Here is a 57,671-nt window from a genome sequence, read left to right on the forward strand (position 1 = left end):
TATGTATGGGAGATAAGTGATGCTAAAAAAAGAAATGGTAAAAATGCAGGATACTACATTCTAGGATATCCTGTCAAATAATAATCTACCACAAGATTATTTAATCATCTTCAAATTGATTATCTCCTGCTCGGTAAGATGTCGCCAATGTCCACGGGGCAAGTCTTTTTTGGTCAAACCGGCAAAGACCACCCGGTCCAACTTGATGACGTTGTAGCCCAAGTGTTCAAAAATCCGACGGACTATGCGGTTACGTCCGCTATGGATAATTACCCCTATCTCTTTTTTGGGAGCACCTTGAACATAGCTTACATCATCCACCTGAACAGGTCCATCTTCCAATTCCAATCCTTCTTGGATTTTATGTAGGTCGGACATGCTCAAATTGTTGTCCAAGGTAACCTGATACATTTTTCGAACGCCATGTCGTGGATGTGTGAGTTTAGTTGTCAAATCACCATCGTTGGTAAACAACAAAAGGCCTGTGGTGTTTCTATCCAAACGACCCACGGGCAATAAACGCGATTTGGAGGCACTGGACACCAGTTCCATTACCGTACGCCTACCCTTTTCATCATTGGTGGTTGTGATAAAGTTTTTGGGTTTGTTTAAAAGAACGTATTCCTTTTTCTCTGGATTCAATTTTCTGCCATCAAACCGCACATCGTCCGAGCGTTTTACTTTGTAACCCATTTCCGTAATTACTTTTCCGTTTACGGTTACATTCCCTGCTGCGATATAGGTGTCCGCTTCCCTACGGGAACAAATCCCGGCATTGGCAATATATCGGTTCAATCTAATTTCATCTGGATTGGAAGAACGATTGTTTTTTTGTTGCCTGCCTGAAGGGTTGGATTTTTTTGAAAATGGCTTTCGTTGAAACCCTTTTTGAGAAGTACGGGAAGGTCTCTTGCCTCCTTTGTTGAAGTCTGATTTCGCCATCAGTCATAATTTTTGGCAAATGTAGATAATCCCTTTAAATAACCCTAGTAAATATGTTGTTGAAAGCAAGGGAACTGGGTCCACTTTCACCCGAGGTAAATGAAAGGTATCGACTATATTTACAAGGCAAATCAAAACAACCATGTTCAAAAGAATTCTTGTATTCCTGTTGCTGGTCGTTCCGGCCATTTCTTTCGCTCAAAAAAAGGTGTTGGATCACATCGATTATGATATTTGGAGCACTGTCCAAGACGAAGCTATAGCTCCAAATGGCTCCCATATCCTTTATAGTCTCTGGAAAGGAGAAAAAGACCATTTCTTCAAAGTTCAAGATGCTAAAGGAAAGTACGTATTGGAATACGACCGTGGAAAAGAAGGGCATTTCACTTACGATTCAAACTACGTTGTTTTTACAATCAATGCATGGAAAGACAGTGTTATGGACATGCAAAGAAGAAGGGTTAAAAAGGATAAGCTCCCTAAAGACTCTTTGGGAATTTTCAATCTAAAAACCAAAAGCCTACAAAAGATTGGACATATCAAGTCTTTTAAGATTCCTGAGAAATGGTCCGGCTATCTAGCCTACCAATTGGAGGAAATCAAAAAAGAGAAAGAGAAGGAAGAAAAGGATTCGGTAAGCGAATCAAAAAAGAAAAAGGATAAACCCAAAAAAGTTGGAAAGAAAACTGGATACCATCTGGTAGTTCTGAATCTAGAAACCAAAACCCGGGACACCTTAAAGTTTGTTACGGACTACGTCTTCGCCAAAAAAGGAAAATGGTTGGCCTATGCTACCACAGGGGAGACAAAGGATAGCGATGCAGGTGTTTTTGTCCGCAATCTAGAAACCAATGAAACGCTAAACTTACACGGAGCCCCAAAGGCCAAGTATTTCCAACTTGGATTTAGTGAATCCGGTAAAAATTTCGGTTTCATAGCAGATACAGACACGACCAAAGTACAGCTAAGACCCAACCAGCTTTATGTATGGCAAGAAGGAAATTCTAAAGCCGAAAAAGTCATGGACAACGCTATGAGCCCAGAAGGTTATGTGGTCTCTAAACATGGAGAAATACATTTTTCCAAAGACGAGTCTAAAATGTACTTTGGATTAGCCAGACCCCCTATTGAAAAAGATACCTCCTTGCTGGAAGAAGAAATTGTGAATGTAGAAGTTTGGACCTATGATGAACCTCGGTTGTATACCGTTCAGGAGTTGCAGTTAAAAAATGATTCCATTCAATCCTTTTCAACGGTTTATCATTTGGGTGACAAAAAAACAATCCCACTAGCCAATAGCACTTATGAAGATATTGATTTAGGAGATAAGGGAAATGCTGGATTAGCTTTGATTCGAAACGCCAAACCATATGATTTATCCAGCCAATGGACAGCGAGACGCTATTATGATTACAAAGTAATCAACACTAGCTCTGGAAAAACAGAACATGAGTTCAAGAAAGTACCCCGATTGCAAATAAGTCCGAAAGGGAACTATGGATACTCTTATAGTAGAGTGGATAGTACATGGGTTAGTTATAGTCTTATGACGGGAAAGCAAACTTCTTTGACCAAAGACCTCGTTTCCTATAGTGAGGAGAACGATTACCCCAATTATCCATTTCCTTATGGATTTGCAGGGTGGACTCAAGATGACGAACACTTTTTGGTCTATGATCGATATGATATCTGGAAAATACATCCAGACACCGGAGCAAAAGTAAAGTTGACTGATGGCAGGGATTCCAAAACTGTATATCGTTATTTGGATTTGGATGAAGAAGAAGAGGCTATCGATTTCAGTAAACCCTTGCTTTTTAGCACTTTTAACGAAACAACTAAAGATGCTGGCTATTCCAAGTTTAATCCCAAAAACAATAAGGTTACTTCTTTAATTTCGGGACCTTACCGCTACTCTTCTCCCAAGAAGGCCTTGTTAGACGATGCTTTGATATTCACCCGTCAGTCATTTGAAGAATTTCCAGATTTGCGAATTACGGACCTAAGTTTCAAGAAACAAATCAAGCTGAGCAATGCCAATCCGCAGCAAACAGACTACAATTGGGGCACTATTGAACTGATGGACTGGATTTCCTTGGATGGAAAAAAACTTCAAGGTATGTTGGTAAAACCTGAGAATTTTGACCCCAACAAGAAATATCCGCTTCTGGTAAACTTCTATGAAAAGAGTTCTGATGGCATCCACAGACACCGATATCCGAAAGCTGAGCGTTCTTCAATAAACTATAGTTTTTATACCAGTAGAGGGTACATCATTTTTAACCCGGATGTGGAATATCGAGTGGGTTATCCTGGAGAAAGTGCATACAACTGCGTCATTCCTGGAGTCACCTCCTTGGTGGAAAAAGGTTTTATAGATAAGGACAACATAGGTGTGCAAGGGCATAGTTGGGGAGGCTACCAAATTGCCTATTTGGTTACCAAAACTGATATTTTTAAAGCAGCCGAAGCAGGGGCACCAGTTCCCAACATGATAAGTGCCTATGGTGGTATACGATGGTGGACTGGCCTAAGCAGACAGTTTCAATATGAGCATACCCAAAGTAGAATAGGTGGCACCCCTTGGGAATACCCTTCGCGGTATATAGAAAACTCACCCATATTCAATGTGGATAAGATTAATACCCCTTTGTTGGTCATGCACAATGATGCCGATGGCCATGTGCCATGGTATCAAGGCATTGAATTTTTTGTGAGTTTACGTCGTTTGGGAAAACCATCTTGGTTCCTAAATTATAATGGAGAGCCCCATTGGCCTTTAAAAATGCAAAACCGAAAGGATTTCAGTATTCGAATGGCCCAATATTTTGATTACTATTTGAAAGGAGATGGAAAACCCTCATGGATGGACAGAGGGGTTCCACCTATTGAAAAAGGAATCCGTCAGGGGTATGAATTATTGGATAAAGGTTCCGATTAAATACCCTATCATTTCTTTTTAGGATGAACAATAAAGATTACTTCGCTCATTTATATGATATCGCCAGTCATTTAAACAAGGAGTACTCTTTGCATTCAGCGCTCAGTAAATCCCTTGAAAAAACAGCTGAAATACTGGATTTGGAAACAGGATGGATTTGGCTTACCGAACCAGACAACAAGTCTGTTTATCTAGCCGTTTCCCATAATCTACCACCTGCTCTTAGCAACTATCCTGAACGTCTGTCGGGCTGGTGCTACTGCATAAAACAGTATTTGTCGGATGATATGGAAGAAGCGGTAAATATCTCAGAAATCGCTTGTTCTCGGTTAAAGGATATCAATTCTGGCACGAACGACTTGAGATTTCATGCCACAATCCCGATTATCATTGAAGGCCAAAAAGTTGGATTAATAAATCTGCTGAGCAGGGAGTCTAGAAAATTGAATGAACAACAGCTTACCATTTTGAATACTATTGGGGAATTGGTTGGCACCTGCATCCAGCGAGCTCGCCTACAAACATCGTTTGGAAGAAAAGAAATCAACCCAAAATCCGACCTAGGGCGGGTATCCGAAGGAGTAATTCTTCCCAAGTTAGAATCAATAATTACTTCATTACAAAGTGGAATGGGTGATAGCCTCAAAGTAAAAGCCGCTTTGCAGGAATTGATTCATCTTCAAAAAGATTTAAACCAGCTTTTGTTTGAATCCAATACATTGAAGGATAACAAGAATCCATCCAATGCATTCAGCTATCCCAAAAATCCAATTACGAAACGTGAGCTTCAAGTACTCACGCTAATCAAAGATGGTCTTACCAATGAAGCCATCGGCAACAGATTGCACATTACAGAAAGAACTGTGAAGTTTCATATTACCTCAATTCTATCCAAACTAAACGCCAAAAATAGAACCGAAGCTATAGATATAGCTTTAAAAAGAGGTCTCTTTAGTGTCTAAACCGATTTTGTACTTGAATTAACTGTACTAAAGTACAGGTCGTTTTCTGTACGGAGGTTCATTTTTCATATTCTGCTCTATTTGGAAATTTGCTCTGAACAAAAACAACGTACCATGAAGCAGCAGATATACTTAGAACATGCCAACATCACAGTCAATAATATTCAAGAAGCAATAAAATTCTTTCAAGTTGCCTTTCCTCATTTTAAGATACGAGGAGCCGGAAATGACCTTCGGGAATGGGTCCATCTAGGTGATGATTACACCTATATTGCAATCAATCAAGCCATAAACAAACATACAAAGGCGGAGAAGAATTATGCCAAAGTGGGTATTAACCATATTGGTTTTGTAGTCCCTAATGTTGAAGAAATAGCGAAAAATCTATTAGAGCATGGGTACAAACGTGACTATCCTAAACAAGTGGAGCAATTTAGAATACGGGATTACTTTGCGGATGCAGATGGAAACCAATATGAGTTTGTGCAGTACCTCAGCGAACTCCATGAAGAGAGAAACAGGTATAGCAACTAAAAGTTGAAACAATCAAAAACGATGGAAAGGGCAACAAAACACTATGTTTTGATGTCCTTTTTTAGCAAAAGGAATAATCAGAATAACTAATCTTTTATTTTAACGGTGGATTGCCGTTCTCGATTTACGGTAAGCTGTGTTACATCCGGTCTGGAATAATGGCCCACAGGGTCAAAATTTTGATGTTCTTGGTACACTCGATTAATATCCAAAGTATGGTAAATCAACCCTTCTGTACCAACAACAGGCTCAACTTCCCATTCTCCATCAGGTCCCGCAATACAAGAGCCCCCATCTGCCAACACCTGTGGAGCTTTTTCCAGAATAGCATTTAAGTGAGGTGTATCCTTTGGAAAATTATCCACGTGCATCAAAGAGGAAACTGAAATAACATAACCGCGGGATTCACGAGCAATAAACCGGGTAATATCCTTGGTATTGTGTAGCCCGCCGGGCCACACTGCTACGTGCAAATTCTCACCTTGGGCATAAAGCGCTGTACGTGGCAAGGGCATCCAATTTTCCCAGCAATTCAAGCCTCCCACAGTGAACTTTTTTAATGCATGAACCTTAAGTCCGTTTCCATCACCTGGAGCCCAAGTAAGGCGCTCATCATAAGTGGGTTGCAGTTTACGATGCACTGATTGAATTTCTCCGTTGGAATCAATATAGACCAAAGAACAATATAGACTATGCCCACCTCTATCCTTGGCGCGTTCCATCATTCCTAAGTAAATTGCTATGCTTTTTTCCTTGGCCAATTGGCACAATGTATCCAATTCCTCGGCCTCAATCTGAATGGAATTTCGGGTATAATGCGCATGCAATTCCTTGTTCACCTTTAAATCCCATGCTGCTCCATCGGTATGGGCCAGCCAAAAAGGATATCCTGGTAGAAATGCCTCTCCGAATACTACTAGTTCTGCCCCATTATCCGCAGCTTCTGCGACCGTGCTTATGGTTTTCTCAAGAGTAGCTTTCTTGTTTAACCAGACCGGCGAAATCTGCGCTATGGCCACTTTAAGTTTGTCTTCCATTATAAAATTCGGTTTAATACGAGGTCTACATCAATAAGGAGAATACTGAAAACTCCTCCCACAATGATGAACTTTAAAATATTGTGGAGCCAAACATAATGCTTTTTGCCACTGGCCTTCGCCAACAAAATGATAAAAAGTGTCAAGAGTCCAATACATATCCAGAAGTAAAGGTACATATAGCCTACATCAAAAACTTGTATAAGAAGCAGTGCGGGAACTAGGGTCAAAAAAATCAAAAACCCTATAATTCCCTTTGAAACTTTGGTGCCGTATAATATGGGAACGGTTTTATAATTCTGAGCCATATCGCCCGCCATATTTTCCAAGTCTTTTATCAGCTCCCTGGCCAGGATAAGTAGAAAGAGAAATACCGCGTGCACAAAAATTACAGTTTCAAAGTTTCTGTAGTACACAAATACCACAAAAAATGGCGCTATGGCCAAAGTAGCCGAAACCAAGTTCCCTAAAAAAGGAATGCGTTTGAGTTTATGTGAGTAAATCCAAATTCCAAAAATATAAGCCGAAAAGAAGAATACCGCCCTGAAGGAAATATAACTTGCTGCGAAAACCGCCAAAAAATTGAGGATAAAGTATGTAGTCAGTTTAAATCGCTGACTTACCAATCTATCCAGCATACTCTTCGTAGGTTTGTTTATTAAATCTTTTTCCGCATCATAAAAATTGTTGATAATGTATCCACTGGCTATGACCAAGGCTGATGCAGTAACGATTAAAAAGAGGTTAAAATCAAAAACGACTTCTCTTAACGGAAGATCGGGTGAAAGTATATAAATGGAAGTGAGGTATTGGGCTAAGGTAATGATTAGAATGTTGTAACCACGAACAACCGAAAACAAACTCAATAGCTTGAAAAGCAAGAGTTTATTTTTTCTACTAAGCATGTGATGGGATTAGAAGTTGTATACCACTTCCAATTTATGGCCGCTCAACGCTTTTTTAGCCTTGTCCAAATCCTGGGTGAATCCAAGTATATATCCACCACCACCGGAACCGCAAAGCTTAAGGTAATACTCATTGCTTTCTATCCCTTTTTGCCACAAGTCATGAAATTTAGAGGGAATCATGGGTTTGAAGTTGTCCAAAACCACATTTGAAAGTTCTTTAAGATTTCCAAAAAGCGATTTTACATTACCGCTAAGAAAATCCTCTACACAAGCATCCGTATGTTTAATGAACTGGTCTTTGAGCATATTTCTGAAGCCCTCTTGCTTCATTTTCTCCATAAAAATCTGCACCATAGGAGCCGTCTCACCTGTCATTCCACTATCCAATAAAAAAACAGCACCCTTTCCTTCCTTATTTTGGGAAGGGATACTGGTGGATTCTATATTATCCTTGGAATTTATTAAGATTGGTAGGCTCAAATAGCTATTCAATGGGTCTAGACCAGAAGACTTTCCATGAAAGAAAGATTCCATTTTGGAGAAGATGGATTTCAGGGTAAGTAGTTTTTCACGGGTCAAATTCTCCAGAACCGTGATTTTATTATTGGCATACTTATCATAAATCGCAGCCACTAAAGCGCCGCTACTACCAATACCGTATCCCTGCGGAATGGAGCTGTCGAAGTACATCCCCTCAGCCACGTCGGCCTCCAATTTGGGAAAGTCGAAAGAAACCAAATCAGGCTCATGGGATTCCATTTCCTTCAAATAATCCACAAACCGCTTTAGGCTTTCATTGGATGCTTTAGCTGAATCGGAAAGGTTCCCATCGGTTTTCAAAGCGCCTTTAAAAAAGTTGTAAGGGATGGAAAGTCCTTTGGAATCCTTTATGATTCCATACTCGCCAAAAAGTAAAATCTTAGAGTAAAAAAGTGGCCCTTTCATATGCTAAAAAGATTTTGTTTAACCTTTTTCAAAATAAAGATAAACAAAAAAGTTGGTTTTACTTCAATTAGGTTATAGTTTAAAACAACAATAACGTTTCCAATGCCCAGAGATTATGCTATTCTTCAAATAATTGCTTAGCTCCGGTTCCAATTTGGTCGCAAATATAGTGTCCATTCTCACAATGCGCAACCAGTTCATCCTTAATAAATTGAATTGCTTTTTCCTTTACTGATTCTGGATACAAAACATGCACATTGGCTCCGGCATCCAAAGTAAAACATATCGGCACATTGGTCTCTTTGCGAAATCTCCAAAGTTTATTAATGATTTCCAGGGTATCTGGCATCATAAGAATAAAATAGGGCATGCTGGTCATCATCATGGCATGTAGGGTCAATGCTTCACTTTCCACTAGCTGCATAAAACCCTGAAGGTCTCCTTCTTCTAGAATCGGCTTCAATTTATCCAAGTTCAAATGTGCTTGTTCAAACCGCTTTTCAGCATAGGGATGATCGTGCATTAAATTATGGCCCACTGTACTGCCCACTTGTTTTTGTCCCTTATGCACAAGTAATATGGTGTCCTGATAGTTTTTGAAAATTGGGTCTACTACAAAAGGATATTTTATGCCATACAAATCCGAACTCATTTCTAGGCCTTGGTGATGGCCCCATTGCACCAAATCGCCTTCAATGCTTCTGCAAGCACTTCCCGAACCCAATCGAGCTAAAAAAGAGGCTTTTTTCTTAAAAAAATCGAGTTCCATATCCTGAATTTTGCTTTCAATGCTCAAAAAACATAACGCTAATGCAGACATACCACTGGCAGAAGAAGCTATACCACTACTATGAGGAAATGAGTTGGAAGTTTCTATGACAAAGTGATACTTTTTCAAAAAGGGCAAGTAAGGTTCTATCCGCTCCAAAAAAGTTTGAATCTTGGGTTTAAAATCCTCTTTGGGCTTACCTTCAAACAATAAATCGAATGAAAAGCCATTGGAATCAACTTTCTTTTTAGTGTACGAAACCTGTGTTATGGTCGCACTAACATCAAGCGTGAAGCTTATGGAGGGATTGGCTGGAATTTGATTGGCTTTTTTACCCCAATATTTCACCAAAGCAATATTACTAGGTGCCTTCCAGCCCACTTTTCCCTTTTCAGGAAAGTTGGTATATGCTTTTGGTATAAACTCAGTTTCCGTCATCCAATAAAAATTTGAGCAAATATAGCTATGCTTTGGCAGCCCAAATGGAAGAATGAAATAAATTGTTATTTTAGAGAGCCAACACCCGTCATGAAAAAGAAAGTCACTTATATCGGTATTGCCGTACTTGTTTGCCTGTTTATTGGCTTTCTTTCCAGCTTTGCTACGCAGAGCTCTGTGAATACTTGGTACACCACCTTGAACAAACCCAGTTTTAATCCTCCAAATGCAGTTTTTGCTCCCGTCTGGACCGTGCTTTATGTTTTAATGGGAGTCGCTGCAGGTATTGTATGGTCCAAAGGTTTTCATCATATATGGGTGAAAACGGCGCTGTACCATTTCGGGTTTCAACTTTTGTTCAACGCCCTGTGGAGTATTGTGTTTTTTGGATTTAAAAATCCGTTTTGGGCATTAATTGTCATCCTAACCCTTTTGACGCTTATTATCCTCACCATTCGTTGGTTCAGGGTTGTCAGTAAGGTAGCTGCGCTTCTCTTGGTTCCCTATTTACTGTGGGTTGGTTTCGCAACACTACTGAATTTTTCCATCTGGAGACTTAACTAAGAATCCAGAAGCTCCTGTAGTTTTTCCATGGTTTTTAGGTTGCGGGTCGTAGCTTCCACCCCCAGTTTGTTCTCTATAAAATTATTGTTGAGTTTTGAGTTTCTGTAGTTATCTGAAAAACTCAAATACACGCAATTCTCGGTAAAATGAAAGTTCTCATTCTCAAATTGGTATTTCTTGAAATCGGATACCTTTTCTGAATCGGGAGTAGTTTTTAGTAAAGTGAAAAACATTAAGTTCTTTTCAGGTTTTTCAGCAAAAGGATTGTTGTCCAAAAGGTTTCGCAATTCCCCGGCGGTAATCACCAAAACAGGAACTTGAAACCCAAATTTGTCCTCAATAAGCTGCTTAATCTTTTTAGCAAGTTCCAGAGAGGTCTGACTTTTGGTTTGAAAAATTATATTACCACTTTGAATATAGGTTTGAACTTCCTGGAATCCGTTGCAAGACAATACTTCTCTAAGTTCTGCCATTTTTATTTTTTTATGCCCTCCTACGTTGATCCCCCTTAAAAGGGCTATGTGTTTTTTCATCGATTGAATTTTAAGTTTTGATCGGACAACTCCGATTTATTTTAGTAAATTCAGCGATGTTAAATTAACCAAAAATGAGTCAGTATATACTTGCCTTAGATCAAGGCACTACCAGTTCCAGAGCAGTTGTGGTAGACAAACAGGGAACCATTGTTTCAGTTGCCCAAAAAGAATTTACACAGATTTTTCCAAAACCGGGATGGGTAGAGCACGATGCAACAGAAATATGGGCCACTCAGGCAGGAATGGCAGCGGAAGCTGTTAGCAAGAAGGGAATAAAGGGAGACCAAATTGCTGCCATTGGAATAACAAATCAAAGGGAAACGGTAGTGGTTTGGGACAAAAATACTGGCGAACCCGTCTATAACGCCATTGTTTGGCAAGACAAACGTACATCCGCCTATTGCGATGAACTGAAGCAACAAGGCAAATCTGAAATGATTCGAGAAAAAACAGGTTTGGTCATTGACTCTTATTTTTCGGGAACTAAGGTTAAGTGGATACTGGACAATGTAGAAGGGGCCCGCGAAAAAGCGGAAGCTGGAGATTTGGTCCTTGGCACCATTGACACTTGGCTCATTTGGAAAATGACAGAGGGCAAGCTACATGTTACTGATGTCACCAATGCTTCCCGCTCGCTTATTTTCAATATCAACACCATGGATTGGGACGATGAACTGTTGGAACTATTGACCATTCCAAAAAGCATGCTTCCTGAAGTAAAACAATCCAGTGAAGTCTACGGACATACAGGACCCAATTTTTTTGCAGCCAAAATTCCAATCTCGGGTATTGCCGGGGATCAACAGGCTGCATTGTTTGGTCAAATGTGCACCAAGCAAGGTATGGTAAAAAACACTTACGGTACTGGTTGTTTTATGCTGATGAATATTGGTGAAAAACCTATTGTGTCCAAAAACAATCTTCTTACAACCGTAGCTTGGAAAATCAATGGAAAAACAGAATATGCGCTAGAAGGAAGTATTTTCATCGCTGGTGCCGTTGTACAATGGCTTCGAGATAGCCTTAAAGTCATAAAGAATTCATCAGATGTTGAAGATTTGGCAGGTTCCATTGATTCATCCGAAGGGGTGTATTTTGTTCCAGCTTTTGCCGGTCTAGGCGCACCACATTGGAATCAATATGCCCAAGGGACCATTTTTGGTTTAACCCGTGGAAGCACAGATGCCCATATTGCTAGGGCAGCTTTGGAATCCATCGCCTACCAAACCATGGATATTTTAAAGGCCATGGAAGCGGATTCGGGCATATCTATTAAAGAACTTCGCGTGGATGGAGGCGCAACCGTAAATAATATGTTGATGCAGTTTCAAGCTGATGTATTGAATACAGTTGCCGTTCGACCGAAAATAGTGGAAACCACGGTCATGGGAGCAGCGTATCTAGCAGGTTTGGCAGTAGGCTTTTGGGAAAGTGCTGAGGAAATCCAGAAAATTTGGGAAACCGATGTGCGCTTTACTCCAACCGAAGAACGAGAAGTCATCGAAAATGGAATAAAGGGCTGGTATCGTGCTATTGAAGCATTGGAGCATTGGACCAAAACCAATTAATATCATTTTAGTATGACACCCTTTGTTGCTGAGATAGTAGGCACTTTCTTATTGATTCTACTGGGATGCGGTGTAAACGCAAACGTATCCCTCAAAGGAACTTTTGGCAGTCAATCCGGATGGATTGTAATTACAACCGGATGGGCGTTTGCCGTATATACCGGGGTTGTAGTTGCCGGCCCTTATAGCGGGGCACATATGAACCCTGCAGTCACTGTTGGACTAGCACTTTCAGGTGACTTTTCAATCTATGATGTCCCCCATTATATCATTGCGCAGTTTATTGGGGCCATGCTTGGCGCTTTTTTCGTTTGGGCGATTCATAAAGATCATTTTGATGCAACCGAAGATGGGAACAGCAAACGGGCAGTATTCTGTAACGCTCCGGCAATACCAAATACTTTCTTGAATGTTTTGACAGAAACCATAGGCACCTTCGTATTGGTTTTTGCGGTACTGTATTTCACCGATGCGACCCTAATGAAAGACAACAGTATTATTGGATTAGGTTCACTTGGTGCACTTCCTGTAGCTCTTATTGTTTGGGGAATTGGCTTATCGCTAGGTGGGACCACTGGGTATGCTATAAACCCTGCACGTGATCTTGGACCAAGAATAGTACATGCACTGGTTCCTATCAAAAATAAAGGTTCAAATGGTTGGGGATATTCATGGATTCCTGTAGTTGGCCCCATTTTGGGTGCCGCTTTGGCCGCTTTTTTGTCTATGTGGTTACAGTAAGTGACCTAGATGCTATTTCTTGGGCGGCAAGGTATGCCCCAGTCCATGCGTTTTGAAAGTTATAACCACCCGTAATCCCATCAACATCGATAATCTCTCCTGCGAAAAATAGGTTAGGGAACAATTTGCTCTCAAATGTCTTGAAATTGATTTCCTTTAAATCTACACCTCCCGCAGTCACGAATTCTTCTTTAAATGTACTTTTCCCTTCCACTTTAAACGAACAAGCCGTAAGTTGTCTTGACAAATTCTTCAATTGTTCCTTGTTCACCTCTCCCCACCTGAGTTCCTTGGATATTCCGGCGGCACCAACTAACCTCATCCATAATCGCTTGGGTAAGGTTAGTGCTTGTGTCCTTGAAACTGTTTTCTTGGCTTCCACTTCTTTTACTTCACGTAAAAACCCTTCCATAGAAGCGGTAGAATACTCTGGCGTCCAATTAACTATGACCCTAAAATTGTATTTATACTTTTCCAAAATTCTTGCCCCCCATGCGGATGATTTCAAAATAGCAGGGCCGCTAAGACCCCAATGAGTAATGAGCACAGGACCTTCTGACTCCAGAACTGGATGTTGCTTGGGTGCACTCTTTAAATCTACGCTAATGGTTGAAGAGAATATTTTCTTGGGAGGAATCTCAATAGAAGCATCGACACTGATTCCAGGTATTCCTTTGATGCGCTCATCATTAATATTAAATGTGAACAATGAAGGCACAGGAGGCACAATGGTATGGCCCATATCTTGTAAAAAACTCCATACCCTGGTATTGCTCCCTGTGGCCAAAAGCAGTATCCGCGTCTCATAGTTCTTATTCATTGTGGATACTTGCCAATTCCCATTTTTCAGCTTCTCAAAACCTTTTACGGAACTGTTTTTTAGAAGTTGGATTCCATGTTTTTCTATCTCATTCAGAAAGCAATCTATAACACATTGAGAGGAATCGCTTTTAGGAAATATCCGGCCGTCTTCCTCAGTTTTGAGTGGCACCCCTCTCTCTTCAAAAAATGCAACAACATCTCCTGGAGCATGGGTATGAAAGGGCCCCAGTAATTCTTTTTGTCCTCTTGGATAGCCATCCACTAGTTCATTCGCATAAAACTTGGCTTGGGTAACGTTGCACCTACCCCCTCCAGATATTTTTACCTTGGAAAGCACTGTTTTTCCCCGTTCAAGAATAGCAATTTTAAGAGTTGGGTTTTTTTGGGCAATTTGAATAGCAGCATAAAAACCTGCAGCACCTCCACCCGCCACAATAACATCGAACATTAATTCACGCGTTCAGGATAATTCGTAATGATTCCATCCACACCATAATCGACCATGCCTTGAATATCGGCAGGTTCATTCACGGTCCAAGTGTAAATCTTAAACCCTTCTTTTTTTATTTGAGCTATATTCTCCGCTGTCAGCTTCTTAAAGTAAGGATTAATGGCGACCGCATTCAATTCTTTTGCTACGCCTATAGCTTTTAGAGGGTCTTCTTCAGTTAATACGGCAATATTTATGGAAGGATTTCGCTCTCGCATTTTTCGCAACTCATCCCATTTAAAACTAGAAATGATGAAGTTATCCAATGACCATCCTCTTTCTCTAACATAATAGTCGATTATGAAGTTTACCCTGTCGGTTGTATTGGCTCCCTTCAATTCAATGTTAAGTGCCACCTTGTTATCAATAAGGTCCAATACCTCCTGTAACATTGGAATCTTGTGATTCCCATCTAAAATCAATTGCTTCACATCAAAAATATTGTATTCCTCAATCCTACCTCCGCTGTTGGCCAAGCGGTCCACTCGTTCATCATGAAAAACTACAATTTCACCACTTTCGATGATGAACACATCAATTTCAATCATATCCACCCCTAAATCCAAGGCTTTTTGAACCGAGGCCAATGTATTTTCCGTTTCATGCCCCATAGCACCGCGGTGTCCGATTACCAAAGGTTTTGAATTCATCATTGTACATGCATTGAAGAGAAACACAATTCCTAAAAATCGCAAAGCAGTTTTCATTCTAGTTGATTTGATGCCTAAAAATACAATTTGGTTAGAAAACGGTTAAAACAAGAATGCTCTAAATCCAGCTGGAAGGGCATTTAAAAATAAGATTAATAATCACAACTTACTTGTATTGTCAAATTGTCAAATAATATTTAATATTTTTATCATATTAACAACCAATTAATTAGCAAACATGTTTTCAAAATCAAACTTGTTGGCCACTCTTGTTGCAGGGGTGGTCATGTTTTTCTTAGGATACCTCATTTGGGGTATTGCTACCGCCGACTTTTTTGAGGAACACTCCTTGGTCAATGTGATGAAGGAAGTACCGAATTTGGGACTAATTGCCCTTGGAAATATTGTTGGGGCTTTTGTATTAAGCTCTTTGTACAGTAAATGGGCAAGAGGACATCATTCTTTAGGTGAGGGTTTTCAATTTGGTGCTTTGATTGGTGCCTTCGTTGGCATTTCCATGGGGCTTATTTGGTATGCTACCGCCAATTGGATGGATATGACCGGTCATATTGCTGAGGCTGTAATAGACATTTTATATTATGGTATAGTCGGAGCCATCATCGCATTGGTATATCAAAAAACAGCCAGTAAGAAATAAGGACAATTAACCGACCTTTAACTGGCGGGCGGGTTGTATATCAATCTGCCCTTTTTTATGATTTCAGACTCAGGATAAGAGATTCCAATGGTTGGATTTCAATATTGATTTTGCCTAAACCTTTCTCGACCATCAATTGGAAAAGTGCATTACCATATAATTCTTCCTTAAGGTCATAGTTTCCATCTTTCAAATCCCATTTTTGAATAAGATGTTCCGGGATTTGTAGTTCAAAACTATAGGTTTTACCTTCCTCGAAGTTTGAAACTATAATGAGTTTTTCATTAGGAGACCATCTTACGTAAGAAAGTACTCTATGATCATAGTTTTCGGTATTTTCCTTGTTGAAGAAATGGATATCCTCATACTCTCCCATCAAGGCTTCACTGGAAATCGTGAAATTCAATAGTCTTTTGTAGAAATCCCGAAGTTGCTTTTCCTGTTTAGAAAGTTGACCTCCATCAAACCTTTTATCATTGATCCAGCGTTGGTGATGAGGCACTCCTATGTAGTCAAAAATTGATGTACGGGTTGGATCTCCAAAACCAGCCTCTTCTGCTCCGGGTTCACCTACTTCTTGCCCAAAGTAAATCATGGTGGGCGAAGTACTTATGGTCGCCGAAACCACCATCGCAGGTTTTGCTAATTCTGCATTTCCTGCAAAGTCTGGACTGGCAATACGCTGTTCGTCATGATTTTCCAAGAAATGTAGCATGTGGTGTTCAATATCCTGAATTCCTTTTTGAACAACGGGAATATGGTCGGTCCAACCGTATCCTTTAATAATGTGTTTGATACTATCATAAAGCTCTACTTTATCATATAGGTAATCCATTTTTCCTTTATGGATATATTCTCGGTACAATTCCGGATTGTACACTTCCGCCAAGAGAAAAGCTTCTGGATTTTTCATCTTGATGTTGGAGTTCATGTAACTCCAAAACTCTACGGGGACCATTTCGGCCATATCAAAACGGAATCCATCTACACCAAAATCCAACCAATACAAGGCGATGTCCCTGAATTTTATCCAAGAATCCGGTATCTTTTTATCCTGCCAAAAGTTATAATGTTCTTGATAGCCTTTGTCCTTATATGATTCAGGTAATTCCTTAAAATCCTTTATTCCATCAGGTCTTACTCCATAATTAACTTTAACCGTCTCATACCAATCGTTGAAATGGGGTTGGGCCAATCTTGACCCATTACCTGTCCACTTGGCTGGAATCTCTTTAAATTTACCATCGGAAAGTACATTGTTTTCACCTCCTAAAGGTTGATAATCTCCATCCCAACTGGGCACTTTGAACTCCTCTCCAACTACGTAGTAGAAATTGTTGTTTACATGATACTCCAAAGACGTGTCATCTTTCGCTCCAAAGTCCAGTACTCCTTCTGGATTGGTAAGGCCTTCGTAGTTTCGTGCCACATGATTTGGCACAATATCAATCAACACTTTCATTCCGGCTTTATGGGTCCTATCCACCAAATCCTTAAACTCCTGCAACCTATTTTCTGGGTTATCGGCAAGGTCAGGATTCACGTTGTAATAGTCTTTAACAGCATAAGGCGAACCTGCTCGTCCTTTCACAACATCGGGGTCATCATTGGAAATACCAAATTCTGTGTAGTCATTAATCACGGCATGATGAGGAATGCCTGTATACCAAATGTGGGTAACTCCTAAGTCTCTTATTTCGGAAAGAGCGGTTTCGGTAAAATCTGAAAACTTTCCAATACCATTATCGTCAATGGTTCCCCATGGCTTATTTGTAGTGTTGGTATTCCCAAAAAGTCTTGTAAATACCTGATAAATCACTGCCTTTCTTTCTGTAATTGATTCCACTTCTTTGGTTTTGATATTTGATTCGCACGCCAGAAAGCCCCCAAGTATCAGAAAAAAACAACCGAAGGCCCATTTTTTCATGCCTGAACTACTTTTCCTGGAGTTAAGGTAACCGTCTTCCCATTCACCAAAACATCTAAATCAGTATCTCCGGTAACCGAAAAACTAGATGTGCCCTTCTCCACCTTGATGGTAATGATTTGTCCCCTGAAATTTACTTTGAAGGCATAGGATTGCCATTGTTCCGGAATTTGTGGTTCAAAAGACAATTGATTGTCCTTGACCCGCATTCCTCCAAAACCTTCCACTATGCTCATCCATGTTCCGGCCATTGAGGTAATGTGCAGCCCTTCCTCTACTTCTTTATTGTAATCGTCCAAATCCAACCTAGAGGTTCTTAAATAAAAGGTATAGGCCTGCTCCATCCGACCCAACTTGGCGGCCTGAATGCTATGGACACAAGGAGACAAAGATGATTCATGGACCGTGAAGGGTTCATAAAAATCGAAATGCTTTTCAAGTTGCCCTTGCGAAAAATGGTCTTCAAAAAAATAAAAACCTTGAAGCACATCTGCCTGTTTAATATATGGTGAGCGTAATATCCTATCCCAGCTCCATTTTTGATTAATTGGCCGTTCCGATTTTGCCAAATCCTTGACACGAATCATTTCCTTGTCCAGAAAACCGTCTTGTTGCAAGTACACGTCATACTTTTCGGAGAAAGGAAAATAAATATTGGATGCCAATTTATCCCATGCATTGGTTTCTGCAACAGTTAATTGAGTTTTACTGATTATCCTAGCGTAATCTTCTGGGTACTCCTTTTCTACTTTCCCTAGTTGTTCGGATGTGTATTCAATACACCACTTGGCCAAATAATTGGTATACCAATTGTTGTTTATGTTATTTTCATATTCATTAGGCCCAGTTACTCCCAACATGACATAGCTTTGCTTGTCTTCGGAATAGTTGAAACGTTGTTGCCAAAAACGAGCTATTCCTATTAATACCTCCAGCCCCATTTTTGGAACATAGCTATAATCATTGGTATAGCGATGATAATTATAGATGGCAAAGGCAATAGCCCCATTTCTATGTATTTCTTCAAAAGTGATTTCCCATTCATTGTGGCACTCTTCACCATTCATCGTAACCATAGGATAAAGTGCTGCGCCATCTTTGAACCCTAACTTCTCAGCATTCTCAATGGCCTTTTCTAGGTGGTTGTACCGATACTCCAGAAGACTCCATGCCACTTCTTGATTTTTTGTAGCCATGTAAAATGGTAGACAATAGGCTTCGGTATCCCAATAGGTACTTCCTCCGTACTTTTCTCCAGTAAATCCTTTAGGGCCTATATTCAATCTGGAATCTTTACCTAAATACGTTTGGTTCAGCTGAAAAATATTAAAACGGATGCCTTGCTGTGCCTTGATATCACCTTCAATTTCAATATCGCTCATTTCCCAAATACTCGCCCAATCTTTCTTTTGCTGTTCAAATAGGCCATCGAATCCAATTTCAGAAGCTTTGTCCAAAGTACTATTGGCGGCATTCCTCAATTCTGAGGAATTATGATTTCTTGAAACAGTGTATCCCCCATATTTTTGAAGCGCAATCTTTTCTCCCTTTTTTGCTTCAACCACAAAACTCATTCCAACTGCTAGTTCATCTTTTTTGTGAACCGGTTCAGTTTCATATGCATTGCCATCCCGATAAAGAGTGGCTTCCATAAAGGTGCAAGTGGCAAAATTGGTTTTTAGGGTGTGGGACTCAATAAAAGCACGATTACCTTCAGAATGGACACGGGTTGTGTTCCAAAACTGGTCATCCCAATTACTGTCCATATTCTTGATCCCACTGTCCAGATATGCGAATGCAGTAATTTCAGCTTCTCTGTTCAAAACTTGAACTTCGTACTTAATTGCTCCCAATTCATCTAGATGTAGGCTTAGAAAACGGGTAGAAACAACTGAAACCTCAATACCATTGGGCATTGTAGCAACGAAGGACCGTTGGTACCAACCTTCCTTCATATTAAGCTGACGTGCAAAGTCTTTTACTTCCCTACATGTGTTTAGGTCCAAAGGTTCTCCATCAATGGATATATCAATACCAATCCAATTGGGTGCGTTCAATACCTTGGCAAAATACTCTGGATACCCATTTTTCCACCACCCGACTCTGGTTTTGTCAGGATAATATACCCCAGCAATATAGCTTCCTTGAAAAGTTTCCCCTGTGTAGGTTTCCTCAAAATTGGCCCGTTGGCCCATAGCGCCATTTCCAATGCTAAAAAGACTTTCGGAAGATTTTACACGTTCTTTGTCAAACCCTTCTTCGATAATTGACCAGGGGTCTGCCTTTATATAATCTTGGTTCATTTGTTAAGTATATGGTAGAAGTTAAGATTGTAGATTGAATTCTAAAGGGACAAACTTAGTTAATTGTTGAGTCTCTTACTACCAAAGTAGGTTCCAAAATTTTGGTTTGAAAAGTTTCTTCCTCTTTTTCACTTTCCACTTTATCAATCAGCATTTGAGCAGAAATCTCACCCATTTTTTCTCCATGCTGAGCTACAACCGTCAAACTAGGATTAGCATACTTGGACAGAAGTCCGTTGGTAAATCCAATCACAGCGACATCATCAGGTATCTTCAAGCCTTTTTCCAAAGCCACCCGCATACTAAAAACAGCAAAAATTTCGTTCACACAGAGAACAGCGTCAAACTCAATGCTATCAAAAAAACTGCGTATACGTTCTTCGTCCATTTCCATGGTAGGGAGTTTGAGGATTCGAGATTCATCAACTTCCAAGCCACTATCTATCAAAGCTTTTCTGTGACCTTGCCCTCTAGCTTTGCTTACACTTAAATAATCATCAGTTGTAATAAGGGCTATTTTCCGTTTTCCTTGCTCAATCAGTTTCTTGGTTGCGAGGTAGCCTCCTAATTTGTCATCTATAATTACCTTATCACAATCAATTTCATTGGTTATCCTATCGAATAAAACTACTGGAATTCCTTGCTCCATTACCTCCTTGAGATGATTGAAATCCTTTTTTGCCTGTGTTTCTGAGGAAAGTGACATTATAAAACCATCAATGCTGCCGTTTGCCAACATCTCCATGTTTATTACTTCTTTGTCAAATGACTCTTCGGAAAGACAAACAATTACATTGTACCCCTTGGCATTCGCATACTTTTCGATACCTCTTATAACCGTAGTAAAAAAATGGTGAACAATATCTGGAATCACAACACCGATATTTTTGGTACGCTTGTTCTTTAAGCTAATAGCAATGTTGTTTGGCTTATAGTTGTACAAACGTGCAAATGCCTGAACCTTTTCCTTGGTATCCCTACTGATTTCTTCGCTGTTCTTCAGCGCCTTGGAAACGGTGGAAATGGAAACTTCAAGTTCCCTTGCTATATCCTTTAATGTGATTTTTGATTTCAATAGTTTATTCTCAAATCTTAAAAAGTAAATGGAAAAATAACCAAAACAGTGTATTAACAGTTCTTTTAGATAAACATTTAACAAAACACTAAGAAGAAATGAAATTCATCAATGAAGGTCGCTAAATCTAGTGATTGAAATAAAATAGTATATTCGTAGGGTATTATTAATTTCGTTAAAAAGCCGCATTATTATTAAGATTTGATTAAATTAGGCCTTAAAGATTTATCAAACCAACATTTTCCCAAACTTATCAACACGAAACCGTTTTCGTTAAACACTGAATAATGCTTAAATTTTGATTAACCTTTTTTTTATATATGTTTAACACTTGAATTGAAATTAACTAAACTTAAAATTAATTATTTATGAAGATTACGCTACTTAGAGGCTTTCTTTTTATTGGGGCATTATTATGTTTCGGTATGGTTAAGGCCCAAACAGTAACCGGTACGGTTTCAGATGCCAGTGGACCTTTGCCGGGAGCCAGTGTTGTAGTCAAAGGCACAACCAATGGTACGCAAACTGATTTTGATGGTAATTATACACTTAATGATGTTGCAGCTGACGCAGTCATCGTTTTCAGTTACATCGGTTTTGCATCACAGGAAATTCCTGTAAATGGACAAACTACAATAAATGTGACCCTTCAAGAAGATGCCAGTCAACTGGATGAAGTTGTAGTTGTCGGTTACGGTACTCAATCAAGAAGAACTTCTGTTGGTGCAGTTGAAAGTGTAAAAGCTGAAGAATTCAACAAAGGTGTAATTGTCAATCCGCAACAATTAATTCAAGGTAAAACTGCGGGGGTGCAGATTTCCGCCACCACTGGTGAACCTGGTGCAGCGGTAAATGTGAGAATTCGTGGTACTGCCTCGGTGCGTTCCAACAATAACCCACTATATGTAGTGGATGGTATTCCATTGAATGGGGGTAATACTTCCGGAGTCTCTGGGGGAGGAAATACCGATATCGGTACAGCCGCCGCTTTGGACCCTTTAAGTTTCCTTAATCCAGCAGATATTGCTAGTATCGACATCTTAAAAGATGCTTCAGCAACAGCTATTTATGGTTCAAGAGGCGCCAATGGTGTCGTCTTGATAACCACCAGAAGTGGTTCTGCTGGGAAAAGTACCTTAGAGTTTTCCTCCACTTTCTCTGTTGGGTATGTACCCAATCAATTGGATTTATTAACTCCTGACCAATTTTTACAAGCACAAACTGACTTGGGTGGAACTGCTTCTGATTTTGATTTTGGCGCTAGGAATTCATGGCAAGACGAAATCTATAGAACATCATTCACCCAGAATTACAACCTGGCCTATGGAGGTGGTAATGATTCTGGAAACTATAGAATCTCCTTTGGGTACCAAGATCAAGAAGGTGAAGTCGAGGACAGTACGTTTGATAGGTTAACGGCAAGATTCAATGCCTCACAGCGATTTTTTGATGACAAATTGAAATTAAGTACACAAGCTACTATTTCGAATATTGAAGCGCAAAGACCTCCAATTGCAGATAACCCCAACGCTCGTGGTGACCTATTGGCAACCACTTGGGCATTTAACCCTACGCAACCAATATTCAATGATGATGGTTCCTTCAACCAACCAACATTTGAAACACGGAACCCTCTAGCCGTGCTTGGTCTAACTAGAAACATCTCAAGTACGTTGAGAGCGTTGATTAACGTTGGGGCTGAATATAAAATTACGGATAACCTTAAATTCAACACGAACATAGGTTTGGACAAGTCCACATCTTCTGCGAATTCAGCTATTTCGAGTTTATTCAATTCCGAACAGACTTTTGGACAAGGTAGAGCTACTTTCTTTGAAGTCGATTTGACTAATACAACATGGGAATCGTATATTAATTACAACAAGAGTTTTGGTCCAAACGACAACGTTCTGGACATTACATTAGGACATTCTTATCAAGAGTTCGTTGCCGAGAACATAACTATTGAGGCAGCAAATTTCAGAACAACTGACCTTTTCCAAATGGTGAATAACCTTGCTTCTGCGCAAACATTCTCAAACCAGAGTTCTTTAACTCGTGATGAATTGCAGTCTTTCTTTCTAAGAACTAATTATTCCATTCAGGGTAAATATAACTTATCTGGTACACTGAGAATTGATGGTTCGTCAAGGTTTGGTGGTAACAACCAATATGGTACTTTTGGTGCTGTAGGAGCAGCTTGGACAATGTCAGAAGAAGACTGGTTCCCAGAGTTCTTTGATAGATTCAAACTTCGTGTGGCATGGGGTGTTACTGGAAACCAAGAAGGATTAGGTGCAAATCAGTTTACCAGACGAGAAAGGTTTAATGTAGGAAATATTGACCAAACCCCACCTGCCACGGGAGGTATAGATAATGGTGGTACCTTTCAACCAGGGGGCACTCTTTTCGTTGCATTCGAGGATCCAGATTTACGCTGGGAAGAAAATGAGCAACTAAATATTGGTTTGGACTTCGCTATTCTAGATAGCAGAGTTAGCGGCTCTTTGGAATACTACAGTAGAATTACCTCTGGTTTCCTTCTTCAGGTACAAAGTGCCCAACCTGCTGTCCAGCCATTTGCTTTTCAAAATGTAGATGGAGAAATCAAAAACTCCGGTGTAGAATTTAACTTAAATGCCACTATCGTTGAGAACGAGGACTTCTCTTGGGATACCAACTTTAACGTAGGTTATAACGACAATATTATCCAAAACTTTACTGGGCAGCCTATTCAAACTGGAGCGATTAATGGTCCTGGTCTGACAGGTGCATTTGCCCAACAATTGGAGAATGGTCAACCACTTTTTAGCTTTTTCTTAAATGATTGGAGAGGCCTGACTCCTGTTGCCGATCCAAACAATATTGGCCCAACTGAGGGTGTAAATATTTTCTTGGATGCAAATGGGGAAGAATCCACAGTTGGAACACCTCGTTTTGTTGGCGAAAGTGCTTTACCGGATGTTACCTTAGGATTTACTCAGAATTTCCGTTACAGAAATTGGGATGCAAGCATCTTTTTCAATGGCCAGTTCGGTCAGTCTATTTACAGTAACAACAGAAATGCATTCTTTGCAATCGGTAACCTTGCACAGGGCCGAAACGTAACAGCCGATGTATTGCCTTTTGTTGGAGCAGAAAACCCGTTGAATATTGCAGAAGTTTCTTCAAGATTCTTGGAAGATGGTTCCTTTTTAAGGCTTCAGAACGTAACTGTAGGACATAACTTCCCACTCCCTGAAGATAGCCTTTTCAGCAGTTTACGTATATTTGCGAGTGGTCAGAACCTTTTTGTTATAACTGACTACAGTGGTCAAGACCCTGAAGTTTCAGTAGACAGGAACCTTAATAATGTTCCTTCTTTAGGGATAGACCTTACAGCATTTCCTAGACCAACAACTTTTTCTTTAGGCTTTAATGCAACTTTTTAATAAAAAAAAATCAAAATGATGAGAAAAAAAATGTTTAAAAAAGGATTGGTCCAATCTCTAGGATTAGCATCGCTACTCCTGTTAGGCCAGTCCTGTACAGATTTGGAAGTTCCTCTTCAAGACTCAGTTTCTGTTGCCCAATCAGATGGTTCGTTTGGAGGTGTTGTGAGTGCTGCTAACTCCTTGGAGTCGCTTTACAATAATCTTGAAAACCTAAATGCGCAAAATAACGAGTATGCCTGTATGGAGGTTGCAGCAAATAATGTTGCTGTTTTAACTAGAGGTGCTGACTGGGGTGATAATGGAGTATGGCGACAATTGCATAATCATACTTGGAATCCTACCCAATTATATGTATTGAATTCTTGGAACAATCGTAACTCCCAGATTCTAGCAGCTACACAGCTTTTAGATCCCGCTAGCTCTGCTGGAAGAACAGCAACGCAAGTTGCACAGGCACAAGTAATAAGAGCCATAAATACATTCATGGTACTTAACTTCTTTGGCCAGGTTCCTTTTAGGGGAGTAAATGATGGTGTTGATGTTGATCCAGCTGTCTTGAGTGCACAAGAGGCATTTGATTTGATTATTTCAGATTTGGACGCAGCGATTTCCAGTGGAGATCTTCATACAGACGGGCCTGACGGTGACCTTTTCACTATTGGAGAGGCTGCTGCTCGCTTTATCAGAGCCAAGGTCAACTTAAATTCTGGTAGTATTCTTGGTGCGGCACCAGCCGGAGCCATGGACGCGGTAATCGCAGATGTAGATGCTATTGAGGATTTTGGGTTCATGTTGGATGATGGCGATGGTCAATACGGTTATTTTGATATCTGGGATTTATCTACCAATGATGAGGTAATCATGGCATTGGATACTGGTACTGGACAAAGGGTATTTAACATGATTCACCCTAACCAAACAGGATGGAACGGTTTTGTAACCCTAACCGAGACCTTTAGGCTTCATGGCACCAATGATGTAGCTGATGATGCTAGGCTTGGATTGGACGGACCGGATTTTAATGGCCTATCTACTGGATACCTGAGGGGACAACAGTTGGACGGTTCTGGAGCCCCACTTCAAGACAGACAAGGAACCGATTTGGTTTACGAAGATGAGCTTTTAACCAGTTTGGAAATCAACAATGAGCGAAACGGAATACGCGTGGTAAAATATCCACAACGTGGAGATGATGGTTTTCCAAGCCCTACAAATGATTTTGTATGGTTGAGATTTGCCGAGGCGCTACTTATGAGAGCTGAAGCGGGTCTTCGCGGTGGTACGGGTGCAGACCCAGTAGCGGACGTCAACCTGATTAGAGAAAGAGCAGGTGTTCCTGCTTTGGGATCTATTACTCTGGAAGAACTCAATGACGAGATTACAAAAGAGTTAAACACTGAGGCTAATATTGCAGGAAACAGAGCGGTACAAATTCGCTTTGGCACTTTCGCAGATACATGGGAAATGAAAACTGTTCAAGATGAGTTCCGTAGGCTTTACCCAATACCAGCTACAGCACTTGGTTCTAACCCAAACTTGGTACAAAACGAAGGTTATTAATAGTAGTTTATCAACCATAATTATAAAGAGGGCTAATTGCCCTCTTTTTTTTTCCATAACCTTCCAGTTTGCTTCCAATATCAGTGTTAATCTACACCAGTGTCTATGATAATTAGATGAAAATTTTTAGCTTTCCGGATTACAGAATTTCATTCAATGTTATATAAATCAATCTTCCCGACATTACTTTTAACAACCGTTTTAATACTCTCCTGTAATACCAAAACGATAAAAGAAGATACCCATGAAAATACCTCTAAACTTTTCTCTCTGCTGAATAGCACCCAAACGGGAATCTCTTTTGAAAACACTGTAGAAAATGAAGAAGACTTCAACATTTTTCTGTATCGAAATTTTTACAACGGCGGAGGTGTTGCTATAGGAGATGTAAACAATGACGGTTTGGCAGATGTTTATTTGACCGCTAACAGGAAGCAAAACAAGCTATTCCTTAACAAGGGGGATTTTACCTTCGAAGATATTTCGAATTCGGCGAGAGTGGAAGGCAACAAAGCTTGGTCCACCGGTGTGGTTTTTGTGGACATCAATTCCGATGGTTTGCTCGATATCTATGTCTGCAATGCCGGAAACATTCAAGGAGACGATCAAAAAAATGAGCTTTTTATCAATAACGGAGACTTGACGTTCACAGAAAAAGCAGAAGAATACAACCTTGCGGATAGTGGTTTTACCACACATGCCGCATTTTTTGACTATGATAAAGACGGAGATTTAGATGTCTACATGTTGAACAACAGCTTTATCCCTGTTGCCAGTTTAGGTTACGATAATAAAAGGGATGTTAGGGCAGAAGACTGGAATGTTATTGACGAAATTAAAGGTGGTGGAGATAAACTATTACGAAACGACGGTGGCGTTTTCAAGGATGTAAGTGAAGAAGCCAACATTTATGGCAGTCTTATCGGTTTTGGTCTTGGAGTTACAGTAGGCGATGTTAACGAGGATTTTTATCCAGATATTTATGTGTCCAATGATTTTTTTGAACACGATTATCTCTACATAAACAATCAGGATGGGACCTTTACCGAAAGCATAAAAGAATGGACGAATCATTTAAGTCTGTTCTCCATGGGAGCGGACATGGCTGATATAAATAATGATGGAAAGTCGGATATATTCGTAACGGATATGTTACCGGAAAGTGATGAACGTCTGAAAACGACAACAACTTTTGAAACATATGATATTCATCAGCGTAAACTATTAAACGACTACTATTACCAGTTTATGCAAAACACTTTACAGTTGAATCTGGGAGGTTTCTTTTCCGAAGTTGCGCATTACAGTGGTATTTCAAAAACGGATTGGAGCTGGGGCGCCTTGTTGTTTGATATGGACAATGACGGTTATCGCGATGTGTTTGTTTGTAATGGTATTTATCACGATCTCACCAATCAAGATTTTATTGATTTCTTTGAAGATGTTACTAGACAACAAACCGCTGTTTATGGGAACAAAGAGCAAAAGGATGCGGTAATCAACGCAATGCCTTCAAAACCAATTCCGAATTACGCATTTAAAAACAATCAAGATTTGACTTTTACCAACCGTTCGGAAGATTGGGGTCTGGCTACTCCTAGTTTTTCCAATGGCGCAGCCTATGGCGATTTGGACAATGATGGTGATTTAGATTTAGTGGTAAACAATGTAAATCAACAACTTTTTGTTTACAGAAACAACAGTGAAACGCTAGGCAACAATTACCTAAAAATTGAATTGAAAGGAGAAAATCCCAACACACGAGGAATAGGAAGTCTTGTTGAAATATTTTCAAATGAAGAAATCATTCAGCAAGAAATGATTCCTTCCAGAGGATTCCAATCATCAATTGATTATATAATGACCATCGGCCTTGGGAAAAGTAGTCCAGATTCCTTAAGAATCATTTGGCCCAACGGAATGTATCAGACTTTGAAAAATGTAGAGCCCAACACCCAGATTACATTGAATCAAACCGATGCTTCGCAAAAGTATTCCCCTTCGATAAAAGAAAAGACCGTATTACTAGCCGAAGTATCTTCAAAGCTACCCAAGCATATAGAGGATAAACATGTCGATTATGATTACGAAGGACTTATCACTAAAATGCTATCGCAAGAAGGCCCAACAGTTTCCATTGCTGACATTGATAATGATGGGGATGAAGATGTTTTTATGGGAGGATCTAGGGGAGCGGCTGCCAAATTACTATTCCACCAAAACAATGGAAACTTAGAACTAACTTTTTCACAAGATATCTTTCGAGAAGATAGAAGATATGAAGATACAGCTTCTGCATTTGTAGATATAGATGGTGATGGGGATATGGATCTTGTAGTGGCCTCAGGGGGAAATATTCCGGATAATCGCGTTTCCCCTAAAAACCGAATTTATGTAAATGATGGAAAGGGGAACTTCACTAAAAGTAATAATACAATTCCAAGTTTAAGCAACAATGTATCTGTAATTGCCTCCTATGATTATGACGAAGATGGTGATCAAGATCTTTTTATAGGAAGTAGAAGCGTCCCTGGAATTTACGGTGTAAATCCAGAACACTTATTTCTAGAGAATGATGGAGACGGAAACTTTTCGAACGTTACCGAAAACAAAGCCTTCCATCTTAAAAATATTGGAATGGTCACCGACGCCATTTGGACTGATTATGACGGTGATTCGAAAAAAGACCTAATTATCACCACCGATTGGGGCTCAATCAAAGTTTTCAAGAATAATGGAAGGAGATTAAGTCCAAGGGAAACCAGTTTGGATAGTTTGTCCGGTTGGTGGAACACAATTTATGCTGAAGACTTGGATGCAGATGGAGATATGGACTTCGTCCTCGGGAACCAAGGAAGCAATTTTAGCTATAAAGCGGATACCTCCTCTCCTTTAAAGATGTTTGTCAACGATTTTGATGATAATGGAACAATAGAGCAATTGTTCACAAAGAATTATAATGGCAAAGATGTCCCGATAACTCTGAAAAGGGAACTAACCGCACAACTAAATTCCTTAAAAAAAGAAAATCTCAAGTTTTCAGATTTTGCTACCAAGAGTGTGGAAGAACTGATAGATACCACTATTTTGAAAAAATCCATTATTAAGGAAATAAATACAACACAAACTGTTGTCGCCCTTAATGAAGGAAATGGGCAGTTCAAGGTAGTAAGCCTACCAAAAGAGGTTCAGTTTTCCTGTGTTTGCGATGTGAACTGTACCGATATCAATGGCGATGGAAACTTGGATTTGATTATTGGTGGAAACAACTATGACTTCAAACCACAATTCAGCAGATTGGATGCCAGCTATGGTGGCGTTCTTTTAGGTTCTGGTGATGGAAGCTTTGATTGGACTCCTTATGACGAATCCGGATTTTATGTGAAAGGCGAGATTAAACATCTCTCCAAATTTAAAGACAAGAATGGTAAAGAGTTTTTATTCGTAGCCATTAACAATGAAGCCCCAAGAGTATTTGAGTTTAATAGGGATTGATGTAGAAAGGAATAAAAATGTAAACGTTTACATTTTTATTTGTAGTTTTACATCCGTTCGCAAATGCTCTCTAAAGTAAGTACCTACATATTATGTATCGCCGTGCTCTTAGGCACCCTAATGGGTTACATCTCTCCCGCCCTAGCTTTGGCAGCAGGTATGGTTTCGGGAATCTTTAAAATTGCTAACGACGATTTTGTTCAAAAAAGTAAAAAATTCCAAAAACTTCTCTTACAACTATCCGTGGTTGGCCTTGGTTTTGGAATACATATGCAGCAGGCTGTGGAAGTTGGCTCGAACAGCTTTTTTATAACATTGATTACGATTGTCTGCACATTCATCATAGCATTTGCTATTGGAAAAATTCTCAAATCAGAGCGTATAACCACAATTTTGGTAGCCTCAGGAACAGCAATTTGTGGAGGCAGCGCTATTGCCGCAGTAAGCCCGAGCCTAAAGGCAGACTCATCACAAACATCAATTTCGTTGGCCATTGTATTTCTTCTCAATGCAATTGCCCTGTTTATTTTTCCATATATAGGCCATTATTTTGGTTTGGACCAAAGTCAGTTTGGAACGTGGAGCGCCATTGCTATCCATGATACTAGTTCCGTAGTGGGGGCTGCCGAGGTTTACGGCAATGAGGCTTTGAATATTGCCACAACTACTAAACTCGTTAGAACATTATGGATCATTCCGTTGGTTTTAATAATTTCTTTTGGTTCCAATTCAAAGGAAAGATTTGCCTTTCCTTGGTTTATCTTCGGATTTATTGGTGCTATGCTTATTAGTTCATATGTCCCAGAAGCAGGTCAAGTAAGTGAAAGTATTGTTTGGATTGCTAGGAAGGCCCTTATCTTCACTCTATTCTTAATTGGAATGCAAATCAACATTGCCCAACTAAAAAAATTGGGCTTTAACATTCTTATAGTAGGTATCACCACCTGGATTGTGTTAGGCGCAATTTCCCTTTTCTACGTTTTAAATTATTTGTAAAATACATCATGGGAGGTATAAAGGAAATAGCAAAAATGACCGGGGTTTCCCTCGCCACTGTTTCCCGCGTCTTCAACAATAGCGCCTTGGTCTCTCCCAAAACACGTGAAAAAGTCTTAAAAGCGGCAAAAGATATCGACTACAGGCCAAATGTAATGGCCGCCGCCCTGCGCAGTGGAAAAAGTAAAATCATCGGGGTTATCGTTCCAGAGGTTAATAACTCTTTCTTCAGCGATATCATCAATGGTATTGAAGGTGTTGTAAGTGATTCGGGTTTTAACATCATCATTTCACAAACCCATGAAAAACAGGAAAGAGAAAATGCCGCACTAAACTCACTTTTGGAACTCAATGTAGATGGTATATTGATGTCCATTTCAAAGGAAACAAAAGATTACACCCAGATTCAAAAAATAATTGATAGCAAAACGCCTATTGTTTTTTTTGACCGGCGCCCTACACTTGATGCTATCAATGCAGTTCTACTTAATAATTACCTAGGGGCATATATAGCAACTGAACATCTTATCGATATGGACTGCGAAAATATCTTGCATATCGCGGGCAACCCCGATGTAAGTATTTTTGAAGAAAGAAAGAAAGGTTTCGTAGCTGCGGCTCAAAAACATCGTGTCCAGTATTTGGTGAACCATCTTCCCAATATCAAATCAAACCCAGAAGAAGATTTAAACAGTCTAAAAGACATATTAAAAAAGCACCCTAATATAGATGGTATTTTTGCCTATGGTGATGAAATGGCCATCCACTTGCTCAATTTGTTGAACACCTTAAAGATTGAAGTTCCCAAACAGGTAAAATTAATAGGTTTTGGCAACGCCAACTTTAGTGCACTGACACAACCTAGTTTAAGCTCAATAGATCAAGAAAGCTCTCTAATGGGTGAGCTTTCGGCGAACCTGCTACTTCAAAATCTGAAGAGAAAAACAAAACCCACAGCAAAAGTGTTATCCCCGAAACTCATTCGGCGAGAGTCCACCAAAAACCTTGATCAATAGTTAAGAAACTGTTGAATTTGCTTTTGAAGGGTCTCTATGGCTTCATCATTTACTGAGTTATCCTCCGAATTGAGCATTTTATAAATAGAAGAGATTGGATTTTTATTAGGATGGACATGAATTCCTAAATGATTCAATACTTCTGCCAAATGATCCATCCCTCTAAGATTTCCAGCCCTGCCTGAAGCAATACCAGTGATACAAGCTTTTTTATCGGCAAAACTTGTTTTATACTCCCTAACGGACATTGAATCCAAGAGAAGTTTAACAATTCCTGGATAACTTCCGTTGTACTCCGGAATAAAAAACCAAAACTTACCCGCTGGTATAAAGTATTCGTCTTGAATATGTTGAACTACTTCGGGTTGTTCTGAATCTTTGTACATAGACACGTTGACCACATTTCCCGCAAATTCGGAGATGTCCAGAAACTTTACTTCCTCATTTGCCATTTTCTTCAATTCTTCAAATACGTATTTGGCAAAGTGTATGGTCTTATTATTCTTTCGATTTGATCCCGAGATAATCGTTATCATTTTCGTTACGGTTTTATTAGATGCAATTTATGGGCAATATTATGAAATTTTATAATGTAAACGTTTACATTTTTGGTTTAATTGGTTAAATTTGACTCCAATTGAGAATTATACAATGTATATGGCCTTAACCAAAGAAACCATTTCTCCCTTAATTATTGGTACCATGCGATTGGGTACTTGGGGAAGCCAGTTATCCACTTCCGAATATGAAAAATTCATCGAAGGATGTCTGGAACTCGGTCTTAAGGACTTTGACCATGCTGATATTTATGGACATTACACTACCGAAGAAGATTTTGGAAACGTACTGAAATCCAGAAATGATTTAAGGGAAAAAATGCGAATTACCACCAAATGTGGTATTAAGCTGATTTCACATAACAGGCCTAATCACAACGTCAAATCGTATGACCTCTCCCCAAAACATATTTTGGAATCTGTGGATTTGTCATTGGAGAATTTAAAAACAGATTACATTGACGTCTTGTTGTTGCATAGACCTGATTATCTGTTTAATCCGCATGAGATAGCAGAGGTTTTTGAAAAACTAAAACAATCTGGAAAGGTATTGGAGTTTGGGGTATCAAACTTTTCACCTTCACAGTTTGATTTGTTGCATGCCATCACGCCTTTGGTAACCAACCAGGTAGAGATTTCAGTTTTACAAAGAAGTGCATTTGAAGATGGAACCTTGGACCAATGTCTGAAACACAATGTCATTCCAACGGCATGGTCTCCTCTGGGAGGAGGAAGCTTGTTTGGAAAGACCACGTCTCAGGAGATGGAGGCAATTAAAAATGTTCTGAATACACTGGGTGAAAAATATGATGCTGCTCATGATCAGATTTTATATGCCTGGCTCAGAAAACATCCAGCAGGCATCATTCCCGTTTTAGGGACTTCAAAATTGGAACGAATACAAACAGCCCACAAAGCACTTGATATCAACCTTACCCATGAAGAGTGGTACATGCTTTGGGAAGCTGCAATAGGAAGAGAAATTGATTAAAAATAAAATAATGGATAATTCAAAAATAACAATTCGATCACCTCATCTCGAAGGAGCTGAAGTTTCTTGGTTTGCACCTATTTGTAATGGTGATGACAGATATTTGGGTGAAAGAAGCATGGACTACAAAAGTACATTTGAAAATGCTTCAGAAATCTTGTTGACCGCCGATAAAAATGGTTTTAGAAATATTCTGTGCCCGTCGTCCTATCAAGTAGGTCAGGACACACTGCCTTTTGTTTCTGCAGTGGCGCCAATGACCCAACAAATCAATATGCTGGCCGCTGTTCGTTGTGGAGAAATCCATCCAGCTATGCTCGGCAGGACCCTATCCACGATTGACCATATTCTTAAAGGTCGATTTACCATCAATATTATTTCATCTCCGCTTCCTGGTGAAGAAAGCATGTCCTCTGAAGACCGTTACCAGCGATCCAGGGAGGTCATTGAAATCCTAAAACAGGGATGGACCCAAGATGAAATAGACTATCAAGGTCAATTCTATAGCATGAAAGTCCCTTCACTGCCAATGAAATCCTATCAAAATGGTGGCCCATTGCTATACTTTGGGGGATATTCACCAGCTGCTGTTGAGCTATGTGCTGAACATTGTGATGTCTACTTGATGTGGCCAGAGACTGAGGAAAACCTTAGAAAGCTTATGGAAAACATGAGTGCGAAAGCTGCAACTTATGGCCGAAAAGTGGATTTTGGACTTCGTGTTCATGTTGTGGTTAGAGAAACTGAGGAAGAAGCACGGGAATATGCAGATAGCATTGTGTCCAAACTCGAGGTAGAACAAGGAAAAGAGATACGGGAAAGGGCTTTGGACGCAAAGTCCTACGGGGTAAGTAGACAGGCACAGATGAGGGAGCTTTCCGAGGATGATGGTTACGTAGAACCTCATATGTGGACTGGTATTGGTAGAGGACGTTCAGGTTGTGGAGCTGCCTTGGTTGGAAACCCTGACCAAATTGTTGAGAAGCTCAATAGATATATGGATATGGGTATTCGAGCTTTTATCTTCTCTGGGTATCCCCATAAAGAAGAGTGTGAGCGTTTTGCCAAGTTGGTATTGCCCAAACTAAAAACCTTCTCCATGCCAATAGTACAAGGAAAAGTAGGCGCTGAAGAACCTTCTACTCCCCTTGCCGCTGGAGTGAGAATATAGCAGATATCTAGGGCTTTTATTGAAAACAAAATAGTATATTGGGTAGTTAAATAGTATTTCCATAACCGACCTTTTTCCTATACCTATGATTAAACATCTTTGTAATTTGGATTCATGTGCTATGGAACTAACTTCTATAACCACCTAGTATATGATTGATTTACTTATTGTAAGTGCCTATTTTATTATCGTTTTTGTAACTGCGATTACGGGCAGAACCTCTAAAGAAGCTACGACCGAGGAATATTTTTTAAGTGGAAGAAACTTGAGATGGCCCTCAATTGCCTTTTCAACAATTGCCACTAATGTTCAAGGGTATCAGTTTCTTGGTTTCATGGGTTCCGCCTATCTCTATGGATTGGCTCAGGCCAACTTTGAAATAAATGCCATTCAAGGTCTTTTGTTGGCTGCGTTCATCTTTGTTCCCATGTATTTACGGGAAAAAATCATTACGATTACGCAGTTTATTAAAACCAGATTGGGTAGTACGGTTGCCCTTTTGTATTCCGGCTCGAACATATTGCTATTCTCGACAATCACCTTAGGTGCGGCTCTCTTCTGGGGGGCTTACTCAGTTGATTTGGTATTTGGTGATTACCTATCGTTCATCCATCAAGATAGATTGATTCGGATAGCGATTCTCATTCTTTTTCTAGGGCTATTCTCAGCTACCTATACCTATTTTGGCGGGTTGGCGGCAGTGGTACGTACCGATGTTATCCAGTTCGCTATTTTATTGACTGGAGGTGTTGTGGTAATGTTTATTGCGATTTATCACCTAGGCGGATGGTCCCAGCTCTATGAAAAGACAGGGCATTTGATGCACTTACATTTACCAGCTGATCACGATACATTACCTTGGATACATATTTTTGGAGCTTTCCTATTGAATATTAATTACTGGTGTGCCAATCAATCCGTTGTTCAACGTTCGTTGGCCGCCAAAAGTCTGAAAGATGTTCAAATCGGTCTCATGGTAGGTGGACTTATGAAGTATTTCATGGCTGCCATTATCATCTTGCCAGGTATAGCACTCGTAGGAATTTTGGGTGATAACGGCCTTCCAGAACCAGACGCAGCTTTTCCCTATTTGGTAAATACATATCTACCAGTAGGAGTAAAAGGTCTCATTCTTTGTGCCCTGTTCGCTTCATTGATGAGTACGGTAGATTCTACCTTTAATTCTCTGGCTACATTATGGTCCATCGACATTTACAAAGTGTATGTGAACAAGAATGCCTCGGACCAACAAGTGGTTCGTTCTGGGAAAAGAGCCATATTGATTTCATTCATATCTGGTGTTATTATCGGAATTGTGCTCCTATATCTCAAGTTCCAAGATCCTGGTGCGGCCTTTACCCATACGTTGAACCAGCTTAGGTACTTCATTAACTGCGGTATCGTAGTACTTATTTCAGCGGCTGCGTTCTTGGCATTTCCTAAACACAGAGTGGCACTGTTTGGCTTCTTGGCAACCGTTCCCCTACAATTCTTCTTTTTGGAGTTTTTCCCCGATATGAACTACTTCATAAGGGCTATGTGGGTGATTTTGATTGGATTTACCATTATTTGGATAGGGTCTAGAACCGGTTTTGTTAGAGATAAGCTCAGGGCCGAACCAGCTTCTCCCATGTTAGGTAAAGCTGGTATTGGTATGCTGTTATCCCTTATCGCATTGCACATCATATTCCATTAGATTTAGATGAATAGAAGGCGTTTTATATCCCAAACCTCATTAACCTCATTCGCCACTATATTAGGTGCAGATATTGTTTTTGGAAACAATTTACCTAAAGGGTATACTCCTTTAGCCCTGCAAGACACGGACCCTTTCAAATTATTCGACAAGGATTCAGGAATGTCCGTGCTCAACAACAAGCCCTGGAACATTGAGGCCAAAGCCCACTTATTGGATGATAAAGTAACTCCAAACAAGTACATGTTCATTCGCAACAATGGGCTGATACCTGAAAATATTGATGCCAAGAGTTGGAAATTGACCATCGATGGAGAATCTGTTTCAAAACCAAAAACCTACACCCTAGATGAGTTAAAGTCCAAATTCCAACACCATACCTATCAACTGACTTTGGAATGCGGAGGTAATGGCAGAAGCGAGTTCAATCCCCCTGCAAAGGGAAATCAATGGACAGTGGGAGCTGTTTCTTGTGCCAATTGGACCGGAGTTCGTTTAAAAGATGTTTTACAAGATGTAGGTTTCAAAGAAAATGCGGTTTACATAGGATATCATGCAGCTGATATTCATCTTAGCCGGAATCCTGAGAAGGAACCTATTTCCCGTGGAGTACCTATGGCAAAAGCATTGCAAGACGAAACCTTGTTAGCATTTCAAATGAATGGAAAAGACATTCCCCTGGTACATGGTTATCCTCTTCGATTGATTGCAGGAGGTTGGCCAGCATCCGCTTCTGGTAAATGGGTTAACCGACTTAGCATTCGGGACAAAGTCCATGATGGAGCTAAAATGACAGGGACCTCATATAGGGTACCGTGCGAACCGGTTGCTCCTGGGGAAAAAGTGGCTGATGAAGATATGTGCATTATCGAATCCATGCCAGTTAAATCTTTGATTACCTATCCAAAGTCTGGAGCCATCATCAAAAAAGGACAAGCACTGAACATTCGAGGGCATGCTTGGGCGGGAGAGCTTGAAGTTCAAAGTATGGAGTACTCCATAGATTTCGGCTCCACCTGGCATTCGTGTTCGCTGCAAAAACCTGCCAATCGATTGGCATGGCAAAATTTTAGTGCTTCCATCAACCATTTCCCAAAAAAAGGATATTATGAGGTTTGGGCCCGAGCCAAAGATTCCAATGGAAAAAGCCAACCCATGCTTTTACCAGGATGGAACCCAAAAGGCTATTTAAACAATGCTTGTCATCGAATTGCAATAAAAGTTTCCTGATATGTCTTTTGAGAATCGTTTTAAAAGTCAGGTTGAAACACTTTACAGGAAATTGATTATCGGTTTCAGTATCATCTTGCTTTGCATTTTTTCTTTGCTGTACGTAATTCTGAACCCTTCCGTTTTTGAAAGACAACCTGATAAAACAGATTTGGTCGATATTCAAGAAGTGGAGGAAGATTTGATTGAAAATGGAATCCATGTTGCGACGGGCTTTGTTGATGGTGATGGATTGACAGAAGTTATTCAAAATTGTACTAACTGCCATTCTGCCAAATTGGTCACCCAAAATAGAATGTCCAAAGAAGGTTGGGTGGCTACCATTCGTTGGATGCAGGAAACCCAGAACTTATGGGACCTAGGTAATAACGAAGAGATTATTGTCAACTATCTGGCTACAAATTATGCCCCTGACAAGAAAGGACGTCGTGATATTCTGACCGATATTGATTGGTATACTTTGGAAGAGTAGTTTCTATTTGGCGAAGTAGATATAAATTCCAATTACAATCAAACAGATAATTGCGCCTGCTTGCTTCACATACCTAAAAGGTGTTATTTCCACTTGTTCCGTATACTTCTGGACAAAAGGTTCTTTGCGAGGATAGAACTTCCCAATAAGGAGCATGATTCCCGCATTCAACAAGAACAAAATTGCCATTACATGCAGAAAATGCGGGTACGCATCAGCTTCCACAATACGGAGAGCGGCTTCGTCCGTAATTCCCAAAGCTTTGGCATCTTCCACTGCTTTCCCCACCAAACTCGGGCCAATGATAAACTGACTCAAAATGTAGAGTCCGGAACCAAGGAATATGGCAATTTTTGCCGCAATGGCAGGCACTCGTTTTGTGAGATAACCCACTACAATTATGGTCAATATGGGGATGTTGTAAATACCATTTATCTCTTGAAGATAGTTGAACAAGCTTCCAGCATTCGCAATCAACGGAGCAATAAACATGGCAGCCAAGGCTAAACATACCCCAAATATCTTCCCATACTTTACCACGGTTACTTCGGGGGCCTCTTTGTTTATGTGCTGCTTGTAGATATCTATACCAAATAAGGTCACGGAACTATTGAGCACGCTATTGAAAGAACTCAAAATAGCCCCAAACAAAACTGCTGCAAAAAAACCAACCAAATAATCTGGCAATACCTCTCCTACAAGGGCGGGATAAGCCAAATCGCTCGAAGCCAATCCTCCCTCAAAATAGTGATAGGCAATCATACCGGGCAGAACCAATATGACAGGACCCAAAATCTTGAGAAAAGATGCCAAGAGCAATCCCTTTTGTCCTTCTGCCAAATTCTTGGCTCCAAGTGCACGCTGTATAATCTGTTGGTTTGTACCCCAATAAAACAGCTGGACCAGCATCATTCCCGTAAAGATGGTAGAAAAAGGCACTTCTTGTCCATGTTCACCAGTTGAATCAAAACGTTCTGGATTTGTAGACATCAAAGTCTCCAATCCATCAAGAGCACTTCCATCCCCAATGGCTATCAAACCAAAAATCGGGATAAGTACTCCCCCTATTATCAATCCAATTGCATTGATACTATCCGATACGGCTACAGCTTTCAAACCTCCAAAAACAGCGTAAATAGATCCGATGATTCCAATTCCCCAAATACAGATTACCAGAGCGGTAGAGTCAGAAACGTTCAAAAGCTCGGGTACTTTGAACATGCCACTTATTGCCACGGAACCTGAGTAAAGGATGACTGGCAACAAAACCACCACATATCCGGTCAAGAATAAACCTGAAGTAATGGTTTTGGTAGACACATCAAACCTGTCCGCTAAAAATTGTGGAACAGTTGTCAAGCCTCCTTTCAGATATCTCGGCAGCAAAAAGATTGCCGCGATTACCATAGCAATTGCGGCCAAAGTTTCCCATGCCATAACGGATAGGCCGTCTTTGTACGCACTACCGTTAAGCCCAACAATCTGTTCCGTGGACAGATTTGTGAGCAATAAGGACCCTGCAATAACTCCTGCCGTTAAACTTCTTCCTCCCAAAAAATAACCATCCGAAGATTTTTCATCCGTAGAGCGGGTTGCCAGATATGCGATTATCCCTACTAAAGAGGTAAAACCCAGGAATGATAGAATGCCCAACATGTTTGTTTGGTTAAATTGGTTAATACTTTATAAATATATTGGTTTATTTAATAAGGATATACCAATTTGTCATACCCAACTTTACAGAATCAACAATTTCTATGTTTTTGTTCTTTTTCAAACATTAACGATTCCCCTTTTTCTGTTCTTGGGGGAATGTCTATATTTCACCCTATTTTGTTTTCATGGGAAGATTTTGTTGTTTTTTATGCCTAATGGGGATTTTGTTTTCGGGGTGCAAACAAAAACAGGAAAAGGAAAAACTCTTCAAAAAAAGAAGCGCTTCGGAGACCGGAGTTTCTTTCAAAAATCAATTGACTGACACTCCCGAGCTCAATATCCTGACCTATTTGTATTTCTACAACGGTGCAGGAGTGGCCGCCGGGGATTTTAACAACGATGGGCTACCGGATTTATATTTTACGTCAAATCAAGAGTCTGACCGTCTTTATTTGAACAATGGAAACCTTAATTTCACTGATATTACAGAAGCTTCCGGCATTGATAATTCGGATGAATGGACCACAGGGGTTACCCAAGTTGATATAAACAACGACGGTTGGTTGGATATTTATGTCTGTAAGGTGGGGAACTACCAAACCTTAAAGGGCAAAAATCTGTTGTATGTGAATCAAGGGGCAGATAACAAGGGGATTCCCACCTTCAAAGAAGAAGCAGATAAGTATAACCTTGATTTCTCGGGATTCTCTACCCAAGCTGCTTTTTTTGACTACGATTTGGATGGTGATTTGGATATGTATCTCCTCAATCATTCAGTAAAACCAAACCGGACCTATGGTAAAGGAAGCAAGCGTAAACAAATCGATTCTCTATCCGGAGATATCCTTTTCAGAAATGATGATGGAAAGTTCATGGATGTATCCCAAGAAGCAGGCATTTTTCAGGGATCTATTGGTTATGGTTTAGGTATCGGGATTAGTGATGTCAATAATGACGGTTATCCAGATGTTTATATTGGAAATGATTTTTTTGAAAATGATTATTTCTATTTCAATCAAGGGAATGGTACTTTCAAGGAAACCATTTCTTCCAACGAAAAAGTATTAGGCCATACCTCCCATTTTTCCATGGGGAATACCATAGCTGATATTAACAATGATGGATGGACAGACATTATCTCTTTAGATATGCTCCCAGAAAACTTGGAAACCTATAAAACTTCGGGTCTGGAATATGCTTTTCCAACATATGACCAATATTTAAGGAATGGATTTGCTCCTCAATACATGCAAAACACACTGCATTTGAACAGAAAGGGGCAAACTTTCAATGAAATTGCCCACATGAGCGGAGTGGCTGCCACAGAGTGGTCCTGGGGTGCCTTGTTTGCCGATTTTGACAATGACGGTCATAAAGACCTTTTTGTTTCAAATGGGATTAAAGGAGCTACCAATGACATGGATTTCATCAGCTTCATTGCCAATGAAAAAATCCAAAAGGCCATAGAGAGCGGTATGACACAAAAGGAGATGAGCTTTATTGGTGAACTTCCAGAAAAAAAAGTGCCCAACTATTTCTTTAAAAATAATGGAGATTTGACTTTCAGTGACGTGACCAACACTTGGAGTGAAAGTGAAGATTCATTTAGCCATGGTTGTGCCTATGTCGATTTGGATAATGATGGAGATTTGGATGTTGTGGTGAACAATGTCAATGAAGAAGCCTACATTTTGGAAAATACCCAGAAGGACAATAATCGTTCTCTCTCCTTATCGTTCGAAGGAACTACAAAAAACAGATTTGGTGTTGGGGTAAAGGTCAAGGCTTACATAAAAGGGTCTACGTTGGTTGGAGAAAGCTTTCCCACAAAAGGGTATCTCTCGTCAACGACCAATACGATTCATTTAGGTTTGGGCAAAGATTCAATTCTTGATTCTTTACAGGTCATATGGCCTTCAAAAAGGTTTCAAACCTTGAAAGAAGTCTCCGTAGGAAAGCTTACTCTTAAGTATGAAGATGCCCTTGATTCGATTGCTTCGCTGAAGCACAAGTCTTTTAATTTTTTCAAACCAGTAGAAGGGTTGATTCCTTTTGCCCATGATGAAAAACCCACTGTGGAGTTCAACGTAGATCCATTAATCCCATTTGCCAATACGAACAACGGGCCAAGTGTTTCCGTAGCAGATATAAATCAAGATGGGTTGGATGATGTTTTCATTTCTGGGGCCAAAGCTCAAGCATCTGCCCTCTTTGTTCAGAACAAGGAAGGTGGCTTTACCCAACTGCAAGATGAGTTGTTCGCCCAAGATGCATTTAATGAAGATGTTGCTCATACCTTTTTCGATGCTAATGGTGATGGTTTCAAAGATTTAGTGGTTGTCAGTGCAGGGAACGAATTTAAATCCTCAAGTAGAATTCAACCTAGACTCTATTTGAATAAAAATGGAAGGTTTGTGAAAGACTCTTTAGCTTTTAAAGGAGTTGAACTAAATGCCTCCAAAGTCTTGGCTGTGGATTTTGATAATGATGGGGACATGGACCTCACAATTACTTCAGACCAAAAGCCCCGACAATTTGGAATTGAAGACCGTCAATATCTATTTCAAAATGATGGTTCAGGTAACTTTGAGGATGTTACCTCTGTTTTTTCAAAAGAATTCGAACAAGTTGGAAATGTAAAAGATGCTTCATGGATTGATTTGGACGGCAATGGGTATACAGATTTGATAGTGGTCGGGCATTGGATGCCTGTTACCATCTTTTTAAACAACGGAAAAGAATTGACCCTTGCATCAGGAGATAATTTGGAAAATTCCCATGGCCTTTGGAACTCTTTAATTGTTGATGATTTTGATGGTGATGGGGACATGGACTTAGTGGTAGGCAATTGGGGATTGAACAGCAAGTTAAAGGCTTCTTTGGAAAGACCTCTTACCTTGTACAGTAAAGATTTTGACACCAATGGGTCCGTAGAACCATTGGTTACCTATTATCACGGCACTAAAGAAACTCCATTTGCTTCAAAAGATGAGTTGGTAAAACAACTGCCATTTCTCAATAAAGATTTTCTTTCCTATAAAAGCTTTGCCAAAGCGTCTTTGGAAGACCTCTTTGGAGAACAAAACTTAGATAGCGCCATTAAGAAAGAGGTATATGAACTAGCCAGCTGTTATTTTGAAAACACCGGCAATCTGCAATTCATAAAAAAACAACTTCCCAACATCGCCCAAATATCAACCGTCAATGATATGCTTGCAGATGACTTTGACCGTGATGGTGTAAAAGACTTACTCTTGGTAGGGAACAACTATGAAATTAGTACACAATTGGGAAGAATGGATGCCTCCCATGGTATTATTTTAAGTTTCAAGGATAATGGGCCCAAGTGGAACAAAAACATCCCAATCGACATTTCAGGGCCCGCCAGAAGTATTGAAAAAGCAACCATTAATAACAAAGAGCATTATATTATTGGCATCAACAATTCCAAACCCTTGTTCTTAGAGAGAATTATAAATGAATAGAATCTGTATTAGCATAGTAGCCGGATTGCTTATCGCAAGCTGTGGTAAAAAGGAAGGAGAACTCTTTAAGAATCCTTCTTCGGAACAAACGGGAATTACATTCACGAATTCACTTGAAGAATCCGATGCCCTCAATATTTTGGATTATCTCTATTTCTACAACGGAGGAGGGGTAGCGATAGGGGATATCAACAATGACGACTTGCCCGATATTTTCTTTTCCGGGAACAGGGTGAAGAATAAACTCTATCTAAACAAAGGCGATTTGACTTTTGAAGATATTTCGGAAAAAGCAGGCGTCGAAGGAAAAAGCGATTGGAACACAGGAACTGTTATGGCCGATGTGAACGGAGATGGTCTTTTGGACATCTATGTTTGCGCGGTTGTGGGTATCAATGGTTTTGAAGGTTATAATGAATTGTTTATCAATAATGGTGATAATACCTTTACTGAAAGTGCATCCAAATATGGACTTGATTTCGATTCCTACAGCTCCTCTGCCGTTTTTTTTGATTATGATTTGGATGGAGATTTGGATTTGTACCTTCTAAATCATGCGGTTCACACCCAAGAGTCTTTTGGAAGGGTTGACCTTCGGTATGAAAGAAACTATGAAACCGGCGATAAGCTCATGCGAAATGATGGCGATACCTTTACCGAGGTCAGTGAAGATGCAGGGATATTTGGAGGGATAAATGGTTATGGGCTTGGTATTTCGGTATCTGACTTCAATCAGGACGGGTATCCTGACCTATATATTGGAAATGATTTCCACGAAGACGACTACTACTACATCAACAATGGAGATGGAACCTTTACCGAAAGCCTAAGAGACTATTTTGGCCATACCAGTCGCTTCTCCATGGGCAGTGATGTAGCAGATATCAATCACGATGGCCTGCCAGACCTATTATCACTGGATATGTTACCTGAAGATGAGATTCCACTTAAATCCTCTGAAGGTGATGATAACATTCAGATTCAGCGATTGCGTGTGGAGCGATTTGGCTATCATTATCAGTTCACACGAAATATGCTATATGTCAATCAGCCTTCGGGGAACTACCTTGAAACTGCCTTATTGAGTGGCATTGCTGCAACGGATTGGAGCTGGAGTGCACTTTTTGGAGACTATGATCAGGACGGAGAGCAAGATGTGTTTGTCTCAAACGGAATACCAAAACGGCCCAATGATTTGGATTACATCCGCTTTGTTTCCAATGAACAAATTCAGAAAAAGCTAGACAACACCAAGTTAGTGGACCAACAAGCCCTAAACCTTATGCCGTCAGGAGCGGTCAACAACGCTGTTTTTAGAGGGGCAGAGGGATTAAAATTCCAGAACAAGTCCAAGGAATGGATAACACAGGACACCTTGGTTTCTGGAGCAACTGCTTATGCAGATTTAGACAACGATGGTGACCTTGACTTAGTCACCAATAACATCAATACAGAAGCGACCCTTTACATCAACAAGACAAATTCCAAATCCAATTACTTAAAACTAAAATTAAGATTTGAGGGAAGGAATCCTTTTGGAATTGGTTCCAAGGTGTATTCGTACCACAAAGGAACTTTACAGTTTAAAGAGCTTTTCCCAAATAGGGGATTTCAGTCCAGTTCACAGCCCATTGTCCATTTTGGCTATGGTCAAGCTCAAAAAGTGGATTCATTAAAAATCGTTTGGCCCGATAAAACCCATCAAATGCTTAGGGATGTTGATGTAAATCAAACCCTAAAAGTGGTCAAAAAAGACACCAAACCTTTTGAGTACAACAAAAAACTAAAAACGAAACCCTTATTTGAGGAAATAGATTCCAATTTGGGTATCGATTTTGAACACAAGGAAGATAACCATATTGATTTCAACCGAGAAAAGTTGATTCCATATCGTGTTTCGGATAGAGGCCCCGCAATGGCATTGGGTGACCTTAACAACGATAATAAAACGGATATTTTCTTGGGTAGTTCTAAATTCTCCCCTTCGAAGGTTTACTTTCAAACAGACAGCAGTTTTATTGAGCAAAAGTTTGCTGAAATCCTCAAAGATTCGATTCGTGAAGATATTACTGCGCTTATCAATGACTTTAATGGAGATGGAAAAAACGACCTCATTATAGGTGCTGGAGGAGCAGATTTTTCTGGAAAAGCCAGGCCCTTACTAAATGTGCTGTTTGTTCAAAAAGATTCTCTTTTTGAAACTGTCAATTTACCTGAGTTGTTTGATAACACCTCAACGATAAAAGCAAATGATTTTGATAACGACGGTGATTTGGATTTGTTTGTTGGAAGCCACGTGGTATCCTCAAAATTTGGAGAAATCCCAAATTCCTACCTTTTAGAAAACACTGAAAACGGCTTTGTTGTTTCGGAAGGAAATCTTTTTGAAAAGGTTGGAATGGTAACGGATGCTTCGTGGAGCGATTTTGATTCCGATGGTAAAGATGATTTAATACTTGTTGGGGAGTGGATGCAACCTAAATTCTTTAAAAACACATCCAATGGCTTTCAAGAAGTATCCTTGCTTGAAGCGGAAAAAACATTAAATGGTCTATGGAGAGGCATTCACCCTTTTGATATCGATAATGACGGGGACATGGATTATTTATTGGGCAACTGGGGAACCAACTCCAAATTTAAGGCAGACTCTAATGCTCCCATGCAAATGTACTTCTCTGATTTTGATGAAAACGGCACAACAGAAACCATAGTAACCACACAGAAAAATGGAAAACAATTTCCGCTCCTCGGCCTAGATGAATTATCCAGTCAAATAGTTTCACTGAGAAAAACCTTTGTAAGCTACAAAGACTTCGCTGGCAAACCCATTGATGCCCTTTTTGAGAAATCCGTTTTGGACGAAGCATCCATTTTAGAGGTTAACGAGCTTAGATCTGGATATTTAGAGAATAAAGATGGTAAGTTCAATTTTGTTCCCTTTAGGGAAGAACTTCAAGTATCTCCTATAACGGCTTTTGTCTCCCATGACTTTGACGGAGATGGATCGGAAGAGGTATTGGTTGGTGGAAATTATTTCGGGACCACGCCATTTCACGGAAGGTTTGATTCCTTCCCTGGAGCATTGATTTCTTCCAAAAATGACATAATTTTGGGAGATGATTTAGGTTTGGACCTAACCAAAAAATCAGTAAGGCACCTGCATGTCCTTACCGTGGGTGAAAGTGACTATTTATTGGTCACCTTCAACAACGAAAAATCAAAGATGTATAAACTACTCAACTAAAATGTTTAAAATGATACGAAGAATTGGGCTGTTGCTGTTTTTGGCCGTTTTAGTAATTTCTTGCTCACAAAAAAAAGAGGATATTGTCATTTCTCCTGAGGATTTCCATGAATCAGTAGATAGGGTAACTCAAGTAATGATTCATGATATTTTCTCTCCTCCCGTTGCCAGCAGAATTTTTGTTTATCCCAATATCGCAGCTTATGAAATTCTGGCTTCACAAGACAACAAATACCTTTCTTTAGCCAATCAGGTCAGAGAGCTTAGCCCTATTCCCAAACCTGTAGATACTACTTCTCTTAATTATGAATTGGCGGCATTAGTGGCCCATATCGATTTAAACAAGAGACTAATTTTTTCTGAGGAACGAATTGAAACGTATCGGGATAGTCTCTATGCTTTGTGGGAAACCAAGAACCGGGATCAATACGAAGTCTCTAAAAAATATGGTCTCGAAGTAGCTGAGCATATTGCGGAATGGATGAATGGAGACAATTATGCCCAAACACGTACCATGCCCAAGTTTACCGTAGATACCGACAACCCTTCCCGTTGGCAACCTACACCGCCAGCATATATGGCGGGAATAGAACCCCACTGGAGCAAAATCCGTCCTTTTGTAATTGATTCGGCAAGTCAGTTCAAACCCACTCCACCCCCCCCATTTTCTATGGACAAAGATTCAGACTTCTATAAGGAAGTTCAGGAAGTCTATGACATAAGCAACGATATTACAGCTAAAGGAGATGCTTCGGAAGAGGTCCAAATTGCGCAGTTTTGGGATTGCAATCCTTATGTTTCGGTTACCAGAGGGCACTTAATGTTCGCTACAAAAAAAATAACTCCTGGTGCCCATTGGATTGGAATCACCAAAATAGCCAGTCGAAAAAGTAATGCTGATTTACATAAAACGGTTTATGCATACACTAAGGCATCCATTGCTATGGCAGATGCTTTCATAAGCTGCTGGGATGAAAAATATAGAAGCAACTTAATCCGGCCCGAGACCCTTATAAATGAGCATATAGACGAAAATTGGGAACCTATACTTCAGACTCCACCTTTTCCTGAATACACGAGTGGACACAGTGTAGTCTCCGGTGCAGCAGCTGTGGCCCTCACAGACGTGTTTGGTGACAATTTTGCTTTCCATGATGATACCGAAGTGCCTTATGGTTTACCTGTACGCTCTTTTCCTTCATTTAAAGCTGCAGCCGATGAGGCGGCCATCAGTAGAATGTATGGTGGTATCCATTACAGAGCAGCAGTGGAGATAGGTGTAAATCAAGGCCGAAATCTTGGTAAATTCGTAATTGATAATCTGCAAATGACCCAATAGTTTCATTTCAAGTAAGCTATGAAGAAAAAAGCTTTATTTGGATTTGTCGGAACTTTGGTTTTCCTTTTGAGCTGGTATTTGTTTATTAAACCAAGCGACTACATTGTAACCTTCAAAGCCAATACCTTTCCCGGAGCCATAAACCAAACTTTGAAGGTATGGGGAAAAAGCAACTTCTCTGGAAAAATCTTAGAACAAAAGGACTTACTGCATGTAAATCAAAGGTTACAATTCGGAGACTCCGTTGTAGACTATGAATGGACTATTACTCCCATTTCGGATTCTACATCAAGTATAAGAGTTAGCATTACCGATGAAAAAAATAGTCTAAAAAACAGAATTCTCATTCCCTTTACCAATACAATAATCGAAAAACGTTCAAAAAAGAACTTATTGGATTACAGTGCTTTCTTGAATAATCATATTAAAAAGTTCAAAGCAAAGGTTGAAGGTGAAGCTGAACTGCCCCCAAGCTTTTGTGCTTATCTACCTGCAAAAGGAATTCAATCCAAAAAGGCGTTCGATATGATGAGGGATTTCCCTTATTTGAGCAGTTTCATTGAAGAAAATGACTTAAAACTTGTAGGGACACCTTTTGTAGAAATTACAAACTGGAATATCGTAACGGACAGTATTTCATTCAACTTTTGTTATCCGATACAAAAAACAGATTCACTCCCTGAACACCGCGAAATAAAATTCAAGGAATACTCGAGCAGAAAAGCCATTAAGGCTATTTACAAGGGAAACTATAGTACATCTGACCGTGCTTGGTATCGTATTTTGACGTATGCCGAAAAGAATGGAATTGCTGTAGACCCCAATCCTATCGAAGTGTTTTTAGATAATCCTAGTCTTGGAGGTAATGAATTGGAATGGCAGGCTGAGATTTATATGCCTTTAAAGAATGGTGATGAATAGATTGATTGTACTTCTTGGTTTAATCGTTTGTCAAGCATGTGCACAAAAACCCTGGCACGGAAATCTTGATTACTTGGGGAAGCTACCAAATAAACTCAATGAGGTTTCTGGCATAGTGGCTTTGAAGGATAGGAGTCTTTGGGTAATTGAAGACAACGGAAATAAAGACAAGCTATATCAGATAAACCTAAAAGGCAACTTGGTCAGGGAGGTAAAAGTTGAAAATGGCAAAAACCACGATTGGGAGGATATAACCAAAGACCGCTACGATAACATTTACATTGGGGATTTTGGAAACAATGCAAACGATCGAAAAAATCTTACAATTCTCAAAATTGATAAGAAACAAGGATTTGAGGATGGAAAAGTCTCCGCAAAGAAAATAAAGTTTGAGTATCCGGAACAAGAGGAGTTTCCCCCTAAAAAGAAAAATTTGCATTTTGATTGTGAGGCTTTCTTTCACCATGGAAACTCGCTTTACGTGATTACTAAAAACAGAGCTAGGCCGTACACAGGAAAAGCTTTCATTTACAAGATTCCCGATACACCAGGCTCATACAAAGCCAAATTGGTAGGTGACTTCAAGACTTGCACGGACAGCCAGTTTTGTTCGATTACCGGAGCGGACATCTCTCCAGACGGAAAAAAAATTGCACTCTTAGGTTCTGGATTCATTTGGCTTTACACGGACTTTTCTTTTGATGATTTTACTCAAGGAAAACTAAAGGTCATTGATGTTGAGTATAGAACCCAACAGGAGTCCATTTGCTTTTTGGACAACCAAACCTTATTGATTGCCGATGAGCAATCAAAAACCAAGGGGCGTAACTTGTATCGTTTCAAACTTCCTCAAAATTCCGAATGATATATCATTTTCAGATAATAGGTCTCAGCGTATACAAACGGTCGATTGCCTGATAACTTTCAAAATAGATTGCCACGCATTTACTTAGTTCAAGTTATTTCAGGTAATCATGAAAAAAATCAATTCGTTTGTTCTTCTTTGCTTTCTTTTAGTTTCCATTCCACATTTTTCACAAAACTCTTCGGTAGAGGTAAAAACTCTTCTGAAAGACTTTTCGGGAAATGGTTCTATCACCATTGATGCGGAAGGAAAAATCTATATCAACGAATACGGAACTGCTAATTCCGATATCTCTGGAACAGGCAAACATATCTATGTGATATCTCCCGAAGGGAAACCGACCATTTTATCTAAGGAGGTAAGTGGAGCTGTAGGAAATACCCTGGCACCTAATGGAACCTATTATTTCAATAACGGCAACTCCTTTTACAAGAGTGACCTTATGTCATATAAAGATGGTAAGATGAAAAAGATAGCCACCTTAGAAGGATTTTCAGGGGATATTTTGTTGGATAGTCAAAACGACTTCTTTTTGATACCTAGTTACACGCATCCCGTTCTGCGAAAAGTGAGCATGGATGGAATCGTAGAAGACTATATCGAAGATGAAAGGCTCAAAGGTGTGACTGGGATAACCTATGGCGAAAAGAACATCATTTTCGTGAGCAACTTTACCACAGGAAAGATTTATAAAATTGACAATAATCAATCAATAAGCGAACTGGCCACACTTCCTGTAGTTTATCCGGGATATGTAATAGGTTATATCACTTATTTTGAAGGTCATATTTATGGTACGGGATATGGTTCAAATAAAATTTATCAAGTTGACATGAATGGAAAAGTAGAGGTGCTTGCGGGTTCCGGAGAATACAATGAAAAAGACGGCAGTGCTCTAGAAGCTGGATTCATAACCCCGAATGGAATTGAAATTGATGCCAAAAGAAGAAGATTGTACATTTCTCAAAACGGAAATGGGCGTCCCGCCTCGCTTAGATACATTGATTTACCTAAATCGTAAAAAGCCTCTCTCACGGAGTGCTGTTCGCTTTCAAATCAATTAAAATCCAAAACCAAAACCGAATGCAAAACGCATTCCATCTGCACTATTGAACAGTCCAATATTGGCTGATAAAATATCTGCACCATTTATAAAAAATCCAGCTCCATAGGAATTATGCCACTTATCCGAGGAATCCCCTGGAAACCAAACTCTTCCGTAGTCAAATCCACCATAAATTCCCGGTGTTACTGGCAATAGCCCGGTCTGGGAACGTCGGAAACTGTAACGCAAATCCGTATTTTGGAAATAGGCCGACTTACCCGTAAAGCGCTGGAATCTAAAACCTCGCAAACCATTATTCGCCCCTATACTGGCACCTTGATAAAACTCAAAGTCATCACCAAAGTTCACATGGCCTTTTAGGTTAGTGGCCAAGACGAGTCGCCCATCCGATGTAAGCTTGTGTACAAATGCCAAACTTGGAATAATATAGGCAAAAGCCCTATCCGTATCCGTAGCGTTCATGGTATACCCTCCCTGCAGGGTAAAGCTCATCCCCAAAGTTGGAAAAGCTTCATTGTCCGCATTGGAATAGCTATACTCCGCATCAACTCCAAAAAAGTCTTGTTCAGTATCTCTTCCCGCATCAGTAAAAAACCCTTCAATAAAACGCCCTTCCGTTTCTTCTACATCATAATTTTCATAGGAAATCCCTAAGCGTACTTTTGAACCCAATCTACCACGCCAAACCAAGGAAGGCTTAAACTTAATGGTTTGTATCTTAACCCGATTAAAATCAAATTCCAACTCTTCAGTGTCATCATTGTTTTCTGTTTCGTTGCCAAAACCGAAAAAGTTAATGGCAAAGTTTGGACTTGTAAATCTTGCATCAATCTCCAAGTTCACATTTTCAAAAACATGGGCAAACTCACCATTGTATCCTAAATCAAATCCGCTAGTCGCAAAATAAAAACCCCCATCAATGGTATGCCTTTGTGTAAAAGGATTCTGTCTAAATCCATTGAAAGTATAGGTATTGGTCAAACCTAGAATAATACCATCGTCGGGGTTGAAACCAAAGGCAGGCAATAGTTGATTATTACTTGCTTTTACCTTCTCGAAGACGTAGTTGTTCGTATCGTAATCATCTAGTTCATGGGTTTTTCCACTATACGCCTGATCATAGGTGTTTTTCTTGGATTTGAAATCGTACGTGTGGACCTTTCTTGACTTTTCAGCTATTTTATAGACATCGTTATTTTGTCCACCCACTACCCGTATCTTTATTTTGGAATTTGGGGTACTGATATCGAAAACATCCTTATCGTCAAGGCCATAGATCCACACTTCCTTGGTTTGTTCCGGACTATAGGTTTTATTGAAGAACAGGTCTTCTTTCTCGCCTCCTTTTATACGATACACCATGATTTCCAAGTTCCCATTGGGCAAAGAACGTATACTGAAGTAATCGTCCTTGTCCGTTCCGGTAACTACGCTGAATTTATTCAAAACACGATAGTATTCCTTTGCAATCTCTACCAGAGTTTTTTTCCGTGACAATAGATTGCTTTTGATTTTCTGAACCGTCTCGTCCCGCACTTCTTCCGGGAAATTTTGCAAAGCCTTATCAATCACTTCTTCGTCTATCTTTTCTTGGATGTATTTGGCCTGTTTTACCCACATATCCAAATCCGTTTCAGACAAAATGGCCATGTCCAAGGCAAATGTTCGTGGAGACGAGGTGAACCCTTTTACATTTCGGACCTCTTCACCAAAACCTTCAAAAATCTTTAATGCAGGAATCGTCTTGCTCCCAATTCCAAGAATCAATCCATCCCCCCAGATTGAAAAGGCTTGATCTCTATCTCTGGGAATGGGCTTGAAAATTTTTCCCCCATTTGGGTCATCAACCTCCGCCCAACGCCATTGATCTATATGTCTGTCCCAATCCCCAATGAGAATATCGAATAATCTTGCTTTCACATATTCAATTCCATCAAGCTTGTATTTTTCATCCTTACGAAGCTTTTTTATAAGGTCGTAAGTACTTTCAATTTTATTGGAATATCCGAAACTTGACAGATTGCCATGACCGTCGGAAACATGCTCTTCTATCATATACAAACCATCCCCAAATTCATTATTGAAGTCGCCCAAAGTGGATTGCTTTGGAATATAGAATAGTTTAGGGTTGGTATGATAAATTCCTACGGCATCCGATAAATCCCCAATGGTGAATGGGGCATACGGATGAGCAGCGGTATATAAGGACAAGAGAAACTCCTTAGTGTAGGATTCATCGAATTCACCTATAATATATTGTTCTTGGAATGCAATGGCTTGTAAATAGCGCTCTGCACTCTTTCTTAGGCCTCGCATTACAAACTGGCGTCCGTCACTATGCTGTAATCTCAAGGAATTGGATTGATTTCCCCCTCCTTTTCGAACGACCTTTAAACCACCATACAGGGTGTCCAATAAAACGGTAGGGGCCTTAACCTTGGTACCATAATACTTTCTATAGCGCTCACCCCAAAGCCAATTGTGAAAACCGGTTTTTTTAATTTCCTCTTCAGAATACACTGATGCTTCTTTGTATTTAGGAAAGTCTTTCGGGTATTCTTTGGTGTCACCCTTTAAATCTGCAGGCAAGACCTCAGAACTGAACAGGAATTCTTCCGTACCATTCTCTCTTGGACCAAAGTAGTCTACTGCAGATGACCCATCTGCGAAGACTTTCAATACTGCGTACCCCATTCTTCCCGTAGAGAATTTACTGCCATTTCTTAGCTTGGTAGCCCCGGTTTTGGCTCCTGCCCCACTTACGATTTGAGGTATACCCTCTTCCACAACATATTGAAGAGTATGCTCATGACCAGATACAAAAACAACCTTATTCGAAAATTGAGATAAGGTCACAAGTCGATTTTTCAGACGATTGTTCATTTGGTTTGATTGGTCTTCTATAGAAACCCCGGAAGTTTTACGCAAAAAATTGGCAATACTTCCTAAAATGGGAAGCGGCACTTTCCCACTGGTAGGATACAAATGTTGTTTAAAGGAATAATACCCGCCATGGGAGCCGTAGGTAAACATGGGATGATGAATGGCTACAATAATCGTTTTGTCCAGGTTTTTTTTGATTAGACTTTCGTATTCCTCAAAAAACCGTACCCTATCCTTAATTTCACATTCATCATTGATTGTGGGATGTTTGTCCCAATCCACCAAGTACCAATCCGAATCAATGGCAATCACAATGATATTATCACTAATCTCAATCTTTTCGATGGGACATCCATTTTTGGGTTGAAACACTTTTTTACTGCCCAAGGACTCTTTAATGTACTCTTCCTGTCGTTTCAATCCCTTAAGTCCATCACTGTACCAATCATGATTTCCTGGGATAAAAATAGGGTCCCCCTTAAAATCATCAAGCGTTGCGAATTGAGCATCCAAACTATTCTTTGCTTTTTTATAGCCCTCCGGATCATCCTTCTGGTCGGGCATTCCAGCTGGATAAATATTATCTCCCAAAAACAAAGCCGTACTTTCTTTAGGTGCATCCTTAAGTTTGGACTTAAATATCTCAAGTGCTGGATTCAATCCACCCATCGGCGATTTCCCGGCATCACCTATTAAATAGAACGTATGTTCAACCGCTTTTTCACTGGGAACAATACTTTTTTGAAATGGTTCTGCGTATTTTTCTTTGTAGGTGGCACATCCTGTAATCAGAAGTGATAGAATTAACGGTAATGCACGTAGTTTCATAATGCTAAGGTTGATACCAAAATTTTGTATTTTGGAGTTTTCAAACGAAAGCTATGTCGGAAATTATTGGAAAGGCAGAAACTCATGTGACCGAACTTTTGGAAAAAGAACTCGACCCAAAATTTTTGTACCATAATTTGCGACATACCCAGCGTGTAGTTAAAAGTACTAAAGAATTACTCAACAACTACGATTTACCCGAACTGGAAAAAGAAAAGCTCGTTTTAGCAGCTTGGTTCCATGATACCGGATATACGAAAGGGGTAAATGACCACGAGGAAAACAGCTGCGACATTGCCAAGGAATTTCTTTCTGAACACAACTATGCTGCCGATGCCATTGAGACCATTTGTGATGATATCATGGCCACTAAGCGCTTCTACGAACCACAAAAACTATCTGAAAAGATTATTCGTGATGCGGATTCCTCCCATTTTGCCCAAAAAAGCTATTGGGAAACCACTGATTTTCTTAAGGAGGAATTGGAGAAATTAGGTATTGCCCAATATTCCCCAAAAGAATGGCGGGACGAAAACATTAAAATGTTCCGCAACGAACATCAATTCTATACCGACTATGCCCTTGAGAACTGGCAAGAAGGAAAAGAAAGGAATCTGAAGCAATTGGTCAAGGAGAAAAAGACCGAAAAAGAAATTGCCAAAAAAGAGGCTTTAAAGGCAAAGTATAAAAGTGAAAGTCCAGATAGAAGTGTACAGACCCTGTACCGGGTGACCCTAAAAAACCATTTGAAACTCAGCGATATCGCAGACACCAAGGCAAACATATTATTGTCGGTGAATGCTATTATCATTTCTTTGGTACTGGCCAACCTGATTCCCAAACTGGACAATCCTTCAAATACGTACTTGATTTATCCCACTCTAATTTTCATTGTTTTCAGTGTAGTGTCCATGGTATTATCCATATTGGCAACAAGACCTAATGTTACTAGCGGAAAATTTACCAAACAGGATGTTGAGGAAAAGAAAGTGAATCTGCTCTTTTTTGGAAATTTCCATAAAATGGACTTGGATGAATACGAATGGGCGCTCGAAGAGTTGGTTAAGGATAAAGAATATGTGTACTCCTCTTTAACCAAGGACCTATACTTTTTAGGACTTGTTTTGAATAAAAAGTATAAGATTTTAAGAATTACCTACAACATATTCATGGTAGGAATGATAGTTTCCGTAATTGCCTTTGGTATTGCTTTCCGCTTTTTTGGACCGGACAGAATGACGTTCTAATCTTATATCTTCAACTCTTCCATCAAATCAGCATACGTATAGGTACGTTCTGATTTTTTATCCTTGGTATACAATATTTCAGCTCGAATTGCCTTTAAGCCCGTAACCCCTTGAAGTCCTTCAAGCTCCACAATTTCAATATTATTGGTAAAGTATCCTTTGGATTTCAGAAAAGTGATGTACCGCATGTATTCCTTTTCATCTTTGCGCTGAGAGTACACTATGGAAAGTTTTCCTTTCTGTGTTAAACGCTCATTTGTTCCTTTAATGTAGGATTTGTCAATGCGCTTCTTTATGATTTCATATCTCGCATTATACGTACCGTCCACATCAAAACGCTTTTCATCCATCCTAAATCGAATGGCCAGCGGAGTGCTATATACCAAAACCAAGGAAGCAACGTCAAGTTTAACGGGCAGCTCAGGCTTAAGTGCATAGTATTTGTTCTCCATATCGCACATCACCTGAAGTTGCCATAACCTTAGGTTGCTTAAATAAAGCTCATCAAAAATACGGTCGTTGGCAATAGAGCTGCCAATGTACATGTTGTGTTCAACCCCATCGGTCTTATATCGCTCAAAATAATGCGGAAACATTTCTTGGGCCTCAACCTGTTTCTTATCCAACAAAGCGGCCAATTGCATATTGGCCTCCATCACGCTATTATCATAATTACGCCTGTGGTCATAATATGATTCGGTGGTTGGGTCTATTTGGGATTCGTAGTTTTCAACGAGTGCTCCAATATTCCTATCAAGCTTTTTCAAGTGATTGAAAACAGGATTCACTTCCTCTTTCACGAAATCAAAAATCGCCTGTTCGGTATGCGTATACAGTGCTTCTTTTACCTCGTTTAGATAGGTGTCCACCCGAAACATCAATTCCTCGTATATGGGAAGTTTATATTTTTTTACAGCTACATGAAGGACACTATTGATTTCAGAAAGTTGGATCATCAAATCACGCTGAATGGAAACATTCCTTTGCTTGGAAGATTCCTTAATATCAACCTGACCGTATAGCGGATACACATTTTTAAAGGCAATCTCCCTAAACAAAGGTTGATTTCCAATAAGTTCATCAGCCATAAACTTCTTGGCCTCCTCTTGAAATTTCCAATACACGGATGAATGAACCGTGGTACACTCATGTTGAATGATGGCGTCCACTAAATTCTCTTCTTCCTCAATGGAACGCAATACCGCAGAAACTATGAACGGCATTACATCATCAAGCTTGTTTGCATTTACACTGTTCAATTCATTGACAGTATCGGATACCAATTCCAACACACCCAAAAGATTCCCATTATCCGCAATTGGAGCTAGAATAGCACTTCGAATGCCTTGTTCATATAGTCCCTTATAAGGTTGCTGGCCGTTTGATTTCTTGAAATAGTTTTCAACATTAGAGATGGTGAAATACGTATTTTCATCCAACAACTTACCATAAGAACCCTCACAAAGCATGTCCGTACAAACTCCGGTCTCCTTTCCGTTCAACAGAAAGCTCTCAATGCCCTTTCCATAAATTTTCAAGAAACGATTGGTGCCAGAATCATAACCCGCAAAACCAACTCGGATGTTGTTCAGGTTAAAAAGGGACCTAAACGTATCCTGGAAACTCTCCATAAAGTTTTCACTCCCCCTTTTATTGCTTCCAATAAGGGTAGATTTTATCTCGGATATGGAATGTTCAGCGGTCACGTCGAACATGTTGGCAATCACAAATCCCTTGGAAACAAAACTGTTTGGTGGAATTTTCTCCTTCCAAAGGTCTATATTGTCAAAATTCTCCAGAAGCTCATCAACATCCTCCTTCGTCAGTTCCCGTGACTCTTCCGTTGGATGGATTTCCATAAAATCTGCGTTGTACAGCACCCGATAATGTTTCATTAATCCATTCTTATCGGGAATATCGTAAAACAAAGGCCGCTTAAAATCCATTTTATACCCATAATGGAAATTAAGGACTATGATACATTTTAAGATATAGTTGATATCCTTAGGAAGGTTTCTGATTTCCAATTCATAATCCTCGCCCGCATCCTTTAGGATGTTTTTAAAGCGTTCTGATGAATTGAACACAAAATTCTCAAAGGGGGAAGATATGGTCTTGATTTCGTTTTTGCCCAGTACCGGGGAACAAGTGTCAGCCAAAATAATGCGAATCACTTCCTCATATTTGGTCAATAGGCTTAAATCACTAAAGCCCTCTCGAAGTTCGGGATAAGGTGCTTGCGCATCCAATACGAACTTTGCCCGGTCCGCCAAATATTTGTCCTTGCTGTTTAGTTGTTCTTCATAGTGTTCCAACAACTTGTTGAAACTTACCAACTGAAGCATAGGACTCTCCATATTGTAGTCGTGCTGCATACAGTATTTAGTCGTGGTTTAGCTGGTAAAGTTACAAAATCAAAAAATGCGGATGTGTTAAGGGAATCTTTATGGGTTTAAATGCTTTTTTTTAGGGATATTTAGAAAAAAAACTGGTAATGTCTTCCTTTAAACGACTCGACAAAGCCTATGCGAAGGCTAAAATCATCCCTTTTGATGACGACTCAAAATTCATCATTTTTAGCGATTGCCATAGAGGAGACAACAGTTTTGCAGACGATTTTGCCAATAATCGGAACATTTATTTCCATGCCTTGAGCCATTATTACCGAGAAGGTTTCCAATATTGCGAATTGGGCGATGGGGACGAGCT

Annotated in this window: 41 protein-coding genes (2 of these 41 cut by a window edge); 26 read left to right on the plus strand and 15 right to left on the minus strand. The window is 39.8% G+C overall.

Annotated features, from left to right (window positions below; genetic code table 11):
* On the plus strand, positions 1-81 hold the 3' portion of the coding sequence (locus CLV81_RS02265; protein WP_106143439.1) for a hypothetical protein. Its footprint begins 726 nt before the window's first position; the window shows 81 of its 807 coding nt (coding positions 727-807); its start codon lies beyond the left edge, outside the window; the stop codon is at positions 79-81.
* A gap of 15 nt (positions 82-96) precedes the next feature.
* On the opposite strand, the gene CLV81_RS02270 is transcribed toward CLV81_RS02265, so the two are convergent.
* A complete protein-coding gene (locus tag CLV81_RS02270) occupies positions 97-942 on the minus strand; it encodes a pseudouridine synthase (RefSeq protein WP_106143440.1) in 846 nt (281 codons plus the stop codon).
* A gap of 142 nt (positions 943-1,084) precedes the next feature.
* On the opposite strand from CLV81_RS02270, the gene CLV81_RS02275 reads away from it, so the two are divergent.
* The 3 genes from CLV81_RS02275 (at position 1,085) to CLV81_RS02285 (ending at position 5,379) form a co-directional block, all read left to right on the plus strand.
* Entirely contained in the window at positions 1,085-3,883 is a 2,799-nt protein-coding gene (locus CLV81_RS02275; RefSeq protein ID WP_106143441.1) for an alpha/beta hydrolase family protein, read from the plus strand.
* A gap of 23 nt (positions 3,884-3,906) precedes the next feature.
* Positions 3,907-4,845 (plus strand): LuxR C-terminal-related transcriptional regulator, encoded by a 939-nt coding sequence (locus tag CLV81_RS02280; RefSeq protein WP_106143442.1) that lies wholly within the window; start codon positions 3,907-3,909, stop codon positions 4,843-4,845.
* Positions 4,846-4,959: 114 nt separating this feature from the next.
* On the plus strand, positions 4,960-5,379 hold the full coding sequence (locus CLV81_RS02285) for a VOC family protein (RefSeq protein ID WP_106143443.1): 420 nt from the start codon (positions 4,960-4,962) through the stop codon (positions 5,377-5,379).
* A gap of 86 nt (positions 5,380-5,465) precedes the next feature.
* Here CLV81_RS02285 and CLV81_RS02290 read toward each other — a convergent pair whose 3' ends face one another.
* The 4 genes from CLV81_RS02290 to CLV81_RS02305 all read right to left on the minus strand — a co-directional run bounded on the left by CLV81_RS02290 (position 5,466) and on the right by CLV81_RS02305 (position 9,476).
* On the minus strand, positions 5,466-6,416 hold the full coding sequence (locus tag CLV81_RS02290; protein ID WP_106143444.1) for a carbon-nitrogen hydrolase family protein: 951 nt from the start codon (positions 6,414-6,416) through the stop codon (positions 5,466-5,468).
* Positions 6,416-7,321, minus strand: coding sequence for a geranylgeranylglycerol-phosphate geranylgeranyltransferase (locus CLV81_RS02295; protein ID WP_106143445.1), 906 nt, complete (start codon positions 7,319-7,321; stop codon positions 6,416-6,418). The genes CLV81_RS02290 and CLV81_RS02295 overlap by 1 nt, the downstream gene beginning before the upstream one ends.
* 9 nt (positions 7,322-7,330) lie before the next feature.
* Entirely contained in the window at positions 7,331-8,269 is a 939-nt protein-coding gene (locus tag CLV81_RS02300; RefSeq protein ID WP_106143446.1) for a mevalonate kinase family protein, read from the minus strand.
* Positions 8,270-8,387: 118 nt separating this feature from the next.
* Complete coding sequence (locus CLV81_RS02305; protein ID WP_106143447.1) at positions 8,388-9,476, minus strand: diphosphomevalonate decarboxylase; 1,089 nt, start codon at positions 9,474-9,476, stop codon at positions 8,388-8,390.
* Between the two features lie 90 nt (positions 9,477-9,566).
* Here CLV81_RS02305 and CLV81_RS02310 point away from each other — a divergent pair, with 90 nt between their 5' ends.
* Positions 9,567-10,040 (plus strand): TspO/MBR family protein, encoded by a 474-nt coding sequence (locus tag CLV81_RS02310; RefSeq protein WP_106144873.1) that lies wholly within the window; start codon positions 9,567-9,569, stop codon positions 10,038-10,040.
* Here the strand turns inward: CLV81_RS02310 and CLV81_RS02315 are convergent.
* Positions 10,037-10,573 (minus strand): DUF1697 domain-containing protein, encoded by a 537-nt coding sequence (locus CLV81_RS02315; RefSeq protein WP_106143448.1) that lies wholly within the window; start codon positions 10,571-10,573, stop codon positions 10,037-10,039. The two genes, CLV81_RS02310 and CLV81_RS02315, sit on opposite strands and share 4 nt — an antisense overlap.
* Positions 10,574-10,647: 74 nt before the next feature.
* Here CLV81_RS02315 and glpK point away from each other — a divergent pair, with 74 nt between their 5' ends.
* Together glpK and CLV81_RS02325 are read left to right on the plus strand one after the other, a co-directional pair.
* Positions 10,648-12,144, plus strand: coding sequence for a glycerol kinase GlpK (glpK, locus tag CLV81_RS02320; protein ID WP_106143449.1), 1,497 nt, complete (start codon positions 10,648-10,650; stop codon positions 12,142-12,144).
* Positions 12,145-12,156: 12 nt separating this feature from the next.
* Complete coding sequence (locus tag CLV81_RS02325; RefSeq protein WP_106143450.1) at positions 12,157-12,885, plus strand: MIP/aquaporin family protein; 729 nt, start codon at positions 12,157-12,159, stop codon at positions 12,883-12,885.
* Here CLV81_RS02325 and CLV81_RS02330 read toward each other — a convergent pair.
* A complete protein-coding gene (locus CLV81_RS02330; RefSeq protein WP_106143451.1) occupies positions 12,869-14,155 on the minus strand; it encodes a BaiN/RdsA family NAD(P)/FAD-dependent oxidoreductase in 1,287 nt (428 codons plus the stop codon). The two genes, CLV81_RS02325 and CLV81_RS02330, sit on opposite strands and share 17 nt — an antisense overlap.
* A complete protein-coding gene (locus CLV81_RS02335; protein ID WP_170068319.1) occupies positions 14,155-14,904 on the minus strand; it encodes a glycerophosphodiester phosphodiesterase in 750 nt (249 codons plus the stop codon). Before CLV81_RS02335 ends, CLV81_RS02330 begins: the two co-directional genes overlap by 1 nt.
* 181 nt (positions 14,905-15,085) lie before the next feature.
* Between CLV81_RS02335 and CLV81_RS02340 the strand changes: the two genes are divergently transcribed.
* Positions 15,086-15,505, plus strand: a complete 420-nt coding sequence (locus CLV81_RS02340) for a hypothetical protein (protein WP_106143452.1) — start codon at positions 15,086-15,088, stop codon at positions 15,503-15,505.
* Positions 15,506-15,560: 55 nt separating this feature from the next.
* On the opposite strand, the gene CLV81_RS02345 is transcribed toward CLV81_RS02340, so the two are convergent.
* Genes CLV81_RS02345 through CLV81_RS02355 form a run of 3 tightly spaced genes read right to left on the minus strand, consistent with a single transcriptional unit; the run spans position 15,561 to position 20,810 of the window.
* Positions 15,561-17,432, minus strand: coding sequence for an alpha-amylase family protein (locus tag CLV81_RS02345; protein WP_106143453.1), 1,872 nt, complete (start codon positions 17,430-17,432; stop codon positions 15,561-15,563).
* Positions 17,429-19,735 (minus strand): glycoside hydrolase family 65 protein, encoded by a 2,307-nt coding sequence (locus CLV81_RS02350; RefSeq protein WP_106143454.1) that lies wholly within the window; start codon positions 19,733-19,735, stop codon positions 17,429-17,431. Before CLV81_RS02350 ends, CLV81_RS02345 begins: the two co-directional genes overlap by 4 nt.
* 55 nt (positions 19,736-19,790) lie before the next feature.
* Positions 19,791-20,810 (minus strand): LacI family DNA-binding transcriptional regulator, encoded by a 1,020-nt coding sequence (locus tag CLV81_RS02355; RefSeq protein ID WP_106143455.1) that lies wholly within the window; start codon positions 20,808-20,810, stop codon positions 19,791-19,793.
* A gap of 368 nt (positions 20,811-21,178) precedes the next feature.
* Here CLV81_RS02355 and CLV81_RS02360 point away from each other — a divergent pair, with 368 nt between their 5' ends.
* The 5 genes from CLV81_RS02360 (at position 21,179) to CLV81_RS02380 (ending at position 31,311) form a co-directional block, all read left to right on the plus strand.
* A complete protein-coding gene (locus tag CLV81_RS02360; RefSeq protein ID WP_106143456.1) occupies positions 21,179-24,241 on the plus strand; it encodes a SusC/RagA family TonB-linked outer membrane protein in 3,063 nt (1,020 codons plus the stop codon).
* 15 nt (positions 24,242-24,256) lie between these two features.
* Positions 24,257-25,804, plus strand: a complete 1,548-nt coding sequence (locus tag CLV81_RS02365; protein ID WP_106143457.1) for a RagB/SusD family nutrient uptake outer membrane protein — start codon at positions 24,257-24,259, stop codon at positions 25,802-25,804.
* Positions 25,805-25,960: 156 nt separating this feature from the next.
* On the plus strand, positions 25,961-29,299 hold the full coding sequence (locus tag CLV81_RS02370; protein ID WP_106143458.1) for a VCBS repeat-containing protein: 3,339 nt from the start codon (positions 25,961-25,963) through the stop codon (positions 29,297-29,299).
* Between the two features lie 63 nt (positions 29,300-29,362).
* The gene (locus tag CLV81_RS02375; RefSeq protein WP_106143459.1) at positions 29,363-30,295 is read left to right on the plus strand and encodes a YeiH family protein; all 933 of its coding nucleotides are present in this window, start codon (positions 29,363-29,365) and stop codon (positions 30,293-30,295) included.
* Between the two features lie 8 nt (positions 30,296-30,303).
* Positions 30,304-31,311, plus strand: coding sequence for a LacI family DNA-binding transcriptional regulator (locus tag CLV81_RS02380; protein ID WP_106143460.1), 1,008 nt, complete (start codon positions 30,304-30,306; stop codon positions 31,309-31,311).
* Here CLV81_RS02380 and CLV81_RS02385 read toward each other — a convergent pair.
* Positions 31,305-31,847, minus strand: coding sequence for an NADPH-dependent FMN reductase (locus CLV81_RS02385; protein WP_106143461.1), 543 nt, complete (start codon positions 31,845-31,847; stop codon positions 31,305-31,307). The two genes, CLV81_RS02380 and CLV81_RS02385, sit on opposite strands and share 7 nt — an antisense overlap.
* Positions 31,848-31,968: 121 nt before the next feature.
* On the opposite strand from CLV81_RS02385, the gene CLV81_RS02390 reads away from it, so the two are divergent.
* From CLV81_RS02390 to CLV81_RS02410, 5 genes are all read left to right on the plus strand, one after another.
* Positions 31,969-32,859, plus strand: a complete 891-nt coding sequence (locus CLV81_RS02390) for an aldo/keto reductase (RefSeq protein ID WP_211297982.1) — start codon at positions 31,969-31,971, stop codon at positions 32,857-32,859.
* Between the two features lie 10 nt (positions 32,860-32,869).
* Positions 32,870-34,030, plus strand: a complete 1,161-nt coding sequence (locus CLV81_RS02395; RefSeq protein ID WP_106144875.1) for an LLM class flavin-dependent oxidoreductase — start codon at positions 32,870-32,872, stop codon at positions 34,028-34,030.
* Positions 34,031-34,181: 151 nt separating this feature from the next.
* Positions 34,182-35,726 (plus strand): SLC5 family protein, encoded by a 1,545-nt coding sequence (locus tag CLV81_RS02400; protein WP_106143463.1) that lies wholly within the window; start codon positions 34,182-34,184, stop codon positions 35,724-35,726.
* 6 nt (positions 35,727-35,732) lie between these two features.
* A complete protein-coding gene (locus CLV81_RS02405; protein ID WP_106143464.1) occupies positions 35,733-36,956 on the plus strand; it encodes a sulfite oxidase in 1,224 nt (407 codons plus the stop codon).
* Position 36,957: 1 nt separating this feature from the next.
* Positions 36,958-37,428 (plus strand): monoheme cytochrome C, encoded by a 471-nt coding sequence (locus tag CLV81_RS02410; protein WP_106143465.1) that lies wholly within the window; start codon positions 36,958-36,960, stop codon positions 37,426-37,428.
* Between the two features lie 3 nt (positions 37,429-37,431).
* Here CLV81_RS02410 and CLV81_RS02415 read toward each other — a convergent pair whose 3' ends face one another.
* Positions 37,432-39,084, minus strand: coding sequence for a solute:sodium symporter family transporter (locus CLV81_RS02415; protein WP_106143466.1), 1,653 nt, complete (start codon positions 39,082-39,084; stop codon positions 37,432-37,434).
* 185 nt (positions 39,085-39,269) lie between these two features.
* Between CLV81_RS02415 and CLV81_RS02420 the strand changes: the two genes are divergently transcribed.
* The 6 genes from CLV81_RS02420 to CLV81_RS02445 all read left to right on the plus strand — a co-directional run bounded on the left by CLV81_RS02420 (position 39,270) and on the right by CLV81_RS02445 (position 49,959).
* Positions 39,270-42,569 (plus strand): VCBS repeat-containing protein, encoded by a 3,300-nt coding sequence (locus CLV81_RS02420; protein WP_245911903.1) that lies wholly within the window; start codon positions 39,270-39,272, stop codon positions 42,567-42,569.
* Positions 42,562-45,813 carry a VCBS repeat-containing protein gene (locus CLV81_RS02425; RefSeq protein ID WP_106143468.1) on the plus strand — a complete coding sequence of 1,084 codons (3,252 nt, stop codon included), beginning with the start codon at positions 42,562-42,564 and terminating at the stop codon, positions 45,811-45,813. Before CLV81_RS02420 ends, CLV81_RS02425 begins: the two co-directional genes overlap by 8 nt.
* A gap of 10 nt (positions 45,814-45,823) precedes the next feature.
* Positions 45,824-47,152, plus strand: coding sequence for a vanadium-dependent haloperoxidase (locus tag CLV81_RS02430; RefSeq protein WP_106143469.1), 1,329 nt, complete (start codon positions 45,824-45,826; stop codon positions 47,150-47,152).
* 18 nt (positions 47,153-47,170) lie between these two features.
* On the plus strand, positions 47,171-48,073 hold the full coding sequence (locus tag CLV81_RS02435) for a GyrI-like domain-containing protein (protein ID WP_106143470.1): 903 nt from the start codon (positions 47,171-47,173) through the stop codon (positions 48,071-48,073).
* Positions 48,066-48,938, plus strand: coding sequence for an NHL repeat-containing protein (locus CLV81_RS02440; RefSeq protein WP_245911905.1), 873 nt, complete (start codon positions 48,066-48,068; stop codon positions 48,936-48,938). The genes CLV81_RS02435 and CLV81_RS02440 overlap by 8 nt, the downstream gene beginning before the upstream one ends.
* Positions 48,939-49,047: 109 nt before the next feature.
* A complete protein-coding gene (locus CLV81_RS02445) occupies positions 49,048-49,959 on the plus strand; it encodes an NHL repeat-containing protein (protein WP_106143471.1) in 912 nt (303 codons plus the stop codon).
* A 39-nt stretch (positions 49,960-49,998) separates the two neighbouring features.
* On the opposite strand, the gene CLV81_RS02450 is transcribed toward CLV81_RS02445, so the two are convergent.
* Positions 49,999-53,715 carry a BamA/TamA family outer membrane protein gene (locus tag CLV81_RS02450; protein ID WP_106143472.1) on the minus strand — a complete coding sequence of 1,239 codons (3,717 nt, stop codon included), beginning with the start codon at positions 53,713-53,715 and terminating at the stop codon, positions 49,999-50,001.
* A gap of 53 nt (positions 53,716-53,768) precedes the next feature.
* Between CLV81_RS02450 and CLV81_RS02455 the strand changes: the two genes are divergently transcribed.
* A complete protein-coding gene (locus CLV81_RS02455) occupies positions 53,769-54,962 on the plus strand; it encodes a Pycsar system effector family protein (RefSeq protein ID WP_106143473.1) in 1,194 nt (397 codons plus the stop codon).
* A 2-nt stretch (positions 54,963-54,964) separates the two neighbouring features.
* Here the strand turns inward: CLV81_RS02455 and CLV81_RS02460 are convergent, their stop codons facing one another.
* A complete protein-coding gene (locus CLV81_RS02460) occupies positions 54,965-57,337 on the minus strand; it encodes a GAF domain-containing protein (RefSeq protein WP_106143474.1) in 2,373 nt (790 codons plus the stop codon).
* A 119-nt stretch (positions 57,338-57,456) separates the two neighbouring features.
* Here CLV81_RS02460 and CLV81_RS02465 point away from each other — a divergent pair, with 119 nt between their 5' ends.
* On the plus strand, positions 57,457-57,671 hold the 5' portion of the coding sequence (locus CLV81_RS02465; RefSeq protein WP_106143475.1) for a metallophosphoesterase. The gene runs 676 nt beyond the window's last position; the window shows 215 of its 891 coding nt (coding positions 1-215); its start codon is at positions 57,457-57,459; its stop codon lies off the right edge, out of view.

The sequence above is a fragment of the Flagellimonas meridianipacifica genome (assembly GCF_003001695.1).
Taxonomy (GTDB): Bacteria; Bacteroidota; Bacteroidia; order Flavobacteriales; family Flavobacteriaceae; genus Flagellimonas; species Flagellimonas meridianipacifica.

Coding starts and splice junctions, on each gene's coding strand:
- CLV81_RS02270 (WP_106143440.1), bottom strand. CDS start 942: ATGGCGAAATCAGACTTCAACAAAGGAGGCAAGAGACCTTCCCGTACT.
- CLV81_RS02340 (WP_106143452.1), top strand. CDS start 15,086: ATGTTTTCAAAATCAAACTTGTTGGCCACTCTTGTTGCAGGGGTGGTC.
- CLV81_RS02330 (WP_106143451.1), bottom strand. CDS start 14,155: ATGTTCGATGTTATTGTGGCGGGTGGAGGTGCTGCAGGTTTTTATGCT.
- CLV81_RS02315 (WP_106143448.1), bottom strand. CDS start 10,573: ATGAAAAAACACATAGCCCTTTTAAGGGGGATCAACGTAGGAGGGCAT.
- CLV81_RS02345 (WP_106143453.1), bottom strand. CDS start 17,432: ATGAAAAAATGGGCCTTCGGTTGTTTTTTTCTGATACTTGGGGGCTTT.
- CLV81_RS02360 (WP_106143456.1), top strand. CDS start 21,179: ATGAAGATTACGCTACTTAGAGGCTTTCTTTTTATTGGGGCATTATTA.
- CLV81_RS02305 (WP_106143447.1), bottom strand. CDS start 9,476: ATGACGGAAACTGAGTTTATACCAAAAGCATATACCAACTTTCCTGAA.
- CLV81_RS02415 (WP_106143466.1), bottom strand. CDS start 39,084: ATGTTGGGCATTCTATCATTCCTGGGTTTTACCTCTTTAGTAGGGATA.
- CLV81_RS02275 (WP_106143441.1), top strand. CDS start 1,085: ATGTTCAAAAGAATTCTTGTATTCCTGTTGCTGGTCGTTCCGGCCATT.
- CLV81_RS02280 (WP_106143442.1), top strand. CDS start 3,907: ATGAACAATAAAGATTACTTCGCTCATTTATATGATATCGCCAGTCAT.
- CLV81_RS02285 (WP_106143443.1), top strand. CDS start 4,960: ATGAAGCAGCAGATATACTTAGAACATGCCAACATCACAGTCAATAAT.
- CLV81_RS02455 (WP_106143473.1), top strand. CDS start 53,769: ATGTCGGAAATTATTGGAAAGGCAGAAACTCATGTGACCGAACTTTTG.
- CLV81_RS02440 (WP_245911905.1), top strand. CDS start 48,066: ATGAATAGATTGATTGTACTTCTTGGTTTAATCGTTTGTCAAGCATGT.
- CLV81_RS02425 (WP_106143468.1), top strand. CDS start 42,562: ATGAATAGAATCTGTATTAGCATAGTAGCCGGATTGCTTATCGCAAGC.
- glpK (WP_106143449.1), top strand. CDS start 10,648: ATGAGTCAGTATATACTTGCCTTAGATCAAGGCACTACCAGTTCCAGA.
- CLV81_RS02295 (WP_106143445.1), bottom strand. CDS start 7,321: ATGCTTAGTAGAAAAAATAAACTCTTGCTTTTCAAGCTATTGAGTTTG.
- CLV81_RS02460 (WP_106143474.1), bottom strand. CDS start 57,337: ATGCAGCACGACTACAATATGGAGAGTCCTATGCTTCAGTTGGTAAGT.
- CLV81_RS02375 (WP_106143459.1), top strand. CDS start 29,363: ATGCTCTCTAAAGTAAGTACCTACATATTATGTATCGCCGTGCTCTTA.
- CLV81_RS02310 (WP_106144873.1), top strand. CDS start 9,567: ATGAAAAAGAAAGTCACTTATATCGGTATTGCCGTACTTGTTTGCCTG.
- CLV81_RS02450 (WP_106143472.1), bottom strand. CDS start 53,715: ATGAAACTACGTGCATTACCGTTAATTCTATCACTTCTGATTACAGGA.
- CLV81_RS02335 (WP_170068319.1), bottom strand. CDS start 14,904: ATGAAAACTGCTTTGCGATTTTTAGGAATTGTGTTTCTCTTCAATGCA.
- CLV81_RS02380 (WP_106143460.1), top strand. CDS start 30,304: ATGGGAGGTATAAAGGAAATAGCAAAAATGACCGGGGTTTCCCTCGCC.
- CLV81_RS02420 (WP_245911903.1), top strand. CDS start 39,270: ATGGGAAGATTTTGTTGTTTTTTATGCCTAATGGGGATTTTGTTTTCG.
- CLV81_RS02325 (WP_106143450.1), top strand. CDS start 12,157: ATGACACCCTTTGTTGCTGAGATAGTAGGCACTTTCTTATTGATTCTA.
- CLV81_RS02405 (WP_106143464.1), top strand. CDS start 35,733: ATGAATAGAAGGCGTTTTATATCCCAAACCTCATTAACCTCATTCGCC.
- CLV81_RS02445 (WP_106143471.1), top strand. CDS start 49,048: ATGAAAAAAATCAATTCGTTTGTTCTTCTTTGCTTTCTTTTAGTTTCC.
- CLV81_RS02370 (WP_106143458.1), top strand. CDS start 25,961: ATGTTATATAAATCAATCTTCCCGACATTACTTTTAACAACCGTTTTA.
- CLV81_RS02410 (WP_106143465.1), top strand. CDS start 36,958: ATGTCTTTTGAGAATCGTTTTAAAAGTCAGGTTGAAACACTTTACAGG.
- CLV81_RS02390 (WP_211297982.1), top strand. CDS start 31,969: ATGGCCTTAACCAAAGAAACCATTTCTCCCTTAATTATTGGTACCATG.
- CLV81_RS02430 (WP_106143469.1), top strand. CDS start 45,824: ATGATACGAAGAATTGGGCTGTTGCTGTTTTTGGCCGTTTTAGTAATT.
- CLV81_RS02385 (WP_106143461.1), bottom strand. CDS start 31,847: ATGATAACGATTATCTCGGGATCAAATCGAAAGAATAATAAGACCATA.
- CLV81_RS02435 (WP_106143470.1), top strand. CDS start 47,171: ATGAAGAAAAAAGCTTTATTTGGATTTGTCGGAACTTTGGTTTTCCTT.
- CLV81_RS02350 (WP_106143454.1), bottom strand. CDS start 19,735: ATGAACCAAGATTATATAAAGGCAGACCCCTGGTCAATTATCGAAGAA.
- CLV81_RS02300 (WP_106143446.1), bottom strand. CDS start 8,269: ATGAAAGGGCCACTTTTTTACTCTAAGATTTTACTTTTTGGCGAGTAT.
- CLV81_RS02400 (WP_106143463.1), top strand. CDS start 34,182: ATGATTGATTTACTTATTGTAAGTGCCTATTTTATTATCGTTTTTGTA.
- CLV81_RS02290 (WP_106143444.1), bottom strand. CDS start 6,416: ATGGAAGACAAACTTAAAGTGGCCATAGCGCAGATTTCGCCGGTCTGG.
- CLV81_RS02365 (WP_106143457.1), top strand. CDS start 24,257: ATGATGAGAAAAAAAATGTTTAAAAAAGGATTGGTCCAATCTCTAGGA.
- CLV81_RS02395 (WP_106144875.1), top strand. CDS start 32,870: ATGGATAATTCAAAAATAACAATTCGATCACCTCATCTCGAAGGAGCT.